A 56,972-nucleotide genomic window follows, 5' to 3' on the forward strand; every position below is an offset into this window, starting at 1 on the left:
TCGTTGATCTCCAAGCGGCGCGGACGCTTAGTCCACGCACGCAACCGGCGCGGCCGTCTGAGGTTCCGCTACCCGCACCGCCGCGCCGGGCGAGCGCGGAGAATCACACCTCACGCAGCGCCGCGATCGGGCAGACCTTCACCGCCCGCGCGGCCCGGTCCCGGTACTCGGCCGGGATCTCCGCGTCGTCGAAGTGCATGACGAGCTCGCCCTCGTCGTCCAGCTCGAACAGCTCGGGAGCGACGTCCTCGCAGAGCCCGTGCCCCTCGCAGCGCTCCCTGTCCACCGTGACCTTCATGCTCCTGCCTCTCCTGTTCCTGTCGTTCGAACCCGTGCCTGTCGTCCGAAGCGGCGAGACGCCGGCCCCCCTTGGCGCGAAGCCGCCTCAGACGTGCAGGCGGACTTCCAGCGTTTCGATGCCGCGGATCGTGTTGTGCAGCCGCCAGACCGGTTCGCCGACCTCGATGCGGCTCACCTTGTTCGCCAGCGACGTCAGCAGCGAGTGGCCTTCCAGCCTGGACAGCGCCTGCCCGACGCAGCCGTGGATGCCGTGCCCGAAACCGACGTGCTCGCCGGAGTTGGCCCGCTTGATGTCGAACTTCTCCGGCGCGTCCCACTGGTTCTCGTCGCGGTTGGCCGAGCCGTACAGCAGCAGGACCCGCGAGTCCGCGGGCAGTTCCGCGTCCCCGATCGCCTTCTGCCGGGTCATCAGCCGGGTGAAGCCGCGCAGCGGGGACTCGAACCGGATGATCTCGTTGAAGGCACCCGGGATCAGCGAGCGGTCCTCCCGGATCTCCCGGTACTGGTCCTCGTGCGTGCCCAGCAGCCACAGCAGGCTCGCCAGCGCGCTGACCGAGGTGTCCATCGACGGCGCCAGGAAGTCGCCCAGCAGCGCGGGGAGCAGCTCCTTGCCGATCTCGCCCCGCTCCGCGTCGGCCACCAGCTGGGCGCCCCAGCTGTCCGGGCGCAGGTTGCCCGGGATCGACATCCGGTGCAGGAACTCGCCCATCTCCTGGAGCAGCGGGATCCCGGCCAGGGTCCGCTCGTTGGCCGGGCCGAAGGCGTTGAACCCGGCCGAGGCCCAGTCCAGCAGCCGCTCCCGGCCCTCGTCGATGGGCCAGCCCAGCAGGTCGGGCACCAGCGCCAGCGGGAACGCCTGGCCGAAGTCGGTGACCGCGTCGAACGAGCCCTTCTCGATCAGCTCGTCGACCAGCCGGTCCGCCCACTCCTGGACGTAGGCGTGGAACTGGCGCAGGGCCTTCGGGGTCAGGTGCTTGGCCACCATCCCGCGCACCAGGTCGTGGTACGGCGGGTCGCTGGTCAGGCTGCTGCCGTGCTGGGCCTTGTTCAGTCGCTCGGTGATGCCCACCCCGGAGGCGGAGGAGAACGTCTCGTGGTCGTGCAGCGCGTCGTAGACCGGCTGGTACCGGGCCACGGCCCACACCTCGTAGCGCTCCAGCCACACCGCGGAGCCGAGCCCCCTGAGCTCCCGGTAGGCCTCGTACGGATCTCTGATCACTTCGTCGGAGTACAGATCGATGTCGGACTTGGGAAGCACGGTGGTCACGCGGAGCTCCTTGGTTCGAACCGTTCCCGCGCGGCAACCACCGCGCGGGAACGGGTTTTCTCGGTCCGGAGATGTCTTCAAGCGGCGCAGCCGCTTAGCCCACCCCGCCGACCGGCACCGCCGCGGGTTCTCAGGCGTTCGCCGGCGAGGACAGCTTTTTCCGTCGTATTGGACATACGTCGGAAAAAGAACCCGCAGCCAGCGGGCGCCTGAGGTTCCGCCACCCGCACCGGTACGCAAGGTGAGTTCGAAGACAAGTCCTAAGCGCGCGCAGCCAGCAGCTGCGCGTTCACCACGTCGATGAGTGCACGCGGTGTGTCCACATCGGTCATCTCGGTTTCCTCGAGTTCGACGCCGAACTCGCGGCTGATCCGGCTGCCGGTCTCCAGCAGCGCCAGCGACTCGTAGCCCAGGTCCTCGAACGGGACGTCGAGGATGTCGCCGTCGAGGTCCGCGCCCTCGCCCGCGCCCTCGCGCAGGATGCGCTTGAGGTCCTCGATGCCGAACTGCTTCGCGGTCATGCCTGGTGGTCCTCTCCTCGGCTGTTGGCTGTCAGTTCGTGCTTCACGCGGCCCGGACCACCAGCGCGGCGTTGAACCCGCCGTGGCCCCGCGCCAGCACCAGCGCCGTGCGGACCGGGGTGTCCCGCCGCTCGCCGGTGACCAGGTCGATCCGGTACTCCGGCGCGCGCTCCACGTTCACCGTCGGCGGGATGACCCCGTCCCGGATCGACAGCAGCGCCGCGGCCACGTCGAGCGGGGCGGCACCGGCGTAGAGCCGGCCGGTCATCGTCTTGGGCGCGGTGACCGGCACGCCGTGCGGTCCGAACACCGCGCTGATCGCCTCCGCCTCGACGCGGTCCAGTTCCGGAATGGCGGCGGCGTCGGCGAACACCACGTCCACCTCGGCCGGGCGTACCCCGGCGTCGGCGAGCGCGATCTCGATCGCCTTGCGCAGCCCGGGTTCCCGGCCGCTGCCCGGCTTCGGGTCCATCGTGGACCCGTAGCCCGCGATCTCCCCGTACACCGACTCGGCCCCGCGCTCGCGCGCGGCGTCGGCGTCCTCCAGCACCAGGTGGGCGCCGCCCTCACCGGAGACGTGGCCACCCGCCGCGGCGTCGAAGGGCAGGTAGGCCCGCTCCGGATCGTCCTCGGTGGACATGCGCTCGCCGGACATCTGCGCGACCCAGCCCCACGGGCAGACCGAGCCGTCGACGCCGCCGGAGAGCACCAGCGAGGTCCCCTTGCCGATCAGGCGGCGCGCCTGCCCGATCGCGTCCAGCCCGCCTGCCTGGTCGCTGACCACCACACCGCTGGGGCCCTTCATCCCGTTGCGGATGGAGACCTGGCCGGTGTTGACCGCGTAGAACCAGGCGTAGGACTGGTAGGCGCTGACGTACTTGCTGCCCTTGCTCCACAGGTTCTCCAGCTCGCGCTGGCCGAACTCGAACCCGCCCGCCGAGGCCGAGGTGACCACACCGGCCGAGAACTCCGGCAGCTCCCCGGGCTCGACCCCGGCGTCGGCGAACGCCCAGTCCGCGGCGACCAGCGCCAGCCGGGTCATGTGGTCGGTCGTGGGCAGCAGCCTGCTCGGCAGGTGCTCCTCGGGGACGAACCCGGGCACCTCGCCCGCGAGCTTCGCCGGGTAGCCGGTCGCGTCGAACCGCGAGACCGGTCCGATCCCGCTGCGGCCGTCGCGGGTGGCGGCCCAGAAGTCGTCGGTGCCGAGTCCGTTGGGCGCGGTGACCCCGATCCCGGTCACCACCACTGCGGCGCTCATGCGGCGCTCCTCTCCGGTGTGGTCAGCACCATCGCGCTCTGGAACCCGCCGAACCCGCTGCCGACGGTCAGCACCGTGTCGGTGCGGTGCTCGCGGGCCTCCAGCGGTACGTAGTCGAGGTCGAGTTCCGGGTCCGGGTTGTGCAGGTTCGCCGTCGGCGGCACCACGTCGTTGTCCATCGCCAGCGCGGACGCGGCGATCTCGATGGAGCCGATCGCGCCGAGCGAGTGCCCGACCATCGACTTGATCGAGCTGACCGGCACCCGGTGGGCGTGCTCGCCGAGGCTGCGCTTGAACGCGGCGGTCTCGTGCCGGTCGTTCTGCTTGGTGCCCGAGCCGTGCGCGTTGACGTAGTCGATGGCCTCCGGCGCCAGCTGCGCCTCGTCCAGCGCGACCCGGATCGCCTCGGCCATCTCCAGGCCGTCGGCCCGCAGGCCGGTCATGTGGTAGGCGTTGCAGCGGGAGGCGTAGCCGGCGATCTCGGCGTAGATGTGCGCACCCCGGCGCCGCGCGCTTTCCAGCTCCTCCAGCACGAAACCGGCGGAACCCTCGCCCAGCACGAACCCGTTGCGGGTGCTGTCGTACGGCCGCGAGGCGTGCTCGGGGTCGTCGTTGTGCACCGTGGTCGCCTTGATCGCGTCGAAGCAGGCGACGGTGATCGGCGAGATCGGCGCGTCGGTGGCGCCGGTGATCATCACGTCGGTGACACCGGTGCGGATCAGCTCGCAGGCGTAGCCCACCGAGTCGATGCCCGAGGTGCAGCCGGTCGAGACCACGGTGCCCGGCCCCTCCGCTCCCGCCGCCCACGCGACCTCGGTCGCGAACGAGCTCGGCACCAGGTGCTGGTAGAGCTGCGGCGGCGCGTAGGTGTGGTCGACCAGCCACTTGCTGCCGTCGTCGCTGACCACCCGGTACTCGTCCTCCAGGCTGATGGTGGCGCCGACCGCGCTGCCGATGCTCACGCCCACCCGGTGCGGGTCGAGCTCGTGCATCTCCAGGCCGCTGTCGGCGATCGCCTCGCCGGTGGACACGACCGCGAACTGGGCGGCCCGGTCCATCCGCCGGATCTCCTGCGGGCGCAGCCCGGCAGCGGCGGCGTCGAAGTCCACCTCGGCGGCGACCTTGGACCGGTACGGCGCGGGGTCGAAGAAGGTCAGCGTGCGGGTCGCGGTGCGGCCCTCGGTCAGCAGGCTCCAGAAGTTCTTGGTGCCCACCCCTCCGGGGGCGAGGACACCGATCCCAGTGATTACCACTCGACGTCTCACCAGAGACTCCTCCTGTCGATGGCGGCCCACCCGCCGTTGCCGGCGGGCCGCCAGGCGTTGCTTGGCGGGCCGACCGCGTCGTCGGCCCCGGGTCCGAACACCTCGCCCGGTCAGAGCAAGGTCCCTCCGGTGGCGTCGATCCACGCCCCCGTCGTCCACCGGCCCTCCGGGGAGGCCAGGAACCCGACGACGTCTGCGATGTCGGCGGGAGTGCCCAACCTGCCGAACGCGGACAGACCCGCCAGAGCGGCGCGCAGGCCGGGGTCGCGCAGCGCGGGGTCCCCGTTGTCCACCACGCCCGGGGCCACCGTGTTGACCGTGATGCCGCGCCTGCCGAGCGGACGCGCGAAGTGCAGGGTGAGCATTTCCAGCGCCGCTTTGGACATGGCGTGCACGGTTTCCCGCGGTTGCTCCCCGGGTTCGGCGGTGCGGGTCAGCCCGGACGAGATGTTGATGACCCGCCCGCCGTCGCGCAGGAGCCCGAGCGAGTGCTGGACGACGAAGAACGGCGCCCTGGCGTTGATCGCGAGCACCCGGTCGAAGTGCTTCGGGGTGACCTCCTCCACCGCCGCGCGCCCCTGCACGGCGGCGTTGTTGACCACGATGTCGAGGTGCGCGGTGCCGAGCCGCTTCCGCAGCGCGGAGCCGAGTTCGCTGAACAGCCACTCGACGTCGCCCGGCACCCCGAACTCCGAGGCCACGGCGAAGGCGCAGCCGCCGACCGCCTGGATCTGCTCCACCGTCTCCGCCGCCGCGTCCGCCCGGCCCTCGTCCGCGTCGGTCTTCGGGCCGTGGTGCACGGCGACCAGCGCGCCCTCGGCCGCCAGCCGCTTCGCGATGGCCGCGCCGATCCCGCGGCTGGCGCCGGTCACCAGGGCCACCTTGCCGCCGAGCCGGGTCATCGCGGCACTCCGAACCACCGGCGCAGGCTCACCGGCAACGGTTCGTCCGATGTGGACCGCCAGGCGACGTAGCCGTCCGGGCGGACCAGGAACGCCTGCCCCGCGGCGTCTTCCGCCGGACGCGCCGCCACCAGGTCGACGCGGTCCGCCCAGCCCGCCGCGGCCTCCCGGAGCCCCTCGTCGCCGGAGAGGTCGAGCAGCAGACCTCGCCCGGACCGCAGCAGCTGGGTCGTGCTGCCGCCGTCGAGTTCGATCCGCGGCATCCGCGCGCCATCCGGCCCGTAGCGGACGTCGAGACCGCTGGCGGTCGCGACGATGTTCGCGCGGGCGTCGGGCAGCTCCAGCAGCTCGCTGAGGACGGCGCGCATCGCGTCCACCTCGGGGCCGCCGAGCAGCAGCAGCTCCTGCGCGGCGACGTCGTCGAGCACCGCGGCGCCCACCGCGTGCCGCTCGTCGTGGTAGCTGTCGAGCAGGTTCTCCGGCGCCCAGCCCCGGATCTGCGCGGCCAGCTTCCACCCGAGGTTGAACGCGTCCTGGAGACCGAGGTTCAGCGCGTGCCCGCCGATCGGCATGTGCACGTGCGCCGCGTCCCCGGCCAGCAGGACCCGGCCGCGCCGGTACTCGGCGGCCTGCTTCCTGGTGTTGTCGAAGGAATCGACCCAGACCGCGGTCCCGGCCCCGATGTCCTCACCGGTGAGCTTCGCCCAGGTCCGCACCACCTCGTCGAACGGCGGCGCGGCGTCGCGGACGGGGACCGGCCCGCCGAACTGGTGCACCATGACCCGGGTGACGCCCGCGCGGGTCGCCGCGACCGCGAGCCCGTGCTCCAGCCGCTCGAACCGGCGGTCCCGCACGTCGATCCCGGTCACGTCCGCCCGCAGCAGCTCCCTGGTCGGGTCCGCGCCCACGAACTCGATGCCGGCCAGCCGCCGCACCGCGCTGTCCGCGCCGTCGCAGCCGACCACGTAGTCCGCGGGCACGTGCACCGTGCCCTTCGGCGTGGCGAACTCGGTCTCCACGTGGTCACCGGCGTCGGTCAGCCCGCGCAGCTCGTACTCGCGGCGGAAGTCCACCCCGAGCTCGGCCACCCACTCCCGGAGCGCGGATTCCGTTTCGTACTGCGGGAACTTCCACAGCCCGTCGTGGGCGCTGTCGGTGCCCGACACCTCGACGGGCAGCCCGGCGTAGTGGCCGCGGTCGACGTGCTCGATCCCGGCGAAGCGGCCGAGCAGGTCCCGCTCGTCCAGCAGCTCGACGGTGCGCGCGTTGAGCTGCGAGGCCCGCGACTCGGTCATGGGCGCGGCCAGCCGGTCGGCCAGCAGCACCTCGATCCCGCGCAGGCGCAGCTCGCCCGCGAGCAGCAGGCCGACCGGGCCCGCTCCGACGACCACGACCTCCGGCCCGGTCATTTCCGGCGCTCCGCGAACTCCTTGGCGTGCCGGAGGGTCGCGAGGCTGTTGTTGCCCAGCGCGTTGCGGACGAAGTTGCGCGCCTGCTCGACGTCGGCGTCGGCGCCGAGGATCTCCTCGATGTTGGCCTCGTTGATGATGACCGTGTGCTGCGAGGTGGCGTGCACGCCCTCGTCGTTGTCGACCAGCGTCCACTTCCCGGTGTGCAGCGTCATCAGCGCGGGCACCTGGGTCTGCTTGTAGACGATCCGGTCGTGCGGGAAGCAGACCCGGACCGACTTCGTGGTGTGCACCGAACCGTCCTTGGTCCGGGTGTCCATCTCCAGCAGCTGGAGCCCCGGCGTCTCCTCCTCCAGGCGCACCTGGGCGACGTGCGGCAGCCGCGCCTCCCACAGCTGCGCCTCGTTGATGAAGTCGTAGACGTCCCGGGACCTACCGCCGATCTGCACCGAGTCCTCGAAGGTCAGCAGCAGCTCGGCGGAACCGTGCGCGAGCTCGGCGTTGGCCTTGAGCGCGGCGAGCTCGGCACCGCTGTTGCGGTCCACGGCCCGGTCGATCCAGGCCAGCGAGTCCGGGTCGTCGTCGATCGCCCGGTAGTCGTGCAGCAGCCGCACCCGCGACTCGTTCTCCGAGACCGCCTCGATGATCCAGGTGCCGCCCATCGCGGCCACCGGCGGCGTGGAGACCTCCTGGCGGAACTCGATCCGCAGGTCCTCGGGGGTGAGGACCCGGCGGGACTTCCAGGTCTTGGGCGCGCCGTTGGCGACCGCCCAGATCTGGATCCGCTCCTCGCGCTCGCCGCGCTCCAGGCACTCGACGTGCACGCTGGGCGGGAACATCAGCGGCCAGTTCTCCACCTCGGCCAGCAGTTGGTACAGGGTCTTGGCGGGCGCCTGCACGGTGATCGAGTGCTCGACTTCCCGGGTTCCGGGCTGGGACATCACGTCACTCCTGGATGAGTTCGGGGATTGCTGCTGAGTGCGAAAAGAGCCGTCGACCCGCTCTAAAAGTTGCCGAGGCCGCCGCAGACGTTGATGGCCTGCGAGGTCACCGATGCCGCGGTGTCGGTGACGAGGTAGCCGACCATCCCCGCGACCTCCTCCGGCGTCGAGTAGCGCCGCAGCGGGATCTTGGCGTTGAAGCGCTCCAGGATGTCTTCCTCGGTGGTGTTCCAGGCGTTGGCGTAGCCCTGCCGGACCCGCGCGGCCATCGGCGTCTCCACGTAACCGGGGCACACCGCGTTGACCGTGATCCCGGTGGCCGCCAGCTCGTTGCCCAGCGCCTTGCTGAAGCCGACCACGCCGTGCTTGGACGCCGAGTACGGCGCCGCCAGCACCACGCCCTGCTTGCCCGCGGTGGAGGCGATGTTGACGATCCGGCCCCACGACTTGTCCCGCATGCCGCCGACGCTGAGCACGTCGCGGGTCATCAGGAAGACGCTGTTGAGGTTGGTGTTGACGACGTCGAACCACAGCTCGTCGGTCAGGTCCGCGGTGACCCCGCCACCGCTGCGGCCCGCGTTGTTGACCAGGATGTCGATCGGCCCGTACTGCTCGGTCGCGGCCTCGACGAAGCCGCGGATCTCCTCGGCCGAGCGCACGTCGCAGGTGCTGCCCTGGACCTCGAAGCCCTCCTCGCGCAGCTCCTTGACGGTCAGCGCGACGTTGTCTGCGTCCCGCGCGCACAGGAACACCTGGTGGCCCTGCTCGGCCAGGTGCCGGGTCACGGCCAGGCCGATGCCGCTCGTCGCACCGGTGACGATGGCGGTCTTGGTTTCCTTGCTGGACATGGGAGAACTCCAATCCGGTGTGGTGGTGGGAAGTCGGTTCACGCCGCGCCGCCGGGGAGCGCGGCGCCGGGTCACGCCTGGTTGACCACGTCCAGGAGCTTGCGGGGGGTGGTGGCGGCGGTGGCCGCGTCGTCGTCGATCGTCAGCCCGTACTCGCGGCTGATCCGCGCCGCGGTCTCCAGCAGCGCCAGCGAGTCGTAGCCGAGCTCGGCGAACTCGGTGTCCAGGATGTCGCCGCTGAGGTCGACGTCCTCCTGCTCGCCCGCGCCCTCGCGCAGGATCCGGGTCAGGTCGTCGAGGGTGAGCTTGGTTCGGGTCATCGCGGTGTCCTTGCCCTTCTGGTCGTCAGCCCGGTCAGGACTGCTGTTCCCAGTGGTAGAAGCGGGTGGCCATGGCGTCCGCGGGCGAGCGCCAGGTCTCCGGGTCGTAGGCGTTGATGTAGGGCCGCAGGTCGTTGCTGATCCCCACGAACAGCGGGTGCGAGCGGGCCGAGTCGATGGCCTCGCTGCCGTGGTCCGAGTCGAAGTCCTGCAGGTGGAAGTACAGGCCCTGGTAGGAGAACAGCTGCCTGCGGCGGGTTCCCATGCGCTCGGGCATGTCCGTGCGGTCGAAGTCGGCGAACAGCTTCGACACCGGCTCGGTCGACGCGGGATCCATCCGGGCGACGATCAGCGTGCTGTGCATGCGTGCGCTCCTTCTCTTCTTCGGTGCGGGAACTCGGGGACCGGCGTCAGCCGGCCAGCGCGGGTGAGCGGTTCGCGAACCAGCGCTCCAGCGCGGCGGCCGGGTCGGCGCCGCCGGGCGCGGCCCAGGCGAGGTAGCCGTCGGGGCGGACCAGCGCGGCGGTGGTGCCCGCCAGCGGGGTGCCCTCGGGAGCGGTCGCGGTGACGACTTCGAGGTCGTGGCCGGTGATCTCGCCGCGGAGCCCGGCGTCGTCGGCCAGGTCCAGCAGCAGGCCGCGGCCCCGGCGCAGCAGCTCCAGCGTGCGCGCCGGTCCGGACGCGGTCCGGATCTGCTGGTCGGGCAGCCGCATGCCCAGCAGCGGGTGGTCGCCCTCGCCCACGTCGTAGCGGACGTCGAAGCCGCTGACCATGCCGGACAGGTGGCGGCCGACCGAGTCGAGCCGCATCAGCGCGGTCATCCGCTCGCGCAGCGGCTCGACCTCGCTGCCGCTGAGGTAGAGCAGTCCCTGCGCCTGGGTGTTCAGCAGCACCCGGGCGCCGACCGGGTGGCGCTCGTCGTGGTAGCTGTCCAGCAGTCCGGGCGGGGCCGTCCCGGTCACCTCGGCGCCGAGCTTCCAGCCGAGGTTGACCGCGTCCTGCACGCCGACGCTGAGGCCCTGGCCGCCCGCGGGCAGGTGGATGTGCGCCGCGTCGCCCGCCAGCAGCACCCGGCCGCGGCGGTACCGGGTGGCCTGCCCGGTGGCGTCGCTGAACGAGCTCACCCACAGCGCGGTCGCGCCGCTGATGTCCTCGCCGGTGAGCCGCTGCCACGCGCCCGCGACCTCGGCGAAGCTCGGCGGGCCGGTGCGCCGCCGCGGCGGGGTGCCGCGCTCGCAGACGATGATCCGGTCCACGTCGTCGTGCAGCCGCGCGGCCATCACCATGCCGCCTGCGACCTTCTCCCCGATGAACCGGGCGCGCAGGTCGCAGCCCCGCACGTCGGCCAGGAACATCTCGCAGGTCGCCGGGGTGCCGACGAAGTCGAAGCCGGCCAGGGCCCGGACCGTGCTGCGCCCGCCGTCGGCGCCGACCAGGTAGGCGGCCCGGAGGCGCTGCGGACCGGCGGAACCGGTGACCGCCACCTCGACGAGGTCGCCCAGGTCCTCGACCCCGGTGACCTCCAGCCCGCGCCGGATGTCGGCGCCCAGTTCGGCGGCCCAGCCACCGAGCACCGCTTCGGTCTGGCTCTGCTCGACGTTGCGGACCCCGAAGTGGGAGCCCTCGAGAACGCTGTAGTCCAGCGGGATGCCGCCGAAGTGCCCCTTCGGGCTCGCCTCCGCGGACTCGAACCGGGAGAGCAGGCCGCGCTGGGCGAACAGCTCGGCGGTCCGGGCGGTGAAGCCCAGGCCGCGGGACTCGGTCGTCGGCTCGGGCAGCCGGTCCAGCACCACGACCTCGGCGCCCGCCAGCCGCAGCTCCCCGGCCAGCATCAGCCCCACCGGGCCCGCACCGACCACGATCACCTCGGCGTCCAGTTCCCTGGCCTGGTCCCCAGGTGTGACCGCACGCGGGAAAGAACCCATTTCCCCCACCTCGAATCCGGCTGCGGATGGCAGCAATTCACGAGCGCCGAAGAACTTCGAACGACTCCAGTATTTCCACGCCGAAGTCGCCGTTTCAAGGAGTTCCGAGTGCGGGTTTCTACAATTCTTTCGAAGAAAACACAAGAACTACAGGACGACCGCAGAATCGCGTCACCGAAGTGCAAAATCCACGCAAAGAGTGATCTTGCGCACATACTACCCCGCCCCGACCGCAATCCGCATCCCCACCCCGGGACAAAAGGGCGGCGAACGCAAAAAAGCCCGGCGGCGGCGCTCCCGAGAAGGAGCACCGCCACCGGGCGGGCACAACTTCGGCTAAGGACCGAGCCGGAAACCGACTCCGCGCACCGTGATTATGGACGACCTCGATCCGAGTTTATTGCGCAGGGTGCTGATGTGGGTGTCTATCGTGCGACTGGTAAGTGACGAGTCGTCCTTCCAGACCGCTGCCACTATCCGCTCGCGGGAGAACACCGCACCGGGCTCGGAGGCCAGCAGCGCGAGCAGGTCGAACTCCTTCCTGGTGACGAACACCAGGCGGTCGTCGACCCGGACCTCGCGGGTCCGGGGGCTGATCACCAGGTTCCCGTGCGCGAGCAGCTGGCCGGGGACCCGCCGGGGTCGCATCCGCCGCATCACCGCGTGCATCCGGGCCACCAGCTCCTGCAGGCCCACCGGCTTGACCACGTAGTCGTCCAGGCCGGCGCGCAGGCCGATCACCCGGTCGACCTCGGTGTCCCGCTCGCTGGTGGCGATGATCGGGATGTCGCAGTGCGCCCGGATCCGGCGGCAGACCTCCAGCCCGTCGAGATCGGGGAGTTCGAGGTCGAGCAGCAGCAGCTCGAACTCGTGCACCGACTCCATGGCCGCCGCACCCGAACCCGCGGCGTCGACCACGAACCCGTGCCGCCCCAACTCCCGCCGGAGGCCGTCGGCCGCTGTTTCGTCTCCCTCCACCAACAATACTCGCACGTTTAACGACCCCTTAATAAAGAGGAGCAGGCACCAAACGCGCGGATTGCCGAACCGCAGCGAACGGAAAGTATCCTCTCCCCCGGCCCACCAGTTCCGACACTGCGGTGATCAACCGTATCCATACCTGTTCAGACTCCCGCTTCTCAACGTAGGGATACCAGTCCGACAGAAGACCCCGAGACAGCATTTCAATCACGCAACCGGACCGTCCACACATCCGGATGCCGCCCGGGTCCACGGCATCGCCCCCGAAGGAGACAGCAAAACCAAGTTAATCCTTGTGCTCCCCAGTCCCCGCAATGCGCCAGTGGCAAGAAATGTACACGCGGTTGTTTCTGCTGTCATCAGGGTGCGAACCGTTCACTCGTTCAGCGTAGGACCCTGATCGATACTGATCCGAAGGAACCAGCGAAACGGATCTGTTCGACATCGTGCAATGGCCCGAACAGGGCATTGCACGTTCATCGGCCGCCCGGCGAAGCCTCCGGGCCGATTTGTGAATTTTTCTCGACCACCGCGGACCGAGCGTTAATGTCCCCGATCATTTACACGTTTAAGAGCGTCCGCCCCATGAAAAAACCCGGTGGGGAACCCGGGCCGCCGAGCGGCCCGGAGATCCACCACCGGGCGGACTTCCAGCGGGCACCGGGCCCGCGGTGACCTCAGCCGACGGCCCCCGCGGCAGGCACCCTGCGCTGCCGCTCGCGCGCGAACGACAGCGCCTCGTCCCAGCTCACCGACTTCCTGATCAGCGAGCGGTACTTCACGATGTCGGAGGGCCGGTTCACCGCCAGCACTCCGGTCAGCCGGGCGTCCGAGCGGTACAGGGCGACGAACCGGCGACCGTCCACGTCGCCGAAGACCTCGACCTCGTCCGCGTCGGGAACGCCGGCGAACTGGATCCGGGTGCCGTACCAGTCGGACCAGAAGTACGGCACCACCGAGTACGGCTCCCGGGCCCCGGTCACCGCGTTGCGCGCGGCGTGGGCGCCCTGCTCGGCCGCGCTCGTCCAGTGCTCCAGCCGCATGCGGCGGCCGAACAGCGGGTTGTGCCACCGGGCGACGTCGCCTGCCGCGTGCACGCCCGGCACCCCGGTCGCCAACGAGTCGTCGCAGACGATGCCGTTGTCGATCTCCAGCCCGGACCCGCGCAGCCACGCGGTCGACGGGGTCGCGCCCAGTCCGAGCACCACCAGGTCCGCAGGCAGGCTGCTGCCGTCGGACAGCAGGACCCGCTCGACCCGGCCGTCGCCCTCGATCCCGGCGACCTGCGCACCGCAGCGCAGATCGGTGCCGTGCGCCCGGTGCAGCTCGGCGCACACCGACCCGAGCTCGGTGCCGATCGCGCGGACCAGCGGGGTCGGCTGCGCCTCCAGCACGGTGACCGGCAGCCCCCGGCCGCGCGCACTGGAAGCGACCTCCGACCCGATGAAGCCGGCGCCGATGACGACGGTCCGCGCACCGCCGTCGAGCGCCCGCCGGACCGCCCGCGCGTCGTCGACGGTCCGCAGCGCGTGGACGCCCGCGAGGTCGCCCGCACCCGGCAACCACCGCGGGCCCGCCCCGGTGGTGATCACCAGCGCGTCGTAGCCGATCTCGTCGTCGTCCACCGAGACCACCCGCCGCTCGGCGTCGAGCTCCCGCGCCGGGGAGCCGAGCCGGAGCCGCACGCCGAGCTCCTCGGCGTACCCCGCGCGGTCGCGCAGCACCGGGAGGGCGGGTTCCTCCTCGGCGGCCAGGAACTGCTTGGACAGCGGGGGCCGGTCGTAGGGCAGGTGCGGTTCGGCACCGATCAGGGTGATGTCACCGGTGAACCCGGCGTCGCGGGCGCCTTCGACGGCGCGGAGGCCGGCCAGGGACGCCCCGACGACCACCAAGTGCTGGACCACGGTTGACTCCTCACGCGAGGTCGCCGGGCGGCGATCAGCGGAAGCGGTCGGCGTTTTCGAGCGCCCACTGCTCGTAGCTGCGGGCGGGCTTGCCGGTCACCTTCTCGACGGTGGGGACGATGTGCAGCTCCTCCTCGGTCGGGCTGCCGATGAAGTCCAGGGTCGCGTCCACGATCTCGGCGGGCATGTGCGCGATCATGGCCTCCCTGGCGGCTTCCCGGCTGATCTCGACGTACTCCAGCTCCCGGCCGATCGCCTTGCCGATGGCCGCGACCTGCTGGCCCGGGGTGACCAGTTCCGGTCCGGTCAGCTGGTAGACGCGGTTGTCGTGGCCGTCCTCCAGCAGCGCCGCGCGGGCGACCGCGGCGATGTCGCCGGGGTGGATCGTCGGCAGCGCCACGTCGGCGAAGGGCGCGTGGACCACGCCGCCCTGCACCATCGGGGCCCAGCCCAGGGTGTTCGACGCGAACCCGCCGGGGCGCAGCGAGGTCCAGCTCAGCCCGGAGTCGGCGATCGCGTGCTCGGCCTGCAGGTGGTCGTGGCCGATGGTGGACTCCGGCCTGGTCTTGGTGGCCACAGTGGACAGCAGGACGACCCGCTCCACGCCGGCCTCCTTGGCGGCCCGCAGCACGGCGGCCTCGTTGCCGCACTGGAACAGGAAGATGCCCTTGACGCCGGCCAGCGCCTCGCCCAGCGACTCGGCCCTGCCGAGATCGCCCTCGACGACCTGCGCCCCGGGCAGGTCCACCCCGGCCGCGTTCCGGGTCAGGCCCCGGACCTCGGCGCCGGCATCCACGAGTTCCTTGACCAGTGCGCGTCCCACATTGCCGGTCGACCCGGTAACCAGGATCATGTCGTCTCCGCATTCATCGATCCGTCATCGGCGGAAGTTCCCGCCGGTTCGCAACGCAGATCCTTCTTGTTCGAGATAAGTCGAGGTCAAGCGACTGTGGCCTTCGTCACCCGTATTTGAACAATGCCTGACCGGCCCGACATCGCGGTTTTTGAAAGAATTGACGTGGATTTGACGTGGCACTGTCCCGGTGCTCGTTTGACACGCGCACCGGAGCGGCCGACGATTTCGGATCGTGCACCCCGCCGAGCAAGCTGCTGACGGAATTCGCGAAATCATTCTCGACGCCTCCGGAACCCCGATCTCGGCACTGCTGGCCGAACCACCGCACCCGCCGCGCGCGGTGGTGCTCGCCGTGCACGGCGGCGGCATGCGCGCCGGGTACTTCCACGGCCGGTCCACCGAGGACCAGTCGCTGCTGTCCCTGGGCGCGAAGCTCGGCTTCACCGTGCTCGCGGTGGACCGCCCCGGGTACGGCCGCAGCGCCGACCACCTGCCGCACGGGCTGTCGCTGGCCGACCAGACGGACACGCTCGCCGACGCCCTGCACGAGTTCGCCCGGACGCGTCCGGTCGGAGCGGGGATCTTCGTGCTCGCCCACTCCTACGGCGGGAAGCTCGCGCTCAGCACCGCCGCCCGGCGCCCCGATCTCGACCTGCTCGGCCTGGAGATTTCCGGCTGCGCGGAGCAGTTCGCGCCGGGGGTGCGCCAGTTCCTGGAGGACCCCGACCGCAGGCCGTGGTGGCTGCACTGGGGCCCGCCGCACCTCTACCCGCCGGGGACCTTCGAGCAGGCCCGCGAGATGGTCGCGCTGGCGCCGCTGCGCGAGGTCGAGGAGGCGACCGAGTGGCCGGAGACCTTCGCCCGGCTGGCGCCGGCGGTAGCGGTCCCGGTGCACTTCACCTTCGCCGAGCACGAGAAGTGGTGGCGCCACGACGAGGTGGCGCTGCGGTCGATCGCCGACCGGCTGTCTGCGGCGCCCCGCGTGGAGGTGCACCGGCACCCCGGCGCGGGGCACAACATCAGCCTCGGGCAGACCGCGCGCTCCTACCACCTCAAGGCGCTGTCGGTGGCCGAGCAATGCATCGCGGAACGGGAACTGGCCCACCTCGGAAAACCGCGCCCGGAACCGCTGGTCACCTCGGCGGAATGACCTCCCGCCGGAACGCGCCGGAATTCTTCCGGCGCGTTTCGGCGGGTGCTCCAACTTTTCCCGACCTGGGGAAAAACGTTTTCAGTGACGGTGTGCCACGGCCGGCGCATCCCACTCCGGGAACGGGTCGTCATAATCACGCCACACGTGCTCGCCCGCAGCTGCTTCGGCATCGGTGAGCAAACATTTCTCCAGTTCCGCAAGCAGCGCTTCCCGGTCCAGGCCGACGCCGATGAACACCAGTTCCTGCGATTCCACCGAATCGCCCGCGCCACCCTGCGGCTCGAACCGGGCGACCGCGCCCGCCTGCGACCAGAGCCCGACGACATCGGGCCGCGAGGCCAGCCGGAAGAAGCCCTTGGACCGCACGATCGAACCGAACCGCGGTTCGTCCATCGTGGACACGAAGTCGAACAGCCGTCCCGGGTGGAACGGCCGCCGGGAGCGGAACACCAGGCTGCCGATGCCGTACTCCTCGGTCTCGGGGACGTGCTCGGCGCCGTTGAGCTCGGCGACCCAGCCCGCCGCCTGCCACGCGCGGTCCACATCGAACAGTCCGGTGCCGACGATCCGCTCCACCGGCACCCGCCCGAAGCTGCCGCGGACCAGCTGCGCGGCGGGGTTGAGCCTGCGCAGCGTGGCCTCGATCCGGTCCAGCTCGGCCGGATCGACGAGATCGGTCTTGTTGAGCACCAGCACGTCGGCGAACTCGACCTGGTCCACCAGCAGGTCGCTGATCGTGCGCTCGTCGTCCTCGTACTGGTCGATGCCGCGTTCCGCGAGCCCGTCGCCGCGCGCGAGTTCGGCGCCGAAGTTCGCGGCGTCCACAACGGACACCATCGTGTCCAGCCGGGCTCCGGAGAGCAGCGGCGCGCCGTCCTCGCCGGCGAACGAGAACGTCGCGGCGACCGGCATCGGCTCGGACACGCCGGAGGACTCGATCAGCAGGTAGTCGAACCGGCCCGCCGCGCACAGCCGGTCGACCTCGGTCAGCAGGTCGTCGCGCAGGGTGCAGCAGATGCACCCGTTGGTCATCTCGACCAGCCGCTCCTCGGTGCGCGACAGGCCGTCGCGGACCAGCGCGCCGTCGATGTTGATCTCGCTCATGTCGTTGACGACGACCGCGACCCGCAGGCCGTCCCGGTTGTGCAGGACGTGGTTGAGCAGCGTCGTCTTGCCCGCGCCCAGGAACCCGGAGAGCACCGTCACCGGTAGCCGATCGTGCACAGCATCCCTCGCATTATTGGAAATGAATGTCATTGTATAGTCCGCACGCGAGAGGACCCCGTCTCCCCACATCTCGCGAAAGGCCGCCCATGCAGCACAACCAGGAACACCGGATCGGGGATTACATCGTCCGCGCCGCCAGGCCCGAGGACGCCGACGGCGCCCGCAAGGTCATGCTCGACACCTTCTACCGGGAGTTCGGGCACGGCTACCACGCCGCCTGGCACGCCGACGTCGTCGACATCGAGGGCGCGTACCTGCGCAACCCGCGGCACGCCCTGTTCGTCGCGGTCCGGGACGGCCTGGTCACGGCCACCACGGCGGTCCGCTCCCAGGGCCCGAAGTGCCCGCCGCACCCGCAGTGGATCGTCGACCGCTACGCGGGCACCGCGGCCCAGCTCTTCCGCGTCTACGTCGACCGCGACCACCGCAGGCACGGTCTCGCCCGCGCGCTGGTCGAGATGGCCCGCGACTTCGCCGCGAGCACCGAGGGTTACGAGACGATCTATCTGCACACCAATCCCGCGATCACCGGCGCCGAGCCGTTCTGGCGCAGCGTCGCTACCGAGGTCTATGACGCGCGCGGTTCCGGGCACAGTCCGAGCATTCACTTTGAGATTCCGTTGTCTCGTAGTGCGGTGGGGCGTCGGGCGGCTTGAGGTTGGGGGGGCCGTAGGGCCGATTCGGAGTCCGGTAGGGCTCGTGGTTCTGGGGCTCTCGCCGACCCCAGACCCCCGGCAGGTCTCCGGGACCGAAGCGGCTCTGCCGGTTCGGGTTCCGTTGCGTGGGTGGTTCCGGGGCGCTCGCCGCCCCCGGACCCCAGGCAGGTCTCCGGGATGAGTGGGGGCTGTCCGGCTGCGGTTCGGTTGGGGTGGTTCTCATCCCGTCGACCTCCACGGAGGGCTATCAGACCGCGTCAAGGGGGCCGTTTGTGTTGGTCCGCTGCGGTTTTGCTGGTCGGTGCCCCCTTGACACGGTCTGATCGGGCTGCGCCAGGTCGACGGGATGAGAACCAAACCCCGCCCTTGTAGGTGGGGGCATTTGCTGGGCGCGTTGGGGTGGGTGGCGGCAAGTTCCGTTTCGCCCCTAGCCCGAGTTCACCACCTCGCCGGATGCCCGTGCCAGTGCACTGGTCACCGGGTGCCGCGGTGCCCGCAGCACCTCCGCGGTCGAGCCGGTCTCGACGATCTCGCCCTGGTCGACGACCGCGACCCGCTCCGCGATCTCGGCCACCACGGCTAGGTCGTGGGTGATCAGCAGCAGGGCGCAGCCGGAACCGTCCTGCAATTCCCGGAGCAGCTGGAGGATTCCCGCCTGGGTCACGGTGTCGAGGCCCGACGTGATCTCGTCGCAGATCAGCAGGTCCGGTTCCGCCAGCAGGGCCCGCACGAGCGCCGCTCGCTGCAACTCCCCGCCGGACAGCGACATCGGTCGTCGCCGGACCGCGTCCTCCGCCAGTCCGACGCGTTCCAGCATCGCCAGTGCGCGGGACCGGGCGTCCGGGCGGGACGTGCCGCGCAGTCGCTCGGCGGTTCGGGCGACCTGGTCCACGACGGGCACGAACTCGTTGAACGAAGCCCGGGCATCTTGGAACACGTACTGGACGCGGGCCAGCTGCTCGCGCGTTCGCCCGCGCAGCCTCGGGGAAAGTCCCTCGCCGTCGAGCACGATCTCCCCGGCGCGCCTGGGGTGCAGCCCGGCGACGCACCTTGCCAGTGTCGTCTTCCCGCTGCCCGAGCGTCCGACGACCGCGATCCGCTCACCCGCGCCGATGTCCAGCGTCACGTCCCGGAGCGTGTTGGTTTTCCCGTGCCCTGCCACCAGATCTCGCACCGACAGCAGCGGTTCCCCGGTGCGCGCCGGAACCGGATCGACCGCGCCGGACGGCTGGGACGCCACCAGTCGCCGCGTGTACTCGTGCTCCGGTGAGCTCAGCACGGATTTCGCCTGCCCCGCCTCGACTATCCGCCCCTCGCACATCACCAGCACCTGGTCGGCCAGCGACCGCACGACGTCGAGATCGTGCGTGAGCAGCAGGACCGCGATGCCCTGGGCCGTGAGCACGCGCAGCTCCTCGACGATCTGCTCGCGGGTCAGGGCGTCCTGGCCCGTCGTCGGTTCGTCGGCTACCACTACGCGCGGACGGCACACCAGCGCCTGGGCCAGCACGACCCGCTGCTGCTGCCCGCCCGACAGCTGGTGCGGATAGCGCCGCAACGCCTCCTCCGGCAGCTGCGCGCGGCGCAGCGCCTCCAGCACCCGCTCGCGCGCCACGCGCCGCCGCTCGCCGCGCGGGCCCGGCGCGGTGTGCCGGAGCGCCATCTCGGTCAGCACCGGGCCGATCCGCCGCACCGGGTTGAGCGCGGCCGAAGGCTGCTGCGGGATGTGGCCGACGACCGGGCGGTCCTCGTCGGACCCCGCGATCTCGATGCGCCCCTCGACCACCGCACCGGGCGGGTGCTCGCCGAGCAGCGCCAGCCCGGTCGTGGTCTTGCCGCTGCCGGACTCGCCGACCAGCGCCGTCACCTCCCCGGCTGGCAAGGCGAAGCTCACCCCGTCGACCAGCCGTCCGCCGCCGAGCGACACCACCAGGTCCTGCACTTCGACCGCCGTCATCGGCGCACCTCCGAGCGGTTGCGCCACCACTGGTCGAACACGAGGTTCACTCCCACCGACAACGCGATGATCAGCAACGCGGGCAGCGCGACCGCCCACGGCTGGATGAACAGTCCGGTGCGGTTCCGGTCGACCATCGCCGCCCAGTCGCTGGTCTGCGGCGACACCCCCACACCGAGGAAGCTCGCGGACGCGACCAGGTAGATCGCCCCGGTGAACCGGGTGCCGAGGTCGGCCGCCAGCGTCCGGCCCATCGCCCGCGCCACGTAGCCGACGCCGATCCGCAACCGGCTCTCCCCCTGCAACCGCATGGCCTCCACCGCGGGCCTGCCGGACAGCGACAGCGCCGAAGCCCGCGCGATCCGGACCACGTCCGGCAGGTTGATCAGCACCACGATCCCGACCAGCACCCACAGCACGTTCGGCGCGATCGACGCGAGCAGCAACAGCACCAGCATCGACGGGATCGCCAGCACGAGGTCCAGCGGGCGCATCACCACCTCGTCGAGCAGCCGGTTCCTGGTCATGCCCGCGACCAGGCCGAGCGGAACGGCCAGCAGGTACGTCGCCGCGGTCGCCAGCGCCGCGACGAGCACGATCGAACGACCGCCGAGCAGCACCTCGTTCCACACGTCCCGGCCGACGAAGTCGGTGCCGAACAGGTGCCCGCCGCCGAGCGTGAAGGCGGCGTCCTTCGCCGTGTCATCGGACGCCAGCAGGGGTCCGAAAACGGCCAGCAACAGCGGAATCCCAAGCAGCACCCCGCCGAGCAGATAACGTCTCATCGGCAGACCTCTACGAGTTGACGGAGCTTCCACCGGCCGATCTGTTCGAGTTGGCAGGCCCGTCACCGTCCCACCTCCGACGTGGGCGCCAGCACCCGAGCCGCCACATCAGCCGCCAGGTTCACCAGCACCGTGGTCGTCGCGAACACCATCGCCAACCCCTGGATCACCGGCAGGTCCCGGGCCGAGACCGCCTCCACCAACGTCGTGCCCAGGCCCGGGACCACGAAGATCGCCTCCACCACGATCACCCCGCTGATCAGCCAGTCGGTGGTCCGGGCGAGCTGCTGGGCCGCGGGCGCGATCGCGTTCGGCAGCGCGTGCGCGAGCTGCACCCGCGCACCCGCCAGCCCGGCCCGGCGCGCCTGCCGGACGTAACCCGAGCGCAGCGCCTCGATCATGCCCGCTCGGATCAGCCTGCTCAGCGAGCAGATCGGCCGCAGCAGCAGGACCAGCACCGGCAGCACCAGCACCCCCGGCCGCGCCAGCAGATCCGTCCCGACCGCGGTGGGCGGGAACCAGCCCAGCCGCACCGCGAACACCGTCACCAGCAGGATCCCCATCGCGAACTCCGGCACCGAGTACAGCCCGAGCGTCGCGGTGGTGACGGCGCGGTCGACCGCACCACCCTCGCGGTTGGCCGCCCACACGCCCAGCCCCACCGAGATCGGGATGAGCAGCGCCAGCGTCAGCACCGCGAGCAGCACGGTCGGCCCGAGCGTCGACCCGATGATCTCGGCGACCGGGCGCGGCCCCACCAGGGAGGTGCCGAAGTCGCCCGTCGCCGCACCCAGCATCCACTCCCACAACCGCTGCCAGGCGGGCTCGTTGAGCCCGAGCTGTTCCCGCAGCAGCGCGATGATCGCCGGGTCCGGGTTGTCCCCGGCGATCGTCACCGCCGCGTCGCCCGGCAGCGCCTCGGTCAGGAAGAACACCGCCACCATGACCAGCAGCACCTGGACCGCGCCGAACAGGATCCGCCGCAGCACGTAGCCGGTCAGGCTCACCCCAACCACACCTTGTCGAACCGCGCCCAGTCCAGGGTGTTGGCCGGCGCCCGGTCGTCGATGCCGCCGACGTTGTGGGCCGAGGCCACGATCCAGTCCGACACGCCCCACCAGACGAAACCGCCCTCTTCGAAGAGCTGGCGCTGCATTTCGAAGTACAGCTCACCGCGCCGCGCCTCGTCCAGTGTGGACTGCGCCTCCTGGTAGCGGGCGTCGAACTCCGGGCGCTTCCACTTCGTGTTGTTCGTGGTGGAACCGGTCAGCAACCGCTGGGAGATGTGCGACTCGATCGGCATGCCGCCGGAGCGGTAGCTGGCGATCACGCCCTGCTTGGAGATGTCGGACCAGTAGGTGTCCTTGTTGCCCAGCCGCACGTTGAGCGTGATCCCCGCCTTGCGGGCCTGGTCGGCGATGGCCAGCGCGCCCTCGCGCAGCCCCGGCGAGACGTCGGAGGTGTCGAGGTCGACCACCAGGTTCTCCGCCCCGGCCTGCTTGAGCAGCGCCTTGGCCCGGTCGATGTCCTGGCCGCGCTGCGGCAGCGAGTCGGCGTAGTACTGGTAGCCCTTGCCGAACAGGTCGTTGCCGACCTGGCCCGAGCCCTGCAGCACCGACCGCACCAGCTCCTCGCGGTCGACGAGGTGGAAGAACGCCTGCCGCACCTCGGGCTTGTCGAACGGCGGCCGGTCCACCTTCATCGCCAGCGCGTGGAAGTTGCTCATCGGCAGCCGGTGGATGGCGACCTGGCCGGAGCTCTCGTGGCTGCGCGCGGTCGTCGCGGTCAGGTCGTGGGCGTACTCGACCTGACCGCCCAGCAGCGCGTTGACCCGCGCGGCCTCGTCGTTGCTGATGACGATCTCCAGCTCGTCCAGGTGCGGCGGCCCGTCCCAGTAGTCCGGGTTGCGGGTGGCCAGGAAGCTGCGCCCCGGCTGGAAGGACGCGAACCGGAACGGCCCGGAACCGATCGGCCGGTCGAAGTTCTCCGCGCCCTCCGGCACGATGTAGGCGCCCAGCGTGGCCATCGCGTTCGGGAACTCCGCGTACGGGCGCTTCAGGCGGAACTCCACGGTCCGGTCGTCGATCGCCCGGCTGGCCGGCAGGTCGATCACCGACAGGCTCGCCTTCGCCCGGCGGCTGCTGTCGGCGCGGGTGATGCGCTCGTAGCTGTGCAGCACGTCGGCCGCGCGCACCGGTCTCCCGTCGTGGAAGTTGGCCTGGCGCAGGGTGATCCGCCAGGTCGTCAGGTCCGCGCTCGGCTCCCAGCGCTCGGCGAGGCGGGGCTGCGGCGACATGTCGGAGCCGTAGTCGGCGAGCTTGTCGAACAGCGCCTTGGCCCGCGCGATCTCGGAGTACAGGTCCGTCTCGTGCGGGTCGAGCACCTCGTCCCCGCCCCCGCCGGGGAAGGCGGCGCGGAGGCGCCCACCGGGCCGCGGAGCGCCCGGGCCGGACGCCGCGCCGCCCGCGCAGCCGGTGAGCGCGACCGCGGTCGCGGCGGTCAGGCCGAGGAAGGCGCGGCGGTTCGTGCGGAAGGTCATGGCAGATCTCTCCATTCAGGACTGTTCGGGAACAAGGCGGGCGACCAGGTGCAGGCGGTCCCCGGACAACCGGTCGGACAGCGCCGCGTCCGGTTCCCACGGCGCGTCGGTGCGGGGGCCGGGCTCGTCGAACAGCGCCAGGACCTCGAACCCGGCGCTGTCCAGGTAGGACCGCAGTTCCAGCGGGAACAGCAGCCGCCACGCCGAACGCTGGTCCAGCGGTTCGGCGCACCCCGGCCAGTCCCACACGCGGCGTCGCCGCAGCAGCTGCGCGGCGTGGTCGATCCACAACCGGGTGCGCGAGCGGTAGGGCACGCCTTCCCAGACCACGGTCCGTTCCCGGACGCCGTCCAGGAGTTCGATGTTGCCCAGGAAGAACGCGCCGTTGCGCATCTCGGCGATCAGCAGCCCGCCCGGTTCGAGGTGGTCGCGGCAGCGGGCGAGGAAGCCGTGCAGCTCCGCGTTCGTGTGGCAGTACAGCAGGGCGCTGTCCAGGCAGGTGATCACGTCGAACCGGCGCCCGAGGGCGAAGTCGCGCATGTCGCCGACCACGAACTCGGCTCCGGGGCACGAATTCCCGGCGTGCTCGACCATCCGCTCCGACGAGTCCAGACCCACGACGTCGAAGCCCTGCCCGGTCCAGTACCGGGCGTCGCGGCCGGTGCCGCACCCGACGTCGAGCACGCTCTTCCCGCCGCCGAACCTGCCGACCAGATCCACGACGAACCTCGCGGCCAGGTGCTCGGGATCGGGGAACTGCTGCTCGTAAAGGGCGGGGTTGTCGGTCAGGAAGTTGCTGCTGTGGATTTCCGGCGACACCGGCCAGCTCCTGTTCTGCTTCGCGGCCCGAAGATTCCTCTGCGCGTCATCGCGAGCACCCCCACCGACGAGGCGCACCCGATCAGCACGCACACCGCCGACGGCAGCCACCCGGCGACGTCCATGGCCCAGCCGATCAGCGCGTTCCCACCCGCCCCGACCACGCCGGAGGCCAGGTAGAACATGCCGAAGTAGGTGCCGGACAGGGCGGGTGGTCCGAACGACGGGATGAGTTCGTAGACGAAGGGCTGGGCGAACATCAGTCCGGCGGACAGCCCGAGCGCGGCGACCAGCACCGGCGCCATCCGCAGGAAAGTGCCCTCCAGCCCGGTCGGGACGCCCGCTGGCTCGAACATCCCGGACGCAGTGGTGGCCAGGAAGGCCGCGCCCATCACCGCCAGGCCGACGGCTATCGCCCGGCCCCGGCCCCACCGCTTGCCGCGCTCGGTGACGCGGACCTGGAGGGACAGCGTCAGCACCGTCGAGACCAGGAAGATCACCGCGATCGGCGCGGACGATCCGGTCAGCCGCGCGGCCTCCATCGGCAGGATCAGGTAGAGCTGGTTCTGCAGCGCGAACATCCCGGTCAGCACGGCGGTGAACGCCAGGAAGCGGCGGTTGGTCAGCACCTCCCTCCAGTCGGCGAGCACCGACGTCGTCGAGCGCTCGACCGGTCGCTTCGGCAGCACCGCGACCTGCGCGGCGGTCAGCAGCGCGAAGATGACCCCGGCGGCGACGGCGGAGATCTGGAAGCCGACCAGGATCAGCAGGCTGCCCAGCAGCGGGCCGAGCAGCGCCCCGGCGTTGGCGAAGATGTTGAACAGCGAGAACGCCTCCGCGCGGCGTTCCCCGGCCTCGTGCGCCAGGTACGCCCGGACCGCCGGGTTGAACAGCGCACCGGCGAGTCCGCTGAGGACGGACGCCAGCACCAGCACCGGAAGCGATGTGCCGAGCGCGAACAGGCCGAATCCGACGGCCCGCAGCGCGCATCCGGCGATGATGACGCCGCGAGCGCCGAGCCGGTCGGCGGCGGAACCGCCGACCAGGAACATGCCCTGCTGGCTGAAGGTGCGGACGCCGAGCACGATCCCGACCAGCGCGGCCGACATGCCCAGCTCGTGCCCGAGGTACCCGGACAGGTAAGGGATCAGCAGGTAGAAGCCGGTGTTCACGCCGAGCTGGTTGACCAGCAGCACCTGCACGGAGAGCGGGAAGCTGCGGATCAGGCGCCAGGTCCTCACTCCGGCCCCGCTAACCGCACGCCCAGCCCGGCGGTGCCCTCGGGTTCGAGGAAGCCGTCCGCACCACCGATTCCGGTCCAGGGGTCGTGCGCGAGCAGCAGGTGGCCGTCGAGGTCGACCCACCGCGCGCAGCCCGCGAGGTGCACGGCGGGCGCGATGCCGAGGCTGCTGGCGACCAGGCAGCCCAGCATCACGTCCACATCGGACTCGTAGGCCGCGTCGACGATCTCCATCGCGGCGCTGATCCCACCGCACTTGGCCAGTTTGATGTTGACGCCGTGAACTCCGTCCAGCGCGCGCACGTCCTCGACGCCGGCGGCGTCCTCGTCGGCGATGACCGGAACCGGGGATGCCTTCGCGACTTCGGCGAGCAGTTCCGGCGTCCCCGCCTGGATCGGCTGTTCCACGGCTTCGACGCCGTACTCGCTCGCGGCGGTCAGCAGGCGGACGGCCTGGTCGGCTTCCCAGGCACCGTTCGGGTCAAGCAGCAGCCGCGCGTGCGGGGCGGCGGCGCGGATCCCGGCGATCCGGTCCAGCTCGCTCTCGCCCCCGCCGACCTTGATCTTGATCAGCTCGAAGCCGCGCCCGGCCAGGGATTCGGCCGTGCGAACCGATTCCTGGAGGGACGTGATGCCGATCGTGTAGGCGGTCGGCACCCGCTGCGGCTTCGGAAGTCCCAGCAGTTCATGCACCGGAACCCCGCGCAGTTTCCCGACCAGATCGTGCAACGCCGCATCGATCGCGGCCTTCACCCCGGGAGCGGTGTCGAACTCTCCCGGCCGGGCAAGCAGATCCTCCGGATCCGCTCCTTCGATGGTGCTGCGCAGCGCCTCGACGTGTTCCGCGATGCGCGCGATGTCGAGTCCGTAGTAGACGCTCGTGACGACCTCGCCACGCCCCACAACGCCCTCGTGCTCGATCTCCAGCGTCACTGCCGCCCGCTCGTACATCACCGAGCGCGAGATGCGGAACGGCTCGCGAAGCCGGAGTTCGCTGTTGCTCCAACGGAGTTTCACGCGGGCACCCCCACAGCCGGAAGCGGATCGGACACCTGGCGACATCGCGCCCACCCCTGCACCTCCGCCGCACGCGGGTGGGCGATCTCCACCGGCCTGGTGGCGATCGGCCGGTCGAACAGGCCGCGCTCGCGGCAGTAGTCGTCGTCGAAGATCGTGTCGAGGTAGCGGTGCGGGCCGTCGGGGAACACCGTGACCACCCGCGCCCCCGGCTCGACGCGGGCGACCCACGCCGACACCACCGCGACCGCGCCGGTGCTCCACCCGCCGCTGACGAACGAGTGCCCGGCCAGCCGCCTGCACGCGTCGACCGCCTCCGCGGGCCCGATCCAGTGCACCTCGTCGAACTGCTCGTAGTCGACGTTGCGCGGGTGGATGCTGCTGCCCAGCCCGCGCATGAGCCGGGGCCGCGCGGGCTGGCCGAAGATCGTCGAGCCGACGGTGTCCACCCCCACCAGGCGGATCGCGGGCCAGTGCCTGCGCAGCGTGCGGATGGTGCCCGCGCTGTGCCCGCCGGTGCCGACGCTGCACACCAGGACGTCGGCCTCGCTGAGCTGGCGCACGATCTCCTCGCCGAGCGAGGTGTAGCCGGACGGGTTGTCGGGGTTGTTGTACTGGTCCGGCCAGTAGGCGCCGGGCAGGTCCCGGCACAGCTCCCGGACCCGGTCCAGCCGGGCCTGCTGCCAGCCGCCGGTGGTGTGCGGCTGCTCGACCACCTCGATCCGGGCGCCGTGCGCGCGCAGCAGCGACCGCATGCTCGCCTCCAGCTCCCGGTCGACCACCAGCACCACCGGGTGCCCGAGCGCCTGACCGGCGAACGCGAGCCCGATGCCGAGCGTCCCGCTCGTCGACTCCACCACGGGCGCGCCGGGCCGCAGCTCACCCCGGTTCCGCGCGCCGACCAGCATCGACAGCGCGGCCCTGACCTTCATCCCGCCGACGCTCAGGCACTCCAGCTTCGCCCAGAATCCGGGGTGCGGCTGCGGGAGCGGGGTGCTGATCCGGGCCAGCGGGGTGTCCGGGAGCAACGCGAGGAGATCCGGGTTGCCGTCCGCCACCGGCGGGCGCTCCTCGATGCGAACAGTCACAGCTGTCCTTCCCTCGTTTAGTCGCGGTGACCACCGATCCGGCGGTCCGGTCCCTCAGAGCGAGTAGCGGAAGAGGGTTGTGGGGCCGCCGTCGAGCCAGAAGAACGGGTACGGCTCGGCCGAGACCGCGGTGACGCCGGAACCGAGGAAGCACGGCAGCACGGCGCTGGCCGTCTGCGCGAACATCACCAGCTGCTTGCCCGTCGACCGCGCGTGCTCCAGCAGCGGCTGGAAGGTCCCGTTGCCCACGACCATTCCCGACGCGAGCACCGCGTCGCAGTCGTCGAGCACCTGCCCGGCGTCGGTGATGATCGGCTCGCCCCACTCCGTGACCCCGCCCTTGCGGTCGCAGGCGACGTAGGAGCAGCCCCGGTCGCGCAGGTGGTGCAGCAACGAGTTCACGACCCCGATCACCAGCACCCGCCGGGGCTCGCCCTGGACCAGGTCGACCACGGACTTGGCCCGGTGCATCGACTTCTGCAACGAGCTGCCGCGTCCTATGTGGACCTGCTCGCCGTGGACCGCGTGCGGGCGGACGCTCATCAGGTAGGCGTCGAGCGCGGCGACCCGCACCGCCTGGTGCGGATGCCCCAGCAGTTCCCGCACCGGTGTGCCGACGCAGTCGACGACCACGTCATCGGTCAGCTCGCCGGGCTCGACCGCGCACGAGCCCACCGCGTCCTCGACGCGCAGGCTCAGCACGTGGTTGCGGTACGAACGGCCGCGCGACGCGTGCCGGGCTCCCTGCTGGGTGAGGAAACCGACGCTGACCGCGGTGTCCCCGATCGGTCCACTCAGGACTTCGCGCACGAGCTCGTCGACCGATCCGACGCTCATGCGGGCACGCCCTCGGCGTAGCGGACCTCCAGCGCGCCGACCAGCGACTCCGCCCGCGCGCGGGCGCCGCCCGGCCCTGCGGTCACCATGACGTGGCCGAGGTAGTTGTTGTTGCTGGTCGCGGGCCCGGCCCGGTGCCCGGCGGGCTTGAGCTTGTAGTCCACGACGTCGTCGGCGGCGTCCAGCAGCCCGGCTCCGGTGATCTCGTGGAGGGTTCCCTCGCGCGGCGGCAGCAGGAACGAGATCGCGGCGCTGCCCGCGCCGGTGTCCGCGCGTTCCAGCGACGGCTGCTCGCCGAGCGCGACCTGCGCGTAGGCCGCGGCGAGGTCGATGCCGGTGACGCGGCGGACCAGCTCGGTGATCTGGTTGCCCGCCGGGCGCGGGTTGACCTCGACGATGCGCGGTCCGGCCGGGGTGATCTTGACCTCGGTGTGCCCGACCACGTTGTCCAGGCCCAGCGCCTCGATCGCGGCGACCGCGATCCCGGTGACGGCCCGCTCGGTCGCCTCGTCAAGCGCAGCCGGGAACATATGCCCGGTCTCGACGAACCACGGCGCGCCGGCGACGCTCTTGTCCGTCACGCCGACGACGGTGGTCCGCCCCTGGAACGTCACCGTCTCGACGCTGACCTCAGGACCGGTGAGCAGTTCTTCCAGCAGTACGGTCGGATTCCGGCGCTGGCCGCGCGCGTTGACCGGAAACCCTTGCAGCGCCGCGTAAGCGTCGCGGAGCTCGGCTTCGTCGTGGACCTTGCGCACGAACATCCCGGCGCACAGGTCGACCGGCTTGAGCACCAGCGGGAACCCCATCGCCGCCGCCGCTTCCTCCAGCCCGGCAGCGGTTTCGGCGAGTGCGAACGCCGGTCCGGGCACGTCGGCCTCGCGGAGTGCACGGCGCGTGAGGTCCTTGCTGCACGCGCGTTCCACCGCCTCCGGCGGGGCGCCGGGGAGACCGAGCCGGTGGGCGAGGTGGGCGACGGCGGGCAGGTAGTAGTCGCAGGAGGTCAGCACGCCGTCGAAGCCGAGGACCTGGTGCAGCTGCTCGGCGTGCGCAGCGAGCGCGGGGACGTCGTTGGTCTCGCAAGTGAGCAGGTTCTCCGCGCCGAGCAGCGGGTGCGTGCCGGGAACCGGGTTCGAGCGCAGGTAGTGGTGCAGGTCGCGCGTGATGAAGCTGAACCGGTGCCCTGCCTCCCTGATTGCTCTGGGAAGCAGCGTGCTCATCGCCCCGACCCAGCTCTCGACCATCAGCAGGTGACCCACTCCAGCTCCCTCGTTCGGTTGAACCAGCCGAGCGGCGATGATAATCGTTGTCAATAAGCTCCACAACCACCTAGCGGGTAACAACGAAGGGTGAAGTCACTGTGATCACAGCCCGGCTCTGCCTCGCGGTCGTCCTGACGACGCCGCTGCTCGGCGCGGCCCCGGTTCCGCTCCGGTTCGAGGAGTGCCCGCCCGGGGTCGACCCGGCGCTGGAGTGCGCGCAGCTGGAAGTCCCGCTGGACCACGCCAATCCGGACGGGCGGACGCTGTCCGTCGCCGTCTCCCGGATCAGGGCGTCCGGAACGCCGGAGGAATACCGAGGCGCGTTATTGGTCAATCCCGGCGGCCCGGGCGGAAGCGGGCTGGAGTACGCGGCGACCAAACGCGCGAAACTTCCCGAGTCCGTGCAGCGCTCCTACGACATCATCGGCTTCGATCCGCGCGGAGTCGGCCGCAGCGCGCCCGTCGACTGCGGGCCCGCGGGCGGACTTTTCGACCACCCGACAGCAGATCCCGTCGACGAGGACGCCTTTCTCGCGGGCTTGAAGCGGATCTCCGACGACTGCGTCAAGCACATCGGCGAGGTCCGCCCGCACATCAACACCGCCAACACCGCCCGCGACATGGACCTCCTCCGCCGGGCGCTGGGCCAGCCGGAGCTGAACTACCTCGGCGTCTCCTACGGCACTTATCTCGGCGCGGCTTACGCGGCCGAATTCCCCGAGCACGTCGGCAGAATGGTCCTCGACAGCGTGGTGAGCCCGGACGACTGGCACACCTTCGACGTCAAGCAGGGCTTCGCGATGATCGAGCAGCGCGACGTCCTGCTGCGCTGGATCGCCGCGCACCCGACCACCGGCCTCGGCTCAACGCCGGAAGAAGTCCGCGCGAACTACGACCGCGCCCGCGGCCTGCTCACAGGACACCCGGAGTTCGGCCCGGGCGAGTTCGACCGGCTCGTGTACCGAACCCTGTCCCGCACCGAGCGCTGGGAGCCGTTCGCCCGCGCGCTGGCGACCTACCTCCAGACCGGCGACACCACGGGCTTCGGCCCCGCCGAGCCGACCGACCGCAACTACGAAGCCGCCCTGCGCACGGTCAAGTGCGCCGACAGCCCCCGACCGTCCACATCGGACGTGACCGGAGCGGTGCGCGCGCTCCGCGCGGCGGACCCGCAACCGGTCCTGACCGGCCTCGAAGCCGCCACCTGCGCGTACTGGCCGGAACCGCACGAACCGGCCCGCCTGGGCAGCAACGACATCCCGCCCGTACTGCTCACCCAGGCGTCCCACGACCCGACCACACCGCTGGCCGGAGCGCGGGAAATGCAGGCCAGGCTGGGAGGTTCCCACATGGTCACCCTGCACAACAGCTACTCCCACGGCGTCTTCGCCAGCCAGCGCAACCCTTGCGTCGACGACACCGCCGCCGCGTATCTCGTCGACGGCGCCGTTCCCGCTGGGGACGTGGAGTGCTCGGGGGCTGGGCTGCCCTGAGGCCGATCAGGCGTCAGCTTCGGGCGGGCGCGGGGGTTTTCCTTCCTGGTCCTGGGAATCCCAGTCGCCGAACACGGCGGGCGCGACCTGCGGGAGCCCCAGCTCCTGCCAAGCCTCGCCGGTGCGATCGACGTACTTGTTGACGTGGTCTTTGTCCTCCGCACGCTGACCGCGATCGGCCACACCGGGCGCACCGGCGAAGCCGCTCACAACACGGGCCGATGTCGTGCCGGTAGTGCCCTTCGCGCCGCCACCGGAACCGCCAACACTGGAACGCCCGCCGCCGGGCCTTTCACCGCCGGACTTCCCGTTGCCACCGGCCTTTCCTGCGCCACCGCGACCCGTTCCGGTACCACCGGCCGGCACTCCACCGGCGCTGGTCGGCGGAACCACCGCGCCGCCCGCGCTCGACGCAGTGGCGGGACCGGTGCCGCTCGCGTTCGGTGCCGTGGCCGCCGCCGGGGCAACCCATGCCGAACCGGATTCGGCCGGAGCCTCCGGAGTCGGCGAAGGTTCCGCTACGGGCGAATTCGGCTGAGCCTGCGTAGGAATCGGCATCGGCGTGTGCGCCACAGGAGTCGGCAGCGTCGTGTTTTCGGTACTGGCGTAACCGAACCGCGGATCGATCTTGTCCACCGGCTTCGTCTGCGCAGGGCCGACCTCACCGGAGAAGACAGGCAGCGGCGAGAACTTCTGCACCCCGCTGACCCGCTCGTTGCTCACGTCGGCGTAGGAGGTGTACTGCTGCCGAGCGTGCGTCTCAACCTGGATGTGCACTTCCTCGTGCATGGCCCGCAATCCGCTCTTGACCGCGTACGAGAACGGATTGACGTAGTCGCTCCACCCGATGTTGTCCGGCGGGACCACGTGTGGCGGCGGAAAAGCGTTCTTGAAGTCCGCCGATCCCTGCGCCTGCCGTCCAACCACGACACTGACGTCGGCCGCGACCTCGGCTGCCTCCCGCGTCGCCTTCGACAACGGCGTCATGCTCTCCTTGGCCTGGTCACCAGCCGCTCCCCACATCACGACGTCGAACTTCCGCAACACCGCTTCCAACGCCACATCGGCTTCGCGGAACGCGGCGCTGACCCGGTTCAGCCAGATGGCCTCGGCCCGAGAAGCAGATGCCACCCCCGGACCGGCCTCGACTTCCCGGTAGATCTTCGGATGATCGAACGGCGCCTGCCCGGGTGCGGGCACCTCGGCGACGCCGAACGCCCAGTCAAACGTTTCCATGCCCCCAAAGTCCCTTCTCACGCAGGAGGAAGGTTCGCCAGCACCAGACCCGTGATCTTGTCCGACATCGCGCAGGGGGCCGCGTACTCCGGATTGCCGCGGCCGTCGGAACCAGTGGTGAAGTGCACCGTCAGCGCGTCCGCGTCCGAGACCCCGACGATCGTCGAACAACGGATGTCGCTTGTTCCCCCATGCACCGCCGGGTATCCGCTCACCTCAGCGGTCGGATTTCCCTGTTCGTCGCCATGGATCTTGGACTCCCAACGCAACCCGTCGCCTTGAACCGTGTCCGGAGCGACGGTGGCCGAGAACTGCTGATTCCTCCACGTGCACTTCGGCTGCCCCCACTCCGACTGATCGGGTTCACCCGTGATTGCCGCCTTCAGCTGCTGAAGTTGTTCCACCGACAGCAGTTGGCACGGATCAGGGAACGCTTTGAGGTTCTTCGGATGGTCGATGTGCAGCGGATCGTCGGCTGCTTGGGATGTTGCGCCTGCCGGAACAGGGGCCGGATCCGGTACTCCGCTCACAACAGTGGCGCAGCCCGTCGAGCCAAGCGCGACCAGGCCGGCGGCTACCAGCACCATGCGTGATCTCCGCATGATCACCCCGCTCTGTTTTCGTCGTCGATCCGCTGGTATTCGTCGAGCGCTTTCGCAACCGCAGCCTTGAAACCGTCGATCCAACTGATCATCTGGCTCGTCGTCCGATACAGGTCCCCGTCGCCGCCCTGCGCTCGGGCGCCGAGTTCCCTGAAGACCCCCACCGTCGCATCGTCGACGAACGGAGGCTGGACGCCCTTCAGCTCAAGGGCCACGTCCTGGATCTTCTCGTACTTCTCGCGCACTGCGCCGAGCTCAGCCAGCAGCTCCGGTGCTCGATCGAGATCGACGTGGAAAGTAGTGTGTCCGTTGACGCTCACCGCTGAGTCCTCCTCAGGCCGGTTACGTTGCGGCGCGCGCGATCCTTCCACTGACGCTCAGTAGTCAGCTAGGCGGTTGCCCCGATTTGACGCAATCGTTGCCACGGCTGGGCCTAATAGCCCAGCGGTGCCTCAAGTTTTGCTCGATGGTCCCCCAGCGCCTCGGCGATCAAATGATCATGCGCTGGCCCAACGAGAGTCTGCTCGCCGTATGGCGCCTGCGGGATCCTTGCTACGCGCCCGGACGCACAATGATGCGTCGTGATCGACCACGGTGCGAGGTGGCGACGGCCCATGGCGTCGCGGATTCCGACGTTGAACTGGCCGATCCGTCGGTCGGCGAGCTTCGCGAAGGCTCCGACGGTGCGGGCGTCGTCGGTGCTGACACCCGCCTGCCCCAGTTCGTACGCGATCCAATCCCCTTGATCCGCCTTGTGGTTCTCCGCTTCGAGCGCTGCCGCGGTCAGGATCTCCGTCGGTACCAGCACCGGCCGTCCCGACGCCGGAGCGGCATCGGGCAGGCAGTCGACCAGCCTCCGGTCGGCGCTGGCCGGGCGGACCTCGTCGATCCGCACCCGGTCCGCTCGCAGCACGATGCGGAACGCCAGCCCCTGGCCGACCGCCACCATCGCGCGCGTCTCCGGCTCGTCCGGTGCGGTCAGGTAGAGGTAACCGAAGCTCTGGCCGTACACCAGCGCGGAGACGATCTCGTACCAGCGGTCGTCCAGCCGTCCGCTGCTCTCGATCCACCCCTTCGACCGCGCGCTGTCCTCCGCGGCGGCCAGCGTGGCTCCCGGATCGGCCGGCTGCGCCAGACCGCTTCCGCGTGAGAACACGAAAACCGGTACGTCGAACCTGCGCCGGCTCTCCGCCGCCGATGCGAGTCCCGCGTCGTGGCGGGCCTTCTCGCTCCGCACGATCACGCCGAATTCCCACAAGCTGCATTCCATCCCAACGCCCCCGGAACGTCGAAACGCGAGCCCAGCTTGCGGAGCCTAGCCATGTCACCGTGAAACGGTTCAGCACTGCGGGAAGGACCACCCGGACAGCCGAAACCTCACCGCCCGATGCCGGTGATGGACCGGACCTCCATCTCCGCGCTGCGGCGCTCGTCGAGCTGGCCGCCGCCGAGCAGGGTGCCGACGTAGCCGCACAGGAACGAGATCGGGATCGACACGATGCCCGGGTTGCTCAGCGGGAACCACGCGAAGTCCACCCCCGGCAGGATCGACTCCGGGCCGCCGGAGACGACCGGGGAGAAGCTCATCAGCAGCAGGCAGGAGCCGAGGCCACCGTAGATCCCCCAGAGCGTGCCGCGGGTGTTGAACCTCCGCCAGTACAGCGTGAACAGCAGGGTCGACAGGTTCGCCGATGCGGCGAAGGCGAACGCCAGTGCCACCAGGAACGCGATGTTCTGGCCGTTTACCAGGATTCCGCCCGCGATCGACGCCGCGCCGATGACCATCGCGGTCAGCCTGGCGACCCTGACCTCCGAGTCCGGGTCGGCCTCCCCCCGGCGCAGGACGTTGGCGTAGACGTCGTGGGCGAACGAGGCCGACGCGGTCAGCGTCAGGCCCGCGACCACCGCGATGATCGTGGCGAACGCGACCGCCGCGATGATTCCCAGCAGCACCGTCCCGCCGACGCGGTAGGCCAGCAGCGGCGCGGCCGAGTTCTCCCCGCCCGGCGCGGAGAGGATCGCCGCCGGCCCGTTCACCGCACCCGCGCCATAGCCGATCACCAGCGTGCACAGGTAGAACACCGCCATCGTGCAGGTCGCCCAGACCACCGAGCGGCGCGCCTGCTTGGCGTCGGGCACGGTGTAGAACCGCATCAGCACGTGCGGCAGCCCCGCGACGCCGAGCACCAGGGCCAGCGACAGCGACACGAAGTCCAGCTTGGTCAGCGGGTTCGCGCCGTACTGCGCGCCCGGCGCGAAGATCTTCTCCCCCAGCGGGTTGCTCTCGGCCGCCCGCTCCAGCAGCGAGGTCAGGCTGAAGCCGAACTTGCCCATCAGGAACAGCGTGATCATCAGCACGCACAGCATCAGCATGACGGCCTTGATGATCTGCACCCAGGTCGTGCCCTTCATCCCGCCGACCAGCACGTAGGCCACCATGACCACGCCGACTACCGCGATCACCAGCGCCTGCCCGCTGCCGCTGTGCACGTCCAGCAGCAGCGCGACCAGGCCACCGGCGCCCGCCATCTGGGCGACCATGTAGGCCAGCGAGATCACGATCGTCGACACCGCGGACGCGGCCCGCACCGGACGCTGCCGCATCCGGTAGCTGAGCACGTCGCCCATGGTGAACCTGCCGGTGTTGCGCAGGAGTTCGGCGACCAGCAGCAGGTTCACCAGCCACCCGACGAGAAAGCCGATGGAGTACAGGAACCCGTCGTAGCCGTAGACCGCGATCGCCCCGGCGATGCCGAGGAACGACGCCGCCGACAGGAAGTCGCCGGACAGCGCGATCCCGTTCTGCGCGCCGTTGAACCCGCCTCCCGCGGCGAAGTACTCGGTGGCGGTGCCGATGCTGCTGGCCCGGTACACCACGAACAGGGTGATCAGCACGAACACCCCGAAGATGCTCATGTTGAGCACCGGATTGGCCGCGATCACGACGGCTCACCCCCGGTCACCTCGCGGTGCAGCGCCGCGACCCGCGGGTCGATCCGCCTGGCCGCGTACTGCAGGTACAGCGCGGTGATCAGGATCGTCGAGGCGAACTGCCCGACTCCCATCACCAGCCCGACGTTGACCACCCCGAACAGCCTGGTGCTCATGAAGTCGTGGAAGTACGCCGCGAGCACGACGTAGCCGAGGTACCAGACGAAGAACAGCGCGCTCATCGGGAACACGAAGGCGCGCAACCTCCTGCGCAGCACCAGGAAGTCGCGGCTGCGCGCGATGGCGGGGAAATCCGGTTCGGGGATTTCCCGGCGCGCTGCGGACCGGTCGATCGCGCCGAAGGCGGCGGGACGGCGGGCATCGCCGGCCCGCCGGGATTGCGACTGGGTTGCGTGGGGCATGCGTCCTTCCAAGCGGTCAGGTCGCCGCGGCAACGGGGACTTTGCGTGGGGAAGCGATTCGCCGGACATCGGCAACTGCCGACAGCGCCGGAAGTCTAGCCAGCGAAGTGATCTCGGAGTTGCGACGCAACGACACAGCACACCTATTGATGAATTTGTCGGTCACGTACCGTGTTTGACGACCAGAAGGCCGACTCCCCGCGGTACCGGTACGGATTATTGATCTTGTTCTGCCCGGATCCCGAGCCGGCGCGATCTCCGCTGGTCAGCGGATGTTGATCGAATGCGGGAAATGATCGGGAAAACCCTGATCCGGGGATGGCGGGCCAACTTCAGCCGGACAGGAAGCACCTATCACCCATCAGGTGAAAAAGTGCTGCTGCGGCCCATGATCCCGTACACAAACGGTGTCGGCAAATCCGCGGCGCGCGGGCCCGGCGCCGGTCAATGATCTTCCTTTGCCGCGATTTCCCTGGTCAGCCAAGGAAAACGGAGAGCATCGGGTGATCGTTATGGTGGGGTAAGGTTCTGCACTCGACATCCGGAACGAACCAAACGCCCGGAACCCAGCAAGCACGGAAACTGCCCGACAGCACGGGAATACCGAGCACGGGAATAAACCAAAACGCGCCCCGGAACCGGGTGCACCACCGCGCCGGCCGGCCACCGGAAACCTCCCGGTTTCCCGGGAGAACACCGCCACGCATCAACGAACGTTGGGCCGCACCTGCCCACCAGACGAACGCGCTGTTGGCGACTCGTTTCGACCGCGCGGGAAGGGATTGCGTCGTGAGCAGCGGATTCGACAGCTCGCCCGTCGACGCGCACCGGGCGCCCGCGTGGTCGCGCGCCGCTCGCGGAATCGTCCAGTGGCGCAACTGGAGGCTGGCCTTCAAGCTGGCCGCCGTCGTGCTCGTCCCGGTGATCACCGCCGTGACCCTCGGCGTGATGCAGATCCGGGAGCAGATCGAGCACGCGGCCGGGTACACCGAGATGGACCGCGTCGTCGCCGCGGCCGGATCGGTGCGCTCCTCGGTCGACATGCTCCAGGACGAACGCACCGCGGCAGCCGAGTTCCTGGCCGACGGCCCGGTCCGTCCGCAGCAGTTGCAGGACCGCTTCACCGCGTCCGACCGGGCCATGCAGCACCACGTCGCGGTGCTGCGGGAGAACCTCGCCGACAACGTCGTGGTCCGGCTCGCGCGCCAGGACGCCGAGCGCAAGGTCGGCGAGCTCCCCCTGCTGCGCGAGCAGATCCTGGGCACCCACGTCGATCCCGGGGTCGCGGTCAACAGCTACACCGAGATCATCAGCGTGCTGCTCGGCCTGGACCGGACGCTGATCAGCCAGGTCTCGTCGGCGCAGCTGACCTCGACCGCGATCAGCGTGCACGAGCTGGCCAAGATCGGCGAGGAGATGCGGCTCCAGCAGGCGGTCGTGCTGATGGGCCTGACCCGGGGCAGCCTCAACACCCGGGAGATCGCGCTGCTCGACGCGAGCGAGACCCGCCGCGCCGCCGCCCTGCGCGAGTTCCGGGCCACCGCGAGCCCGCGGGAACGGCTGGACTACGACCGGATGTACCTGCGGCCGGAGACGACCGCGCGGGAGACCACGCTGCGGCTGGCGATGACCGAGCGCAAGCCCGGCGAGTCCGAGCTGTCCTCGGCCCTGGTGACCCCGCCCGCGTGGCAGGCCCAGTCGGCGCGCGCGCTCGACGCGCTGGTGGCGATCCAGACCCGGTTGGAGAACCGGCTCCACGACACGGCTTTCTCGTTGCAGGACATCGCGAGCAACCTGGCCGGGCTGGAGTCGGTGATCCTGCTGTCCACGCTGCTGATCGCGGGCGCGGTGGCCGCGCTGGTGGCCCGCCAGCTGCTCGGCTCGCTGGCGCTGCTGCGCCGCAGCGCGCTGGAGACCGCCAACGTCCGGCTCCCGCAGGCGGTGTCCGACATCCGCGCCGGGCACGGCGAGCGGACGCCGATCGAGCGGGTTCCGGTCGACACCACCGAGGAGATCGGCCAGGTCGGCCGGGCCTTCGACGCGGTGCACTCGCAGGCCGTCAGCCTCGCCTCCGAGCAGGCCGAGCTGCGGCACCACTACAGCGACTCGTTCATCAACGTGTCCCGGCGGAGCCAGAGCCTGCTGGAGCGCCAGCTGCGGCTGTTCGAGCAGCTGGAGCGGGACGAGGAGGACCCCGACCAGCTCGCCACGCTGTTCCAGCTCGACCACCTGTCCACCCGGATGCGCCGCAACAACGAGAACCTGATGGTGCTCGCCGGTTCCGACCTGGCGCGGCGGTTCACCCAGCCCGCCTCCCCCGCGGACCTCGCCCGGGCCGCGGTGTCCGAGATCGAGCACTACCCGCGGGTGCTCGTCGAGCCGCTGCCGGACGTGCGGATCGTCGGCTACGCCGCCAGCGATCTGGTGCGGCTGCTGGCCGAACTGCTCGACAACGCGGCGAACTTCTCCGCCCCGCAGACCAGCGTCGTGGTGTCCGGGCACCGGCCCGGCGACGGCTCGCTCGGCATCGACGTCGTCGACCAGGGCATCGGGATGAAGCCGGAAGCGCTCGCGGCGGCCAACGAGCGGCTGGCCAGCGACGGCGAGATCGAGCTGTCCACCTCGCGGCGGATGGGGTTGTTCGTGGTCGGCAGGCTGGCCGCCCGCCACGGCATCCGGGTGGAGCTGCACCCGGGGCCGGAGGGCACCGGGCTGCGCGCCCACGTCGGCGTCGGCGCCGAGCTGCTGGTGGAGACCGCTCCGGCGGCGGCCCGGATCAACGGCGTGGCCGACAGCGACGTGCCGCTGCCGACCGCGCGCATCGAAGAACCGCCGACCCAGCGCAGGCCCATCCCGGGGTCGGAGGAGGAGACGCTGGTCCAGGCGTTCGACTGGGCGGCGGCCGAGCAGGACGCGGCGAGTCCCGGTCAGCGCAACGGTTTCGGGCCCGCGGTGCCCCAGCGGCCGTCCGGCAACAACGGCGTCCCCCAGCACCAAGCACCCCAGCACCAGGAAGCACTCCAGCGCCCGGAAGCAACCCAGTACAACGAAGCAACCCAGCACCACGAAATACCGCAGTACAACGGAACACCGCAGCACAACGGCGTACCGCGGCACAACGGAACGCCGCAGTACAACGGTCACCACAACGGGGCGCCGACGCCGATCTTCGACGACCTGGCTTCGGCGTGGTTCCAGGTGTCGCAGCCTCCCGACCGCGGGACCGCGAACGGCGGCAGCGTGCGGTGGCCTGCCCGGCCCGCGGGCCCCGGACAGGACTGGAGCTTCGCCAACGACCAGGAACGGCGCCGGGCCGAGGAGGTCGCCGCGAACGAACCGGCGGACTACACCTCGGTCGGGCTGCCGGTCCGCGTGCCCCGCGCGCACCTGGTCGCGGGCAGCGCGGCCGGTGGGGAAACCCCGCGGCTGCAACGGGATCCGAACGTCGCGCGGGGTCGGCTGGCCAGCTTCCAGCACGGCCTGCACCGGGGGCGGCACCGGCAGAACGGCGCGCCTCCCGTGCTCGGCCCGGAGCCGCCCGCCGCCCCTCCGGTCGCGCCCGAGCCCGCGCCGCCGGTCGAGGAACCGGCCGACTACACCTCCGCCGGGCTGCCGCGCAGGAGTCCCCGCTCGCAGCTGGTCGCGGGCGTGGCGAACGACCCGGCCGCGACCCCGCCGCGCGACGCCGACCTGATGCGCGGGCGGCTGACGAGCTTCCAGCGCGGGGTCCGCGAGGGCAAGCACACGCTGCGCGAGGACGCGGCCGACGACCACCGGTGACACAGCACAACCAACGAAGGACAGGAGGCGCTATGAACTCCCAGCAACCCCAGCCGAGCCAGTTCGGCTGGTTGGTCACGGATTTCACCGAACGGGTGCCGGGGGTGGCGCACGCGGTCGTGGTGTCGGCCGACGGGCTGCTGCTCACCGCCTCGGCGAAGCTGCCCACCGACCGGGCCGACCAGCTCGCCGCTGTCGCGTCGGGGCTGCTGAGCCTGACCCAGGGCGCGGCCCGCTGCTTCGAGGCGGGCGCGGTCACCGAGACGGTGGTCGAGATGGAGCGCGGCCTCATGCTGCAGATGGCGATCAGCGACGGCTCCTGCCTGACCGTGCTGGCCTCCCCGCACTGCGACATGGGCCTGATCGCCTACGAGATGGCCATGCTCGTCGAGCGGGTCGGCCAGATCCTGACGCCGGAACTCCGCTCCCAGCTCCAGGGCACGAATCGAGTGATGACCGGCCAGTCGGTGTGAGGACCCCATGACCACAGGTTCGGGCTCATCAGGACGCCGCCACGCGGCCGGGTCGTCGGACGCGGACGTGATGGCCGAGGTGTTCAACAGGTTCACGCTCAGCAGCGGGCGCGGCAGGCGTCAGGCCGCCGTCGCGGAGCCCTCGGAGCCCGGTCAGGACGCCTCCTGGCCGGTCGAGGAGCCTGTCGAGGTCGAGGAGCCGCCGGAACCGGAGGAGCCGGTGGAGGCCAGGGAGCCGGGCGAGCCGCGGCATGCCGGTGCGGAGGAGTCCTCCACCTGCATCCGCCCGTACGCCTGGACCGGTGGCCGGACCAGGTCCAGCCAGCGGCTCGAACTGGAAACGCTGGTGTCCACCAGCGAGATGTGCCGATCGGCCATGGTGCAGCGCCTCGAGCACCACTCGATAGCGGAGCTGTGCAGGCATCCGCGGTCGGTGGCCGAGGTGGGCGCGATGCTGGCCGTCCCCCTCGGTGTCGCCCGGGTCCTGCTGGGCGACATGGCCGATCTCGGGCTGATCACCGTGCACCGCACGGTCACCGAGAACGGCAGCACGTCGCACCTGATGCTCATGGAGCGGGTCCTGAAGGGACTGCGAAGGCTGTGATCCGCGTCTGCTCCCGACATCTGCCCCGACCACGTGAGGTGGCCCCGCATGACACCTGAAACGCGTTTCCGGACCGCACCGCCGAACCAGGCATCGGCCGCGACCTCGGCGAAGATCGTCGTGGCCGGCGGCTTCGGCGTCGGCAAGACGACCTTCGTGGGTTCGGTGTCGGAGATCGTGCCGCTGACCACGGAAGCGGTGATGACCGAGGCCAGCCAGGGGATCGACGACCTTCGGGCGACCCCGGACAAGCAGACGACGACGGTGGCGATGGACTTCGGCAGGCTGTCGCTGGACTCGGACCTGATCCTGTACCTGTTCGGCACGCCGGGCCAGCACCGCTTCTGGTTCATGTGGGACGACCTGGTGCGCGGGGCCATCGGCGCGATCGTGCTCGTCGACACCCGGCGGCTCGCGGACTGCTTCTCGGCGATCGACTTCTTCGAGGACCGCAGGCTGCCCTACATCGTCGGCCTCAACTGCTTCGACGGCCGGATGCTGCACCGGGTGGACGACGTGCGCGAGGCCATCGCGGTGGGCTCGGACGTGCCGATCATCGCCTGCGACGCCAGGAACCGGGAATCCACGAAGCAGGCGCTGATCGTGCTGGTCGAGTACGCCATGCGCTGGTGGCTGCGGCGGTCGGGGTAGCTCCGCGCGACCGTCAGCGGCCGTAGGGGAATCCGCCGCCGAACGGGAGTTCCTGGGACTGGCCGGAACCGGGCGCGGTCTGCGGGGCCTTGTCCTCCACGCTGCCGAGGGTGACCTCGACCTGGCGCGGGTTGTTGCCCTGCGTGTCGGCGACGGTCAGGGTGACCTTGGAACCCGGTGCGTGCGCGCCGATCTGCGCCATCAGGTCGGTGAACGCGGTCACCGACTTGTCGCCGACCTTCAGGACCGTCTCGCCGGGCTTGATGCCCGCGGCCTCCGCCGCGCCGCCCGGGACGACCTGGCTGATGGTCGCGTGGCCGTTCGACGAGTCGCCGCCGAGGATCCCCAGTTGCGGCTTCATGGCCACGCCCTTGGCGATGATCTCGTTGGCGACCCGCGCGGCGGTGTCGACCGGGATGGCGAAACCGAGCCCGATGCTGCCCGAACTCGCGTTCTGGGCGCCGTTCCCGCGGATGCTGGAGTTGATGCCGATCACCTGGCCGTCGACGTTGACCAGCGGTCCGCCGGAGTTGCCGGGGTTGATGGAGGCGTCGGTCTGGAGTCCGTTGTAGACGACGGCTTCGCCGTTGTCGCCCTGGACCTGCACGGTCCGGTCGAGCGCGCTGACGATGCCGGAGGTGACGGTGCCCTCCAGGCCCAGCGGCGACCCGATCGCGACGACGGGCTGTCCGACCTTGAGGTCGGAGGACTTGCCGAGCTCGGCCGGAGCGAGACCGCTGACGCCGTCGAGCTTGATGACGGCGAGGTCGTAGGAGGGAGAGGTCCCGACCACCTTCGCGGAAACCTTGCGGCCGTCGGACAAAGTCACCGTGATCTGCCCGCCGTTGCCGACGACGTGGTTGTTGGTGAGCACGAACCCGTCGGCGGTAAGCACCACGCCGGTGCCCTCAGAGGAGCCGTAACCGGACTGCACCCCGATGTCGATGGTGCTCGGCGAGACCTTCTCGGCGGCGAACTGCACAGTGCCGCTCTGGGCACTGATCTGGGTGCCGGTGGTGGGATTGTGCTGCGAGAGCGAAGTGGGCGTGCTCCCGCTGCCGGTGACCAGGAGCGTGCCACCGACACCGGCCGCACCACCGACGAGCCCCGCGATCAGGGCGACGGCGACGACGCCACCGGTGACCCCGGAGGACTTCGCGGGCGGTGGCGGCGGCGGTAAGGGCTGACCGGGGAACTGAGCGGTGTTCTCATCAGGAGTCATACGTCCGACGATGGCGCGCAATGCTGAGAAATCCCTATGGATTCCCTGTCGAAACACCACGGAGTCGCCCAGACACCCTGTGAACAAGGGGCAGGGGCAAGGGGCAGGAGCAAAGGCAAGAGGAAGGGCAAAGGGCAGGGGCAAGAGGAAAGGGACCAGCCGCCTTTGGAGCCCAACCCACAGGGCGGGGTTGAAGTCTCCACCCACAAGGGCGGGGTTCGGTTCTCATCCCGTCGACCTGGCGCAGCCCGATCAGACCGTGTCAAGGGGGCACAAGCCCGGAAACCGCAGCGGACCAGCACAAACCGCCCCCTTGACGCGGTCTGATAGCCCTCCGTGGAGGTCGACGGGATGAGAACCACCCCAACCGAACCGCAGCAGACAGCCCCATCTCATCCCGGAGACCTGCCGGGGGCCTGGGGGCGGCGAGCGCCCCAGAACCACAAGCCCAAAAGAACCCGAACCGGCAAAGCCGCTTCGGCCCCAAACCGCCAAAACCCTCACCCACCCCCACCCCCACCCTGCCGCTGCCGATGAACCCGAACCCGATGCCGAACCCCGCAAACCTCGGCGGAGCACCACCGCCGCCGCCCACCGGGATCGAGAAACAACAACCCGCACTCGGGATCCCCGCAAGTCCGCAGCGTCCGCGCCGCTGACCCGGTGAGGTGCTCCGCGGCCTGCCGGGCGATCCGCGCGAGCGCCTCGCGCGGCGTCCGCGGCCCCTCCAGCCGCCCACCGGCACCCAGAACGAGCGGCCGGTCGTCGGCGAGCGCCGCATTGACCACCTCGACATCGCCCGCGGCCCAGGACTCCCCGCGCACGGTGGCCAGGGCCAGTCCGCGAAGCGCCTCGCGGACTGAGCGCGCGTGCGAGAGGTCCGCGTCGGAGGCGTCGGCCGCGGGCCGCAGGCCCTTGGCCCCGAACCACGCGTCGAGCCGGTCCGCGCTGGTCAGGCGCTCGATCGGCGCGGGCCCGTACGCCTTGGCGACGGTGGCGATCAGGTCGAGCCACGTCGCGCCGGTTTCGCATCGGAGCCAGCGCTCGCTGTCCATGGTCCGAAACATACTCCCGGCGTAACAGGTAGTGGTGTTACGGTCCCGGTAACAGATCAACCTGTTACAAGGAGCAGTCGTGACCCTTGCCGAGGACCGGCCCACCACTTCCAGCCCACCGCGATGGGTCCGCGTCGTGCTCCCGGTGGCCTTCATCCTGATCTGGAGCAGCGGCTACCTCGCAGGCACCATCGGGGCGCACGCCGGTGCGCAGCTGGCGCTGGTGTTCTGGCGGTTCTTCATCGCCTTCCTGCTGCTGGGCGCGGTTTCCCTCGCCACCCGCGCGCCGTGGCCCACCCGCCCGCGCACCTACCTGCACCTGCTGGTGATCGGCGTCCTCCTGCAGACCGTGCAGCTCGGCGGCGTCTACCTCGGTCTCGGCCTCGGCGTGCCCGCCGGGCTCTCGTCGCTGATCATCTGCAGCGCGCCGCTGATCGTCGCCGCCGCCGGGGTGCCGCTGTTCGGCGAGCGGCTGACCGGAATCCAGTGGGCCGGGCTCGGGATCGGGCTCGTCGGGGTCGGAATCTCGTTGAGCGGCAGCATCTCCGGCGGCGGGAACATCGCGGGCTACGCGCTGACCGGCGTCTCGCTGCTCGGGCTAGCGGGCGGGACGCTGTATCAGAAGGGCGTCGGCGTCGACGTCGACCTGCGCACCGGCACCACGATCCAGCTCCTCGGCTCCTCCGCGACCAGCCTGCTGCTGGCCCTCGCGCAGGGCAGCCTGGCCATCCCGCTGAACCCGGCGGCGCTGGGTTCGCTGGCCTGGCTGGCGAGCGTGAACTCGATCGGCGGGCTGCTCCTGCTGTTCCTCCTGCTGCGGCAGCGTTCGGGCGGCGCGGCGACGAGCCTGCTCTACCTGGTTCCCCCGGTCACCGCGCTGATCGCGGTCCCGCTGCTCGGGCAGGGCATCACCGCGGGCGTCTTCGCCGGGATGGCCGTCTCCGGCGTCGGGGTGTTCCTCGTCAACCGCCGGAGCGCGTGAGGCGCCCGACAAAGCCCGGCTCGGCGCAGGACTTCGTCGTAGGGTCCGACAGATCCGGTCGGCGAGGAGGTCGAGGTGTTCGCAGGGCGAAGATCGCTGTGGTGGCTGCTCGGTCCGGTGGTGCTCTACCTGCTGGCGCTGCCGCTGTACAACCGGGTCGAACCCGTCGTGCTGGGGTTGCCGTTCTTCATGTTCTGGACCCTGCTGTCGACCCTGCTGACACCGCTGTGCATCTGGCTGGCCGCCCGCGGCGACCCGCTGTGGAAGGCCGACCGAGACGGCGGTGACGCCGGATGAACGCCAACGCCGCGGTCTCGGTCGGGATCTTCGCGGTGTTCGTCGTCGGCGCGGTCGCGCTGGGCCTGCTCTCGCTGCGCGGCCGGGACCGGACGAACCTCGCGGAGTGGTCGGTGGGCGGGCGCAGCCTCGGCGTCGTCCTGATCTTCGTGCTGATGGCCGGGGAGACCTACACCAGCTTCAGCTACCTCGGCGCGGCCGGCTGGGCCTACAACTACGGCATGCCGGTGTTCTACCTGGTCGCCTACCTGGCGATCGGGTTCGCCGTCGGCTACGTGGTGGGCCCCGTCCTGTGGCACTACGCGCACCGGAACCAGCTGCACAACATCACCGACATCACCGCGCACCGGTTCGGCTCCCCGCTGTTCGGCGGCGCGGTCGCGGTGCTGACCACGGTGTTCCTGCTGCCCTACATCCAGCTGCTGATCACCGGCATGGGCGTGGTCATCTCGACCATCAGCTACGGCACGATCGGTCTGGAGACCGGCTACGTCATCGCGTTCGTGGTCACCGAGGCGTTCGTCGTCGCCTCGGGTCTGCGCGGCAGCGCGTGGGTGTCGATCCTCAAGGACGTCCTGGTGATCGTCACGCTGCTGGTGGTGTTCGTCCACGTGCCGCTGCACTACTTCGGCGGCTTCGGCGAACTGCTGGGCAGGCTCGTCGCCGAACGCCCGCAGTGGCTGGCGCTGCCCGGCCACGGCAAGGAATCGCTGGGCGTGCTGTGGTTCGCCACCACCGGGCTGCTCAACGGCGTCGTCTACACGATCTTCCCGACCACGGTCGCCGGGTACCTCGGCGCGCGGAATCCCGGAGTGCTGCGCCGAAACGCCATCATCATGCCCTTCTACCAGGTGCTGCTGTTCGTGCCGATCCTGCTCGGGCTGGCGGCGGTGTTCGTGGTGCCGGGCCTGGCGGACTCGAACCTGGCGATGTTCGAACTGGTCGTGGACTCGATGCCGGCCTGGCTGGTCGGTCTGGTCGGCGTGGCGGGCGCGCTGTCGTCGATCGTGCCGATGGCGGTGTTCATGCTCGTGATCGGGACGATGTGGGGCCGGTCCGTGCTCGGGGCGCACCCGCGCACGGCGCCGCACCAGAAGAAGCTCTCCCAGCTGGTCACATTGCTGGTCGGGCTGCTCGCGCTGCTGTTCACGTTCGTCTCGCCGTCGACGCTGGTGCAGCTGTCGGTGCTGTCCTACCAGGGGCTCGCGCAGTTGCTGCCCGTCGTCCTGGTGAGCCTGCTGTGGCGGCGGATGTCGACCGCGGGCGCCGCGAGCGGCCTCGCCGCGGGCGTGCTCGTGGTGGCGCTGCTGGTGGCGACCGGCAACGACCCCTGGCACGGGATCAACGCGGGTTTGCTTGGCCTGGCGGTGAATTTCGCGGTCAACATCGCCGTGAGCCTGGCCCGGCCGGCGGACACCCCCGCCGACCGGCTCGCCGTCGCCGAGGCCGTGCCCGCGCGCGGCTGAGCGGATCTGTCTGTCCACGGCGGATTCCGGCCTGGTACACACCGGTGTCCGTGAAACGCCGCCGCGCTGCGCTGAGCACCTGTCAGGCCGGTTCGGTGGCCTTCTCGCCGAGGGGTCGGCCACCGATGTCGACCGGCCCCTCCGGTACCGGGCGGGCGGTCGGGAACCAGCGCTTGCCGATCTCCCACGCGGCGTCGATCAACGCGCTGGCGTGTTCGAAGGAGTACGGCGACAGCCCGATCACCGAAGGCGCGGGCAGCACGTAGAGCTCGCACCTGGTGGCGTTGAGCTGCAGGTCCAGCCGGGCTGCCGCCACCATCGCCGCGCCCAGCGCCGCGCCGTTGACCCCGCTGATCGACCGCGGCGGGATCTTCGGCGGCGGCCAGGTCGCGATCGCGCCGATCCCGCGCCTTCGCGGGTTGTACTGGAACGGCTCGGTCCCGCCGCAGGGCAGCACGTACACCCGCTCCGCGCCCTGCTCGACGGCCCGGCTGATCGGCATGAACGCGGCCGGGCCGCCGTCGACCAGCCAGCGGCCGTCGACGTTGATCGGCGGGAACATCCCCGGGATCGAGCAGGAGGCGACCAGCGGCGGCAGCGCGGGCCCGCGGTCGAAGTACACCGCCTCGCCGGTGTCGACGTCGGTGGCGGTGACCGTGAGCGGGATCCGGGCGTCCTCGAGCCGCCGGAACGGCAGCGTCTGGTGCAGCCAGCGGGCCAGGCCGTGGTTGCTGATCAGGTGGTTGGTCAGGCCGAGCTTGCCCGCCAGCACGCGCGACGGCTGGATGCCGAACACGTCGGACCGCCGCATCGACAGCCACAGCTCGCGCAGCCTGACCGCTCCGCCGGGGGTCGGGTCACCGGCCAGCCAGGCGGCGTTGAGCGAGCCGACCGAGGTGCCGACGACCATGTCGGGCTCGACGCCCGACTCGAACAGTGACGTCACCAAGCCGGCCTGGATCGCCCCGAAGGTGGAGCCGCCCGGCAGAACCCACGCCGTCCGCATCAGCACGGTCCTTTCTGCTCGTTCTCCTTCCGAGGCTAGCCGTGGTCAGCGGTTTCGGTGTTCAGTCGTCGCCCGGATCACCTCGGCGCCGGTTGCGCTTGACCTCACCGCGGCGCTTCTTGCCCGCCAGCCGCCGCTGCTGCGAACCGCGGGTCGGCTTCGTCCTGCGCCGCGCGGGCGGCGGCGGGCGCACCGCCTCGGCGAGCAGCGCGGCCAGGCGCTCCCGCGCGGCCTGCCGGTTGGCGAGCTGCGAGCGGTGTTCGGAGGCCGCGATCGTGACCACGCCGTCGACCAGCCGGTGGGCGAGGCGGTCCAGCGCCCGCTGCCGGAGGTCCTCGGGGAAGGCGGTGGAACGGGCCAGGTCGAACGACAGCTCGACCCGGGAGTCGGTGGTGTTCACGCCCTGCCCGCCGGGGCCCGAGGACCGGGAGAACCGCTCGGACAGCTCCGCGGCCGGGATGCTGATCCGCCGGTTCACGGGCAGGTCGTCGGCCATGCCCCCAGCATGCCCGGGGCAGCGGCTCACACGGGCATCGGGGTGGGCTCCATCCAGGCCGCGACCGCGCCCGCCCGCCGCCTGGCCCGCACCGCCGAGGCGAGCACGCGCAGCACGTCGGCGGTGTCGTCCCAGCCCATGCAGGCGTCGGTGATGCTCCGCCCGTACTCCAGCGCGGCGTCCTGCCTGCCGGGCAGCAGGAAGCTCTCCAGCATCACGCCGCGGACCGCGGTCGCGCCAGCGGCGAGCTGCGCGGCGATCTCGACGGCCACCCGCTGCTGCCTGGCGTGGCTCTTGCCGCTGTTGCCGTGGCTGGCGTCGATCACCACGCGCTGCGGCAGGCCGCACTCGCGCAGCAGCCGGGAGAGCCGGTTGACCCAGACCTGGTCGTAGTTCGGCCCGTCCGCCCCGCCGCGCAGGATCACGTGCGCGTCCGGGTTGCCGCGGCTGCGGACCGCGGTCGGCGAGCCGTCCTCGCCGACCCACGGGAAGGTGTGCCGGGCGCCCGCCGCGATCACCGCGTCCACCGCGACCCGGAGCGATCCGCCGGTCCCGTTCTTCATGCCCACCGGCATCGGCAGCGCGCTGGCGAGCTGGCGGTGGATCTGGCTCTCCACCGTGCGGGCGCCGATCGCCCCGTAGCCGACGAGGTCGCCGAGGTGGGCGGCTGCCAGCGGGTGCAGCCATTCGGTCGCGGCGGGCAGGCCGAGCCCGGCGACGTCGAGCAGCACCCGGCGCGCCGTGCGCAGGCCGCGCGCCAGGTCGGCGGTGCCGTCCAGGTCCGGGTCGGTGAGCAGCCCGGCCCAGCCGACCGTGGTGCGCGGCTTCTCGAAGTAGGTGCGCATGACGACCAGCAGATCGTCGCCCAGCTCGCGCGCGATCCCCCGCAGCCGCCCGGCGTAGGTGCGGGCGGCCTCCGGGTCGTGGATCGAGCACGGACCGACGACGACGAGCAGCCGGTCGTCACGCCCGTCGAGGACCCCGGCGATGTCCGCCCGGGACCGGCGGACCTGCTCGGCCACCCCGGTACCGGCGGGCAGTTCCGCCGCCGTCGCTGCCGGTGGCGGTAGGGACACGGCAGTGCCCGCGAAGTCCATGCGACCTCCCTCTCCCGAACAGTAGGTAAACCTAACCTAATTGATCGGTGGAACGGGAGGTGAGCTCGGCTACTCCGCGGGCCGCCAGCCGTCGACCCCGCCGGGCACCGGCGCGTCCTCGGCGTAGGGGGTGCGGGTGAAGATGAACGTGTTCAGGTCCAGGTGCGTCGGAGCCCCGTCCGCCGCGCGGCCCACGCGCAGCACCTCGCCCGCGTAGTAGCCGTCCAGCCCGGTCCACGTGCCGTCGCCGTTCGAGCGGAACCGGGAGGCGCGCCCCTTGCCCTGCCACGGAACGAGGTCGAGCAGGCCGTCCGGCAGGATCCGCAGCACGTGCGGCGTCGGCCCCCAGTACCACTGACCGGTCAGGTCGAGCAGCGCGGTGTCCACGTCCGCGCGCGGCTTCCAGGGCTCGGGGATCCGCGGCTCGTGCTTGTCGAGGATGTCCAGCAGGTCCAGCACGATCGCCGAGCCGACCCCGGAGGTGGTGTTCGCCATGAACACCGCGCCGCTGCCGTCGGCCGGGTTCGCCAGCATCGTCGCGAGGAAGCCCGGCATGGACCCGGTGTGCCCGGCCAGCCTGCGGCCGCCGTGGCGGAACAGCTGGAGCCCGAGGCCGAACCCGGCGCGCCACTGGTCGCCGTCGTCCACCGCGCCCGGCGCGCGCATCTCGGCGACGGTGTCCGGGTGCAGCACCTCCCCGGTTTCGCCCGCGACGAAACGGATCCAGCGCGCCATGTCGTCCACAGTGGACCAGAGCTGGCCTGCCGGAGCCATCGCCCCGGCGTCCTCGGCCGGTTCCGGCAGCAGCACGTCCGCCCACGGGTGCACCGCCCAGCCCCGCGCGTGCGGGGCGACCGGGGCGGGCGTGGTCCGGTTCATGCCGAGCGGTTCCAGGATCTCCTCGCGCGCGGCGTCGAACCAGCTCCGGCCGCGGTGCCGGGCGACCAGTTCGCCGAGGACCCCGAAACCGACGTTGGAGTAGTGGAAGACGTGCCGCGGCGCGGGCCGCAGACCGCTGCCGTCGAGGGTGGCCAGCAGCTCCCCGGCGCTGCCCCCGGGCGTGCGCTCCCACCACGGACCGGCGGGCTCGGCGGTCAGACCGCTGGAGTGGGTCAGGATCTCGGTGATGCTGCGGTTGCCGATCGAGGTCCCCGGCACGTGCTGGTCGAGCTTGTCGGCCAGGTCCAGCCTGCCCTCGTCGCGCAGGCGCAGGACCAGCACGGCGACGAAGGTCTTGGTGATCGACCCGACCCGGTACTGGGTGTCGGAGGTCGGCGCGGTGCCGTCGACCTCGCCGCGTGCGTCCACCCAGATCGTCTCGCCGTCGCGGACCAGGCCCGCGATGATCGAAGGAACCCGTCCGTCGCGCTGCTCGACCGCCAGTCGGTGCAGCAGGGCGCGCTCGGTCGTGGGGAGCAAACTCGTCATGCGCCCCATGCTTTCACGGGGTCCGGCGGGTGCGGCCCCGATCGCCTCAGCGGCGGCTGAGGCGGCGGACGCCGCGGGTGAGGCCGGCGGACTCCTCCGGGAAGCGGACCGGGAGCCTGCCGAACATCACCAGCAGCAGGATCAGCACGACCAGCACCAGCCAGCCGGTCCAGCCCAGCAGGCCGACCGAGGCGTTGTCGGCGGGATGCCCGGCCGCGCCGAAGACCACCGAGAGCCCGGCGGAAGCGTTGAGGAACCCGTGCGCGACGACCGCGGGCCACACGCTGCCCGACGCCAGCCGCAGCCAGCTCAGCAGCACGCCCACCAGCACGCAGAAGCACACCATCATGAAGAACGAGACGACCACCGGAACGGTCGGGTAGTTGTAGCCGAGGACCAGCACCGGCGCGTGCCAGAGGCCCCACAGCACACCGGTCGTCAGCATCGCGCCCGGCTGGCCGAGCGGCAGCAGCGCGTGCGTCAGGTATCCGCGCCAGCCCCACTCCTCGCCGAACGCGGGGATGATGTTGAGCCAGCCCAGCAGGAAGACCTGCGCGATCTGGGACAGCGCCAGCGCTCCGGCCGGCTCCGGCGGCGCGCCGACGACGACGGAGCGCGTCTGCTCGGCGAGGCCGGAGAACCCGGTCCAGTCGGCCTCGTACACGCCGAGCGCGTAACCCACCACCAGCGCCAGGAACATCACGACCGGCGGCGCCAGCCAGGCGAGCAGCAGATAGCCCCACCAGCGGCGGAACCCGCCCGGGTTGGTGACCCCGGTCGAGCGCAGGAAGCCCGGCCGCGGGCTGATCCACCGGTTGACCACGAAGGTGGCGAGCGCGGGCATGAACATCATCGCCACGAGCACGACCGGCGACCAGGCCCAGGACAGCCCTTCGCCGGTGAGCCACATCGGAAGCGTCAGCAGCCAGGCCGGGACGTAGGCCAGGACCACGAAGCTGACCGTTCCCCGGACGTCGACTCGGTCGTTCATCCCCGGCATTCTGCCAACGCTTCCTGAGAGGCTTTCTCAGCATCGGCGGGGCTCCGGAGCGGCCGTCCGAAGCGGATTTCCTCCCCGCGGCAACGAAGAAGGGACCTCCCGGCGGAAGGTCCCTTCTTCGGCTGCGTCACGGAGCGGGCGGTGCGCCGGGAAGCGGCGCGGGCGGCTTGTCCGCGTGGATCCTGGTCATCGCGTCGAACCAGGTGCGGGCGGGCACCTTGCCGCCGTAGATGTTGCCGCCGTGCTTGCCGCACAGGTACGGCGGCGCGTCGTTGCCGCTGTCGCAGATGCCCTGCGGGCTGTTGCCGTCGGCGTAGGTCAGCACCGCGCCCGCCATCTGCGGGGTGGCGGCCAGGAAGCCCGCCGACTTGTGCTCCTGGGTCGTCCCGGTCTTGCCGATCATCGGGCGGTTCCAGCCCACGGCCTGGGCCGCCTGGCGGGAGGTGCCGTCGGTGTCGTCCTTGCTCATGCCCTGGGCCAGCTGGTCGGCGACGTGCTTGGACACCGCCTGCTCGCAGGGGGCCTCGTTGAGCCGCACCGGGTTGCCGTGCCGGTCGGTGACCTCCTCGATCGGCGTCGGCGGGCAGTACACGCCGCCGCTCATGATCGTCGCGGCGACGTTGGACAGCTCCAGCACGCTGGTCGGGGTGTAGCCGAGGGTGAACGCGCCCCGGTTGCCCTTCTTGATCGCGTCCGCCTGGGACGGTCCGTTGGACCCGTCGGCCTTCAGCGTCTGCCCGCTGGAGTTCACGCCGTTCATGCCGTGCCGCAGGCCCAGCCGGGCCGCCATGTCGACGACGTTGCTCAGCCCGGCCCGCTCCGAGAGCGCGACGAACGCGGTGTTCGGCGAGGTCGCGAGCGCCATCTGCAACGTGCGCGGTCCCGGCGTCACGCCGTCGGCGTTGCCCACGGTGTAGGGGGCCGTGCCGTTCTTGTAGACGCGGGAGGTGTAGCTCGGCGGCACGTCGACCGTGTCGTAGATGCTCATGCCCTGCTCGATCGCCGACGCGGCGGTGAACACCTTGTAGATCGAACCGGCGCCGAAGGGCTGGACCTTGCTGACGATGTCGTAGGCGCTCTGCCCCTTGTTCAGGTCGTTGCCGAAGTCGCGGTTGGCGACCAGGGCGCGCACCTTGTGCTTGTCGGTCCCCGGCTCGACCACCGACATCACGTTCGCGATGCCCTCGGTCTGGGTCGGGACCTGCTTCTCGGCCGCCTCCTTGGCCGCGTCGCTGGACGTGCGGTCCAGCGTGGTGCGGACGGTGTAGCCGCCGGACTTGAGCTGGTCGGAGTCGATGCCCACCTGCTCCAGGTAGTCCTTGACGTAGGAGCAGAAGAAGCCGTCGGTGGTGCCGTCGCCGAGACCGACGCAGCCGTTCGGCGGGCGGCCCAGCGGCGACATCACGCCCAGCGGCTCCTGCTTGGCGCGCTCGGCGTCCTCCGGCGTGATCCGCTTGTTGTTGTGCGGGTCGGCCATCAGGTCGATCACCAGGTTGCGGCGCGCCAGCGCGTCCGCCGGGTTGCTGTTGGGGTTCAGCGATCCGGGCTGGTTGACGATCGCGGCCAGCAGCGCGGACTGCGCGATGGTCAGCTTGTCCGGCGTGGTGCCGAAGTAGGTCTGCGCGGCGGCGCCGACGCCGAAGGTCTGGTTGCCGAACGGGACCACGTTGAGGTATCCGGTGAGGATCTCCTCCTTGCCCATGGTCCGCTCCAGCTCGACCGCGATCTTGGCCTCGCGGAGCTTGCGCGCGATCGTGCTCTCCTTGGCGCGCTCGGCCTCGACCTCGTTCTGCGCGACCACGTGCACGAGGTAGTTCTTGACGTACTGCTGGGTGATCGTCGACGCGCCCTGCGCGGTCTCACCGCTGCTGATGTTGGTGGCCAGCGCGCGCATGGTGCCCTGCCAGTCCACGCCGCCGTGGTCCCAGAACCGCTTGTCCTCCACCGCGGTGATGGCGGCCTTCATGGTGTCCGGGATCTGCGACGACGGGGTCTCCACCCGGTAGTCGTCGAAGAAGTAGGCGATCGGCTCGCCGTCCTTGTCGGTGATCGTGGACACCTGCGGCATGTCCTGCCTGGCGAGCGAGCCCGACATCCTGGACATCGCGTCGGTGGCCTGGTTGACCATCGCACCCGCGCCGGTGGCCAGCGGCATCATCAGGCTTGCCACCAGCACGCCCGCGAGGACGCAGAGCCCGAACATCTTCAGTAGTACGCCGCTGCGCACGCCAGCCCCAATCATCAAGTGTCACGCGACTTGATCACCGCAACGCGGTTCCGCGGACGGTCACCGACGTCCGCCCCGACATCCGCGGGAGAAGCACCGATCCCGGCACCCGAAACTTCGTCGGTCAGTCCGTTGATATCACATCGCCGAGTGGCGCCGAGCCGCGCCGAACGATCGATTCCCCAGCCCTCCGCAAGCATAGGGCCGGCCGCCGATCATGCCGAGGCCGCACCACGAACGCGATCATCTCACTACACTTGGTGAACGAACGACTCGATTGCTGGAGGGACGCATGACCGATCCGTTCCTGGACTCGCTGGCCACCGCCCTCGTCGGCCAGGCCGCGACCGCGCTGACCGCGGCCGGGGCGAAGGCTCTGGTGAAGGTGCGCGACCTGCTCCGGCGCCGGTCGGACGAGGACCCCGAGACGCTGGCCGCGCTCGAAGCGGCGGAGAACGACCCCGGAGAACCGCAGATCAAGGCGCTCGCCGAACGGCTCGACCGCGCCTCGCAGGAGGACGCGGAGTTCGCCGAGCAGCTGCGCACCGAAGGCGCGCAGGTGCATCACGACATCAGGGCCAGCGACGACAGCGTGGTGAACGTCAACCACGGCAACGTCGACAAGCTGATCCAGGCGCGCGAGATCCACGGCGGGATCACGTTCAACTGACCCGGCGGTCGGTTTCGTCCAGTTCGGCCAGATATCGGTTGTAGGCGGCGAGTTCCGGATCCTCGTCGGCGTCCACGGGCGGCGCGGGCGGCGGGACCAGCGGTCGCTTGCGCGCCTGCTCCCGCGCTGTGACTTCGGACACCACCGGGGTCTCCGGCTCGGACCGGACCGCCCTGTCGGTGCCCTTGTGCATGCGGGCCACCCGCACCCACAGGAAGACCGTGAACGCGCCGAACAGCGGCCACATCAGCGCGTAGCCGAGGTTCTGCGCGCTACCGCCCGCCTCGTGCGCGCGGTCCCACTGCCACCGGGCGAGGAACCCGGTGGCGATCGTGGCCGCGAGGAAGAGCGTGTGCAGCCCCAGCCAGCGCGGGGTCAAAAGGCTGCGGTTCACACCCCAGAGTCTAGGTGCTGTTTCGTAAGCGGCGGCAGCCGCTTGGCCCACGCACGCAACCGGCACCGCCGCGGGTTCTCAGGCGTTCTCTGGCGAGGACAGCGCTAGCGTCGCGTATTGGACATACGCGAGTCTGCGATCCCGCAGTCAGAGGACGCCTGAGGTTCCGCTACCCGCGCTGTCAAGCAAGCCGAGTTGAAATACGGCCTTCACGCGCAGTTCTCGACGGGATCTGCCACCTCGATGCCCCGGGACTGCAACAGCTCCCGCAGGCGGGCCGGGTAGTCGGTGATCAGGCCGTCCACGCCGGTGTCGATCAGGGCGTTCATGGTGGGCTCGTCGTTCACCGTCCACGGGATGACCGCGATGCCCGCCTCGTGCGCCTCGGCGACCAGTTCCGGCGTGGTGAACGGCACGTAGTCCGGATCGCCGACCGCGCCGCCCTGCGGGGTGCCGTGCAGCGGCGACAGCGCCGACGCGCCGAAGGTCCGCACCGCCCGCACCGGGCTGCCGCCGAAGTCGTCGATGTCGAGCCCGCCCAGCCACGGCGACGCTCCGGGCTGGCCGGCCTCCAGGAACTTCGGCTCGGTCAGCGCGACCACCGGCAGCCGCGGCTCCACCTCCCGCATCAGCCGCAGGGCACCCCAGTCGAAGCTCTGGACGGTCACCCGCCGCAGCAACCCGGCCCGGCGGACCTCGTCGGCGACCACCCGCACGAACTGCTCGCGCGGCGCGGTCTCCTCCGGAGCGGCGGCCTCGACCTTGGCCTCGATGTTGAACCGCACCTCGGTGGCGTGGCAGCGGTGGACCAGCGAGAAGACCTCGCGCAGCGTCGGCATCTTCGCGCCGGGCGCGGGCTGCTGCTCCGGGTAGCCGGGCAGGGTCTGCGAACCGCAGTCCAGGGTCCGCACCTGGTCGAAGGTGAGGTCCTTGACGTACTTGCCCGCGTACGGGAACTCCGGGTCGCCGGGGAACAGCGGCGCGGTGTCCCGGCACTTCTCCGGTTTGATCCTGCGGTCGTGGGTGACGACCTCCCGGCCGTCGGCGGTGATCTGGACGTCGAGCTCCAGCGTGGTCACGCCGATCCGCAGCGCGTTTGCGAACGCTGGCAGCGTCGCCTCCGGGTAGTAGGCGATGCCGCCGCGGTGAGCCTGGAGGTCGAATTCCGGGTCGGCCTGCGCCGAGGCCGGGATCATCAGCAGGGCGGCAGCGGCCACCGCGATCGCGCGCACGAGTTTCACGGCGGCACGATCGCAGGCCCGCGTGGTCGGCGGGCGTGCGGAAGATGACCTTTCGGCGACTTTTCAGCGACCGGTGCGCCCGACCGCAAGCGGAACGCAGGCGAGCACGAACGCGGCGGCCACCGCGAAGGTCACCGCGTAGTCGGTCGCCGACACCACGACGCCGAACCCGACCGCGCCGATGCCGTTGCCCGCGTCGTAGGCGATGTTCCACGCGGTGCTGGCCGCGCCCGAGTCCGCGCGCTCGAACATCGCCACGAGCGTGACGTTCTGCACCGCACCGAAGCCGGCGCCGAGCGCGAACGCGCCGACCACCGCGAGCGCGGTGGCCCCCGCAGAGGCCGCAGCGACCGCCGCTGCGCCGAGGCCGCCGAGCACCACGGCCGGCACCAGGACCGGCCGCGATCCGAACCGGTCGCCGAGCTGGCCCGCGAGCCAGCGACCGACCACGGTCGCCACGCCGAAGGCCAGCAGCCCGGCCGCGACCACCGACGCGTCGACCGCGAGCGGCAGGAACGAGACCAGCCCGCCCGCAGCGGTCGCGACCACGCACATCACCACCCACAGCGAGAGCAGCGTCACCGGGAAGGTCCGGTTCGACGGTGGCGCCTCCGGCCGCACCCGCTCGATCCAGAACACCGCCGCCGACAGCACCACCGGCACTGCGGTCGCGATCCAGAACAGCGGCGCGAAGCCCGCGTTCTGCGCCAGCCACACGCCGGCGGGCAGGAACACGACGTTGGGCAGCCCCACCGCCAGCCCGTACATCCCCGCGGCCCGGCCGCGCATCTCCGGCGGCACCAGCTCGGCGACCAGCGCGCTGCCCGCCACGGTCAGCATCCCGAAGCCGATCCCGCGCAGGCCGGAGACGACCAGCAGCGCCCACATGTCGCTCGATACGGCGAAAAGCGGCGTCGGCAGC

The 56,972-nt window shown here is 70.8% G+C and carries 54 protein-coding genes (1 of these 54 only partly in view); 11 read left to right on the forward strand and 43 right to left on the reverse strand.

The window, feature by feature from the left end; all coding sequences use genetic code 11:
* Positions 1–103 precede the first annotated feature (103 nt).
* The 15 genes from ABD691_RS12640 to ABD691_RS12710 form a co-directional block, all read right to left on the reverse strand.
* The gene (locus ABD691_RS12640; protein WP_344679808.1) at positions 104–298 is read right to left on the reverse strand and encodes a ferredoxin; all 195 of its coding nucleotides are present in this window, start codon (positions 296–298) and stop codon (positions 104–106) included.
* A gap of 87 nt (positions 299–385) precedes the next feature.
* The gene (locus ABD691_RS12645; RefSeq protein ID WP_344679809.1) at positions 386–1,567 is read right to left on the reverse strand and encodes a cytochrome P450; all 1,182 of its coding nucleotides are present in this window, start codon (positions 1,565–1,567) and stop codon (positions 386–388) included.
* 260 nt (positions 1,568–1,827) lie between these two features.
* Positions 1,828–2,088 carry an acyl carrier protein gene (locus ABD691_RS12650; RefSeq protein ID WP_344679810.1) on the reverse strand — a complete coding sequence of 87 codons (261 nt, stop codon included), beginning with the start codon at positions 2,086–2,088 and terminating at the stop codon, positions 1,828–1,830.
* 43 nt (positions 2,089–2,131) lie between these two features.
* On the reverse strand, positions 2,132–3,346 hold the full coding sequence (locus ABD691_RS12655; protein ID WP_344679811.1) for a ketosynthase chain-length factor: 1,215 nt from the start codon (positions 3,344–3,346) through the stop codon (positions 2,132–2,134).
* Positions 3,343–4,611 carry a beta-ketoacyl-[acyl-carrier-protein] synthase family protein gene (locus ABD691_RS12660; RefSeq protein WP_344679812.1) on the reverse strand — a complete coding sequence of 423 codons (1,269 nt, stop codon included), beginning with the start codon at positions 4,609–4,611 and terminating at the stop codon, positions 3,343–3,345. The genes ABD691_RS12655 and ABD691_RS12660 overlap by 4 nt, the downstream gene beginning before the upstream one ends.
* A 110-nt stretch (positions 4,612–4,721) precedes the next feature.
* On the reverse strand, positions 4,722–5,531 hold the full coding sequence (locus ABD691_RS12665) for an SDR family oxidoreductase (RefSeq protein ID WP_344679813.1): 810 nt from the start codon (positions 5,529–5,531) through the stop codon (positions 4,722–4,724).
* Positions 5,510–6,922 (reverse strand): FAD-dependent monooxygenase, encoded by a 1,413-nt coding sequence (locus ABD691_RS12670; RefSeq protein WP_344679814.1) that lies wholly within the window; start codon positions 6,920–6,922, stop codon positions 5,510–5,512. Before ABD691_RS12670 ends, ABD691_RS12665 begins: the two co-directional genes overlap by 22 nt.
* Complete coding sequence (locus ABD691_RS12675; RefSeq protein WP_344679815.1) at positions 6,919–7,863, reverse strand: aromatase/cyclase; 945 nt, start codon at positions 7,861–7,863, stop codon at positions 6,919–6,921. The genes ABD691_RS12670 and ABD691_RS12675 overlap by 4 nt, the downstream gene beginning before the upstream one ends.
* A 62-nt stretch (positions 7,864–7,925) precedes the next feature.
* Positions 7,926–8,711 carry a 3-oxoacyl-ACP reductase FabG gene (gene fabG, locus ABD691_RS12680; RefSeq protein WP_344679817.1) on the reverse strand — a complete coding sequence of 262 codons (786 nt, stop codon included), beginning with the start codon at positions 8,709–8,711 and terminating at the stop codon, positions 7,926–7,928.
* Between the two features lie 71 nt (positions 8,712–8,782).
* Positions 8,783–9,031 (reverse strand): acyl carrier protein, encoded by a 249-nt coding sequence (locus ABD691_RS12685; protein ID WP_344679818.1) that lies wholly within the window; start codon positions 9,029–9,031, stop codon positions 8,783–8,785.
* Between the two features lie 34 nt (positions 9,032–9,065).
* Positions 9,066–9,395, reverse strand: coding sequence for a TcmI family type II polyketide cyclase (locus ABD691_RS12690; protein WP_344679819.1), 330 nt, complete (start codon positions 9,393–9,395; stop codon positions 9,066–9,068).
* A gap of 46 nt (positions 9,396–9,441) precedes the next feature.
* Complete coding sequence (locus ABD691_RS12695) at positions 9,442–10,956, reverse strand: FAD-dependent monooxygenase (protein WP_344679820.1); 1,515 nt, start codon at positions 10,954–10,956, stop codon at positions 9,442–9,444.
* Between the two features lie 336 nt (positions 10,957–11,292).
* A complete protein-coding gene (locus ABD691_RS12700) occupies positions 11,293–11,949 on the reverse strand; it encodes a response regulator transcription factor (RefSeq protein ID WP_344679821.1) in 657 nt (218 codons plus the stop codon).
* A 665-nt stretch (positions 11,950–12,614) separates the two neighbouring features.
* The gene (locus ABD691_RS12705; protein WP_344679822.1) at positions 12,615–13,841 is read right to left on the reverse strand and encodes an NAD(P)/FAD-dependent oxidoreductase; all 1,227 of its coding nucleotides are present in this window, start codon (positions 13,839–13,841) and stop codon (positions 12,615–12,617) included.
* Between the two features lie 34 nt (positions 13,842–13,875).
* Positions 13,876–14,694 (reverse strand): NmrA family NAD(P)-binding protein, encoded by an 819-nt coding sequence (locus ABD691_RS12710; RefSeq protein WP_344679823.1) that lies wholly within the window; start codon positions 14,692–14,694, stop codon positions 13,876–13,878.
* Positions 14,695–14,929: 235 nt separating this feature from the next.
* Between ABD691_RS12710 and ABD691_RS12715 the strand changes: the two genes are divergently transcribed.
* The gene (locus ABD691_RS12715; RefSeq protein ID WP_344679824.1) at positions 14,930–15,847 is read left to right on the forward strand and encodes an alpha/beta hydrolase; all 918 of its coding nucleotides are present in this window, start codon (positions 14,930–14,932) and stop codon (positions 15,845–15,847) included.
* An 81-nt stretch (positions 15,848–15,928) separates the two neighbouring features.
* On the opposite strand, the gene ABD691_RS12720 is transcribed toward ABD691_RS12715, so the two are convergent.
* Positions 15,929–17,074, reverse strand: coding sequence for a GTP-binding protein (locus tag ABD691_RS12720; protein ID WP_344679825.1), 1,146 nt, complete (start codon positions 17,072–17,074; stop codon positions 15,929–15,931).
* Between the two features lie 89 nt (positions 17,075–17,163).
* Here ABD691_RS12720 and ABD691_RS12725 point away from each other — a divergent pair, with 89 nt between their 5' ends.
* Complete coding sequence (locus ABD691_RS12725) at positions 17,164–17,733, forward strand: GNAT family N-acetyltransferase (protein WP_344679826.1); 570 nt, start codon at positions 17,164–17,166, stop codon at positions 17,731–17,733.
* Positions 17,734–18,160: 427 nt separating this feature from the next.
* Here ABD691_RS12725 and ABD691_RS12730 read toward each other — a convergent pair whose 3' ends face one another.
* The 10 genes from ABD691_RS12730 to ABD691_RS12775 all read right to left on the reverse strand — a co-directional run bounded on the left by ABD691_RS12730 (position 18,161) and on the right by ABD691_RS12775 (position 29,274).
* A complete protein-coding gene (locus ABD691_RS12730) occupies positions 18,161–19,690 on the reverse strand; it encodes an ABC transporter ATP-binding protein (protein WP_344679827.1) in 1,530 nt (509 codons plus the stop codon).
* A complete protein-coding gene (locus ABD691_RS12735) occupies positions 19,687–20,475 on the reverse strand; it encodes an ABC transporter permease (protein WP_344679828.1) in 789 nt (262 codons plus the stop codon). Before ABD691_RS12735 ends, ABD691_RS12730 begins: the two co-directional genes overlap by 4 nt.
* 62 nt (positions 20,476–20,537) lie before the next feature.
* Positions 20,538–21,482, reverse strand: coding sequence for an ABC transporter permease (locus tag ABD691_RS12740; RefSeq protein ID WP_344679829.1), 945 nt, complete (start codon positions 21,480–21,482; stop codon positions 20,538–20,540).
* A complete protein-coding gene (locus tag ABD691_RS12745; RefSeq protein ID WP_344679830.1) occupies positions 21,479–23,014 on the reverse strand; it encodes an ABC transporter substrate-binding protein in 1,536 nt (511 codons plus the stop codon). Before ABD691_RS12745 ends, ABD691_RS12740 begins: the two co-directional genes overlap by 4 nt.
* A gap of 15 nt (positions 23,015–23,029) precedes the next feature.
* Positions 23,030–23,833 carry a class I SAM-dependent methyltransferase gene (locus ABD691_RS12750; protein WP_344679831.1) on the reverse strand — a complete coding sequence of 268 codons (804 nt, stop codon included), beginning with the start codon at positions 23,831–23,833 and terminating at the stop codon, positions 23,030–23,032.
* A complete protein-coding gene (locus ABD691_RS12755) occupies positions 23,800–25,074 on the reverse strand; it encodes an MFS transporter (protein ID WP_344679832.1) in 1,275 nt (424 codons plus the stop codon). The genes ABD691_RS12750 and ABD691_RS12755 overlap by 34 nt, the downstream gene beginning before the upstream one ends.
* On the reverse strand, positions 25,071–26,090 hold the full coding sequence (locus tag ABD691_RS12760; protein WP_344679833.1) for a dipeptide epimerase: 1,020 nt from the start codon (positions 26,088–26,090) through the stop codon (positions 25,071–25,073). The genes ABD691_RS12755 and ABD691_RS12760 overlap by 4 nt, the downstream gene beginning before the upstream one ends.
* Complete coding sequence (locus ABD691_RS12765) at positions 26,087–27,178, reverse strand: PLP-dependent cysteine synthase family protein (RefSeq protein ID WP_344679834.1); 1,092 nt, start codon at positions 27,176–27,178, stop codon at positions 26,087–26,089. The genes ABD691_RS12760 and ABD691_RS12765 overlap by 4 nt, the downstream gene beginning before the upstream one ends.
* A 54-nt stretch (positions 27,179–27,232) precedes the next feature.
* Positions 27,233–28,015, reverse strand: coding sequence for a Rossmann-like domain-containing protein (locus tag ABD691_RS12770; protein ID WP_344679835.1), 783 nt, complete (start codon positions 28,013–28,015; stop codon positions 27,233–27,235).
* Entirely contained in the window at positions 28,012–29,274 is a 1,263-nt protein-coding gene (locus ABD691_RS12775; RefSeq protein WP_344679836.1) for an ATP-grasp domain-containing protein, read from the reverse strand. The genes ABD691_RS12770 and ABD691_RS12775 overlap by 4 nt, the downstream gene beginning before the upstream one ends.
* Positions 29,275–29,375: 101 nt before the next feature.
* Here ABD691_RS12775 and ABD691_RS12780 point away from each other — a divergent pair, with 101 nt between their 5' ends.
* Entirely contained in the window at positions 29,376–30,770 is a 1,395-nt protein-coding gene (locus tag ABD691_RS12780; RefSeq protein ID WP_344679837.1) for an alpha/beta hydrolase, read from the forward strand.
* 6 nt (positions 30,771–30,776) lie between these two features.
* Here the strand turns inward: ABD691_RS12780 and ABD691_RS12785 are convergent, their stop codons facing one another.
* From ABD691_RS12785 to ABD691_RS12810, 6 genes are all read right to left on the reverse strand, one after another.
* The gene (locus ABD691_RS12785; RefSeq protein WP_344679945.1) at positions 30,777–32,006 is read right to left on the reverse strand and encodes a hypothetical protein; all 1,230 of its coding nucleotides are present in this window, start codon (positions 32,004–32,006) and stop codon (positions 30,777–30,779) included.
* Positions 32,007–32,023: 17 nt separating this feature from the next.
* Positions 32,024–32,593 carry a DUF3558 domain-containing protein gene (locus ABD691_RS12790; RefSeq protein ID WP_344679838.1) on the reverse strand — a complete coding sequence of 190 codons (570 nt, stop codon included), beginning with the start codon at positions 32,591–32,593 and terminating at the stop codon, positions 32,024–32,026.
* A 17-nt stretch (positions 32,594–32,610) separates the two neighbouring features.
* On the reverse strand, positions 32,611–32,928 hold the full coding sequence (locus ABD691_RS12795; protein ID WP_344679839.1) for a hypothetical protein: 318 nt from the start codon (positions 32,926–32,928) through the stop codon (positions 32,611–32,613).
* Between the two features lie 113 nt (positions 32,929–33,041).
* Positions 33,042–33,851, reverse strand: coding sequence for an ESX secretion-associated protein EspG (locus ABD691_RS12800; RefSeq protein WP_344679840.1), 810 nt, complete (start codon positions 33,849–33,851; stop codon positions 33,042–33,044).
* Between the two features lie 134 nt (positions 33,852–33,985).
* Positions 33,986–35,524 carry a solute symporter family protein gene (locus tag ABD691_RS12805; RefSeq protein WP_344679946.1) on the reverse strand — a complete coding sequence of 513 codons (1,539 nt, stop codon included), beginning with the start codon at positions 35,522–35,524 and terminating at the stop codon, positions 33,986–33,988.
* Between the two features lie 23 nt (positions 35,525–35,547).
* Positions 35,548–35,961, reverse strand: a complete 414-nt coding sequence (locus tag ABD691_RS12810; RefSeq protein ID WP_344679841.1) for a DUF485 domain-containing protein — start codon at positions 35,959–35,961, stop codon at positions 35,548–35,550.
* Positions 35,962–36,750: 789 nt separating this feature from the next.
* Between ABD691_RS12810 and ABD691_RS12815 the strand changes: the two genes are divergently transcribed.
* From ABD691_RS12815 to ABD691_RS12830, 4 genes are read left to right on the forward strand one after another with little or no spacing between them, the layout of a single operon-like run.
* Entirely contained in the window at positions 36,751–39,741 is a 2,991-nt protein-coding gene (locus ABD691_RS12815) for a nitrate- and nitrite sensing domain-containing protein (RefSeq protein WP_344679842.1), read from the forward strand.
* A gap of 32 nt (positions 39,742–39,773) precedes the next feature.
* Positions 39,774–40,214 (forward strand): roadblock/LC7 domain-containing protein, encoded by a 441-nt coding sequence (locus ABD691_RS12820; protein ID WP_344679843.1) that lies wholly within the window; start codon positions 39,774–39,776, stop codon positions 40,212–40,214.
* A 7-nt stretch (positions 40,215–40,221) separates the two neighbouring features.
* Positions 40,222–40,818: a DUF742 domain-containing protein gene (locus tag ABD691_RS12825; protein ID WP_344679844.1), complete on the forward strand. Its 597-nt coding sequence runs from the start codon at positions 40,222–40,224 to the stop codon at positions 40,816–40,818.
* A 48-nt stretch (positions 40,819–40,866) separates the two neighbouring features.
* Positions 40,867–41,469 carry a GTP-binding protein gene (locus tag ABD691_RS12830; RefSeq protein WP_344679845.1) on the forward strand — a complete coding sequence of 201 codons (603 nt, stop codon included), beginning with the start codon at positions 40,867–40,869 and terminating at the stop codon, positions 41,467–41,469.
* A 13-nt stretch (positions 41,470–41,482) separates the two neighbouring features.
* Here the strand turns inward: ABD691_RS12830 and ABD691_RS12835 are convergent, their stop codons facing one another.
* Positions 41,483–42,691, reverse strand: coding sequence for a S1C family serine protease (locus ABD691_RS12835; protein ID WP_344679846.1), 1,209 nt, complete (start codon positions 42,689–42,691; stop codon positions 41,483–41,485).
* Positions 42,692–43,191: 500 nt separating this feature from the next.
* The gene (locus ABD691_RS12840; RefSeq protein WP_344679847.1) at positions 43,192–43,746 is read right to left on the reverse strand and encodes a CGNR zinc finger domain-containing protein; all 555 of its coding nucleotides are present in this window, start codon (positions 43,744–43,746) and stop codon (positions 43,192–43,194) included.
* A 79-nt stretch (positions 43,747–43,825) separates the two neighbouring features.
* Here ABD691_RS12840 and ABD691_RS12845 point away from each other — a divergent pair, with 79 nt between their 5' ends.
* The 3 genes from ABD691_RS12845 to ABD691_RS12855 all read left to right on the forward strand — a co-directional run bounded on the left by ABD691_RS12845 (position 43,826) and on the right by ABD691_RS12855 (position 46,491).
* Entirely contained in the window at positions 43,826–44,728 is a 903-nt protein-coding gene (locus tag ABD691_RS12845) for a DMT family transporter (RefSeq protein ID WP_344679848.1), read from the forward strand.
* 75 nt (positions 44,729–44,803) lie between these two features.
* Entirely contained in the window at positions 44,804–45,025 is a 222-nt protein-coding gene (locus ABD691_RS12850) for a DUF3311 domain-containing protein (RefSeq protein WP_344679849.1), read from the forward strand.
* Positions 45,022–46,491, forward strand: coding sequence for a sodium:solute symporter family protein (locus tag ABD691_RS12855; RefSeq protein WP_344679850.1), 1,470 nt, complete (start codon positions 45,022–45,024; stop codon positions 46,489–46,491). Before ABD691_RS12850 ends, ABD691_RS12855 begins: the two co-directional genes overlap by 4 nt.
* An 82-nt stretch (positions 46,492–46,573) precedes the next feature.
* On the opposite strand, the gene ABD691_RS12860 is transcribed toward ABD691_RS12855, so the two are convergent.
* The 6 genes from ABD691_RS12860 to ABD691_RS12885 all read right to left on the reverse strand — a co-directional run bounded on the left by ABD691_RS12860 (position 46,574) and on the right by ABD691_RS12885 (position 53,760).
* Positions 46,574–47,497, reverse strand: coding sequence for a patatin-like phospholipase family protein (locus ABD691_RS12860; RefSeq protein ID WP_344679851.1), 924 nt, complete (start codon positions 47,495–47,497; stop codon positions 46,574–46,576).
* A gap of 61 nt (positions 47,498–47,558) precedes the next feature.
* On the reverse strand, positions 47,559–47,993 hold the full coding sequence (gene arfB / locus ABD691_RS12865; RefSeq protein WP_344679852.1) for an alternative ribosome rescue aminoacyl-tRNA hydrolase ArfB: 435 nt from the start codon (positions 47,991–47,993) through the stop codon (positions 47,559–47,561).
* Between the two features lie 26 nt (positions 47,994–48,019).
* Positions 48,020–49,090 (reverse strand): 3-deoxy-7-phosphoheptulonate synthase, encoded by a 1,071-nt coding sequence (locus tag ABD691_RS12870; protein WP_344679853.1) that lies wholly within the window; start codon positions 49,088–49,090, stop codon positions 48,020–48,022.
* Positions 49,091–49,159: 69 nt separating this feature from the next.
* Positions 49,160–50,518, reverse strand: coding sequence for a serine hydrolase domain-containing protein (locus ABD691_RS12875; RefSeq protein ID WP_344679854.1), 1,359 nt, complete (start codon positions 50,516–50,518; stop codon positions 49,160–49,162).
* Between the two features lie 46 nt (positions 50,519–50,564).
* Positions 50,565–51,509, reverse strand: a complete 945-nt coding sequence (locus ABD691_RS12880) for a CPBP family intramembrane glutamic endopeptidase (protein WP_344679855.1) — start codon at positions 51,507–51,509, stop codon at positions 50,565–50,567.
* A 136-nt stretch (positions 51,510–51,645) separates the two neighbouring features.
* Entirely contained in the window at positions 51,646–53,760 is a 2,115-nt protein-coding gene (locus ABD691_RS12885) for a transglycosylase domain-containing protein (protein ID WP_344679856.1), read from the reverse strand.
* Positions 53,761–54,037: 277 nt separating this feature from the next.
* On the opposite strand from ABD691_RS12885, the gene ABD691_RS12890 reads away from it, so the two are divergent.
* Entirely contained in the window at positions 54,038–54,415 is a 378-nt protein-coding gene (locus tag ABD691_RS12890) for a hypothetical protein (protein WP_344679857.1), read from the forward strand.
* Here ABD691_RS12890 and ABD691_RS12895 read toward each other — a convergent pair.
* From ABD691_RS12895 to ABD691_RS12905, 3 genes are all read right to left on the reverse strand, one after another.
* The gene (locus tag ABD691_RS12895; protein ID WP_344679858.1) at positions 54,408–54,809 is read right to left on the reverse strand and encodes a hypothetical protein; all 402 of its coding nucleotides are present in this window, start codon (positions 54,807–54,809) and stop codon (positions 54,408–54,410) included. The genes ABD691_RS12890 and ABD691_RS12895 overlap by 8 nt on opposite strands.
* Before the next feature lie 209 nt (positions 54,810–55,018).
* Positions 55,019–56,005, reverse strand: a complete 987-nt coding sequence (locus ABD691_RS12900; RefSeq protein ID WP_344679948.1) for a glycerophosphodiester phosphodiesterase — start codon at positions 56,003–56,005, stop codon at positions 55,019–55,021.
* A gap of 108 nt (positions 56,006–56,113) precedes the next feature.
* Positions 56,114–56,972: the 3' portion of an MFS transporter gene (locus tag ABD691_RS12905; protein ID WP_344679859.1), read on the reverse strand. Its footprint extends 263 nt past the window's final position; only the last 859 of its 1,122 coding nucleotides appear in the window; the start codon falls outside the window, past its right edge; its stop codon occupies positions 56,114–56,116.

Source organism: Saccharopolyspora taberi, assembly GCF_039534165.1.
Classification (GTDB): Bacteria; Actinomycetota; Actinomycetes; order Mycobacteriales; family Pseudonocardiaceae; genus Saccharopolyspora_D; species Saccharopolyspora_D taberi.

Bases quoted from the DNA above. Each gene is read 5' to 3' on its own strand.
- ABD691_RS12640 (WP_344679808.1), bottom strand. From the start codon at position 298: ATGAAGGTCACGGTGGACAGGGAGCGCTGCGAGGGGCACGGGCTCTGC.
- ABD691_RS12650 (WP_344679810.1), bottom strand. From the start codon at position 2,088: ATGACCGCGAAGCAGTTCGGCATCGAGGACCTCAAGCGCATCCTGCGC.
- ABD691_RS12655 (WP_344679811.1), bottom strand. From the start codon at position 3,346: ATGAGCGCCGCAGTGGTGGTGACCGGGATCGGGGTCACCGCGCCCAAC.
- ABD691_RS12670 (WP_344679814.1), bottom strand. From the start codon at position 6,922: ATGACCGGGCCGGAGGTCGTGGTCGTCGGAGCGGGCCCGGTCGGCCTG.
- ABD691_RS12675 (WP_344679815.1), bottom strand. From the start codon at position 7,863: ATGTCCCAGCCCGGAACCCGGGAAGTCGAGCACTCGATCACCGTGCAG.
- fabG (WP_344679817.1), bottom strand. From the start codon at position 8,711: ATGTCCAGCAAGGAAACCAAGACCGCCATCGTCACCGGTGCGACGAGC.
- ABD691_RS12685 (WP_344679818.1), bottom strand. From the start codon at position 9,031: ATGACCCGAACCAAGCTCACCCTCGACGACCTGACCCGGATCCTGCGC.
- ABD691_RS12690 (WP_344679819.1), bottom strand. From the start codon at position 9,395: ATGCACAGCACGCTGATCGTCGCCCGGATGGATCCCGCGTCGACCGAG.
- ABD691_RS12695 (WP_344679820.1), bottom strand. From the start codon at position 10,956: ATGGGTTCTTTCCCGCGTGCGGTCACACCTGGGGACCAGGCCAGGGAA.
- ABD691_RS12710 (WP_344679823.1), bottom strand. From the start codon at position 14,694: ATGATCCTGGTTACCGGGTCGACCGGCAATGTGGGACGCGCACTGGTC.
- ABD691_RS12725 (WP_344679826.1), top strand. From the start codon at position 17,164: ATGCAGCACAACCAGGAACACCGGATCGGGGATTACATCGTCCGCGCC.
- ABD691_RS12730 (WP_344679827.1), bottom strand. From the start codon at position 19,690: ATGACGGCGGTCGAAGTGCAGGACCTGGTGGTGTCGCTCGGCGGCGGA.
- ABD691_RS12735 (WP_344679828.1), bottom strand. From the start codon at position 20,475: ATGAGACGTTATCTGCTCGGCGGGGTGCTGCTTGGGATTCCGCTGTTG.
- ABD691_RS12745 (WP_344679830.1), bottom strand. From the start codon at position 23,014: ATGACCTTCCGCACGAACCGCCGCGCCTTCCTCGGCCTGACCGCCGCG.
- ABD691_RS12770 (WP_344679835.1), bottom strand. From the start codon at position 28,015: ATGAGCGTCGGATCGGTCGACGAGCTCGTGCGCGAAGTCCTGAGTGGA.
- ABD691_RS12785 (WP_344679945.1), bottom strand. From the start codon at position 32,006: ATGGAAACGTTTGACTGGGCGTTCGGCGTCGCCGAGGTGCCCGCACCC.
- ABD691_RS12790 (WP_344679838.1), bottom strand. From the start codon at position 32,593: ATGGTGCTGGTAGCCGCCGGCCTGGTCGCGCTTGGCTCGACGGGCTGC.
- ABD691_RS12805 (WP_344679946.1), bottom strand. From the start codon at position 35,524: ATGAGCATCTTCGGGGTGTTCGTGCTGATCACCCTGTTCGTGGTGTAC.
- ABD691_RS12810 (WP_344679841.1), bottom strand. From the start codon at position 35,961: ATGCCCCACGCAACCCAGTCGCAATCCCGGCGGGCCGGCGATGCCCGC.
- ABD691_RS12820 (WP_344679843.1), top strand. From the start codon at position 39,774: ATGAACTCCCAGCAACCCCAGCCGAGCCAGTTCGGCTGGTTGGTCACG.
- ABD691_RS12825 (WP_344679844.1), top strand. From the start codon at position 40,222: ATGACCACAGGTTCGGGCTCATCAGGACGCCGCCACGCGGCCGGGTCG.
- ABD691_RS12830 (WP_344679845.1), top strand. From the start codon at position 40,867: ATGACACCTGAAACGCGTTTCCGGACCGCACCGCCGAACCAGGCATCG.
- ABD691_RS12835 (WP_344679846.1), bottom strand. From the start codon at position 42,691: ATGACTCCTGATGAGAACACCGCTCAGTTCCCCGGTCAGCCCTTACCG.
- ABD691_RS12840 (WP_344679847.1), bottom strand. From the start codon at position 43,746: ATGGACAGCGAGCGCTGGCTCCGATGCGAAACCGGCGCGACGTGGCTC.
- ABD691_RS12855 (WP_344679850.1), top strand. From the start codon at position 45,022: ATGAACGCCAACGCCGCGGTCTCGGTCGGGATCTTCGCGGTGTTCGTC.
- ABD691_RS12860 (WP_344679851.1), bottom strand. From the start codon at position 47,497: ATGCGGACGGCGTGGGTTCTGCCGGGCGGCTCCACCTTCGGGGCGATC.
- arfB (WP_344679852.1), bottom strand. From the start codon at position 47,993: ATGGCCGACGACCTGCCCGTGAACCGGCGGATCAGCATCCCGGCCGCG.
- ABD691_RS12870 (WP_344679853.1), bottom strand. From the start codon at position 49,090: ATGGACTTCGCGGGCACTGCCGTGTCCCTACCGCCACCGGCAGCGACG.
- ABD691_RS12875 (WP_344679854.1), bottom strand. From the start codon at position 50,518: ATGACGAGTTTGCTCCCCACGACCGAGCGCGCCCTGCTGCACCGACTG.
- ABD691_RS12880 (WP_344679855.1), bottom strand. From the start codon at position 51,509: ATGAACGACCGAGTCGACGTCCGGGGAACGGTCAGCTTCGTGGTCCTG.
- ABD691_RS12885 (WP_344679856.1), bottom strand. From the start codon at position 53,760: ATGATTGGGGCTGGCGTGCGCAGCGGCGTACTACTGAAGATGTTCGGG.
- ABD691_RS12890 (WP_344679857.1), top strand. From the start codon at position 54,038: ATGACCGATCCGTTCCTGGACTCGCTGGCCACCGCCCTCGTCGGCCAG.
- ABD691_RS12900 (WP_344679948.1), bottom strand. From the start codon at position 56,005: ATGATCCCGGCCTCGGCGCAGGCCGACCCGGAATTCGACCTCCAGGCT.